Annotated in this window: 50 protein-coding genes and 1 tRNA gene (2 of these 51 cut by a window edge); 16 read left to right on the forward strand and 35 right to left on the reverse strand. The window is 69.7% G+C overall.

The genetic code is table 11. The features are described from left to right. The 4 genes from F6B42_RS00825 to dnaK all read right to left on the reverse strand — a co-directional run. A protein-coding gene (locus F6B42_RS00825; protein WP_150417701.1) for a heat shock protein transcriptional repressor HspR crosses the window boundary here: on the reverse strand, window positions 1–231 show its 5' portion. The gene continues 213 nt to the left of window position 1, outside the view; only the first 231 of its 444 coding nucleotides appear in the window; its start codon is at window positions 229–231; its stop codon lies off the left edge, out of view. A gap of 122 nt (window positions 232–353) precedes the next feature. After that, window positions 354–1,361 (reverse strand): DnaJ C-terminal domain-containing protein, encoded by a 1,008-nt coding sequence (locus F6B42_RS00830; RefSeq protein ID WP_150417702.1) that lies wholly within the window; start codon window positions 1,359–1,361, stop codon window positions 354–356. An 8-nt stretch (window positions 1,362–1,369) separates the two neighbouring features. After that, window positions 1,370–1,972, reverse strand: coding sequence for a nucleotide exchange factor GrpE (locus tag F6B42_RS00835; protein WP_150417703.1), 603 nt, complete (start codon window positions 1,970–1,972; stop codon window positions 1,370–1,372). A 2-nt stretch (window positions 1,973–1,974) separates the two neighbouring features. Beyond that, complete coding sequence (dnaK, locus tag F6B42_RS00840) at window positions 1,975–3,843, reverse strand: molecular chaperone DnaK (protein ID WP_150417704.1); 1,869 nt, start codon at window positions 3,841–3,843, stop codon at window positions 1,975–1,977. Window positions 3,844–4,202: 359 nt separating this feature from the next. Between dnaK and F6B42_RS00845 the strand changes: the two genes are divergently transcribed. Together F6B42_RS00845 and F6B42_RS00850 are read left to right on the forward strand one after the other, a co-directional pair. Then, window positions 4,203–4,925: a response regulator transcription factor gene (locus F6B42_RS00845; protein ID WP_150417705.1), complete on the forward strand. Its 723-nt coding sequence runs from the start codon at window positions 4,203–4,205 to the stop codon at window positions 4,923–4,925. A 151-nt stretch (window positions 4,926–5,076) separates the two neighbouring features. After that, entirely contained in the window at window positions 5,077–6,534 is a 1,458-nt protein-coding gene (locus tag F6B42_RS00850; RefSeq protein WP_150417706.1) for an MFS transporter, read from the forward strand. A gap of 7 nt (window positions 6,535–6,541) precedes the next feature. Here the strand turns inward: F6B42_RS00850 and F6B42_RS00855 are convergent, their stop codons facing one another. The 3 genes from F6B42_RS00855 to F6B42_RS14900 form a co-directional block, all read right to left on the reverse strand. Next, a complete protein-coding gene (locus F6B42_RS00855; protein WP_150417707.1) occupies window positions 6,542–6,997 on the reverse strand; it encodes a GNAT family N-acetyltransferase in 456 nt (151 codons plus the stop codon). Window positions 6,998–7,020: 23 nt separating this feature from the next. Continuing rightward, the gene (locus F6B42_RS00860; RefSeq protein WP_396652448.1) at window positions 7,021–8,652 is read right to left on the reverse strand and encodes a BCCT family transporter; all 1,632 of its coding nucleotides are present in this window, start codon (window positions 8,650–8,652) and stop codon (window positions 7,021–7,023) included. A gap of 115 nt (window positions 8,653–8,767) precedes the next feature. Further along, window positions 8,768–9,325 carry a MarR family winged helix-turn-helix transcriptional regulator gene (locus F6B42_RS14900; RefSeq protein ID WP_223878269.1) on the reverse strand — a complete coding sequence of 186 codons (558 nt, stop codon included), beginning with the start codon at window positions 9,323–9,325 and terminating at the stop codon, window positions 8,768–8,770. 112 nt (window positions 9,326–9,437) lie between these two features. Here F6B42_RS14900 and F6B42_RS00870 point away from each other — a divergent pair, with 112 nt between their 5' ends. After that, the gene (locus F6B42_RS00870; protein ID WP_150417709.1) at window positions 9,438–10,127 is read left to right on the forward strand and encodes a hypothetical protein; all 690 of its coding nucleotides are present in this window, start codon (window positions 9,438–9,440) and stop codon (window positions 10,125–10,127) included. 156 nt (window positions 10,128–10,283) lie between these two features. Here the strand turns inward: F6B42_RS00870 and dcd are convergent, their stop codons facing one another. Together dcd and F6B42_RS00880 are read right to left on the reverse strand one after the other, a co-directional pair. Further along, window positions 10,284–10,889 (reverse strand): dCTP deaminase, encoded by a 606-nt coding sequence (dcd, locus tag F6B42_RS00875; RefSeq protein ID WP_150417710.1) that lies wholly within the window; start codon window positions 10,887–10,889, stop codon window positions 10,284–10,286. A 4-nt stretch (window positions 10,890–10,893) separates the two neighbouring features. Further along, complete coding sequence (locus tag F6B42_RS00880; protein ID WP_150417711.1) at window positions 10,894–11,895, reverse strand: LacI family DNA-binding transcriptional regulator; 1,002 nt, start codon at window positions 11,893–11,895, stop codon at window positions 10,894–10,896. A gap of 135 nt (window positions 11,896–12,030) precedes the next feature. On the opposite strand from F6B42_RS00880, the gene F6B42_RS00885 reads away from it, so the two are divergent. From F6B42_RS00885 to F6B42_RS00915, 7 genes are all read left to right on the forward strand, one after another. Beyond that, a complete protein-coding gene (locus F6B42_RS00885) occupies window positions 12,031–13,335 on the forward strand; it encodes an ABC transporter substrate-binding protein (RefSeq protein WP_150417712.1) in 1,305 nt (434 codons plus the stop codon). 8 nt (window positions 13,336–13,343) lie between these two features. Then, window positions 13,344–14,360 carry a carbohydrate ABC transporter permease gene (locus F6B42_RS00890; protein ID WP_150417713.1) on the forward strand — a complete coding sequence of 339 codons (1,017 nt, stop codon included), beginning with the start codon at window positions 13,344–13,346 and terminating at the stop codon, window positions 14,358–14,360. Next, the gene (locus tag F6B42_RS00895; RefSeq protein ID WP_150417714.1) at window positions 14,357–15,262 is read left to right on the forward strand and encodes a carbohydrate ABC transporter permease; all 906 of its coding nucleotides are present in this window, start codon (window positions 14,357–14,359) and stop codon (window positions 15,260–15,262) included. Before F6B42_RS00890 ends, F6B42_RS00895 begins: the two co-directional genes overlap by 4 nt. A gap of 23 nt (window positions 15,263–15,285) precedes the next feature. Next, window positions 15,286–17,616, forward strand: coding sequence for a beta-xylosidase/alpha-l-arabinosidase (locus tag F6B42_RS00900; RefSeq protein ID WP_449560142.1), 2,331 nt, complete (start codon window positions 15,286–15,288; stop codon window positions 17,614–17,616). 10 nt (window positions 17,617–17,626) lie between these two features. Next, the gene (locus F6B42_RS00905) at window positions 17,627–17,884 is read left to right on the forward strand and encodes a hypothetical protein (protein ID WP_150417715.1); all 258 of its coding nucleotides are present in this window, start codon (window positions 17,627–17,629) and stop codon (window positions 17,882–17,884) included. 20 nt (window positions 17,885–17,904) lie between these two features. Further along, window positions 17,905–17,975: transfer RNA gene (locus F6B42_RS00910), tRNA-Gly, on the forward strand. A gap of 38 nt (window positions 17,976–18,013) precedes the next feature. After that, complete coding sequence (locus F6B42_RS00915; RefSeq protein WP_150417716.1) at window positions 18,014–19,090, forward strand: LacI family DNA-binding transcriptional regulator; 1,077 nt, start codon at window positions 18,014–18,016, stop codon at window positions 19,088–19,090. Window positions 19,091–19,107: 17 nt separating this feature from the next. Here F6B42_RS00915 and F6B42_RS00920 read toward each other — a convergent pair whose 3' ends face one another. Continuing rightward, window positions 19,108–20,379 carry an MFS transporter gene (locus tag F6B42_RS00920; RefSeq protein WP_191089227.1) on the reverse strand — a complete coding sequence of 424 codons (1,272 nt, stop codon included), beginning with the start codon at window positions 20,377–20,379 and terminating at the stop codon, window positions 19,108–19,110. Between the two features lie 117 nt (window positions 20,380–20,496). On the opposite strand from F6B42_RS00920, the gene F6B42_RS00925 reads away from it, so the two are divergent. Then, window positions 20,497–23,028, forward strand: a complete 2,532-nt coding sequence (locus F6B42_RS00925; protein WP_150417718.1) for a serine/threonine-protein kinase — start codon at window positions 20,497–20,499, stop codon at window positions 23,026–23,028. 67 nt (window positions 23,029–23,095) lie between these two features. Here the strand turns inward: F6B42_RS00925 and F6B42_RS00930 are convergent, their stop codons facing one another. From F6B42_RS00930 to F6B42_RS00940, 3 genes are read right to left on the reverse strand one after another with little or no spacing between them, the layout of a single operon-like run. Beyond that, window positions 23,096–23,962 (reverse strand): ATP-binding cassette domain-containing protein, encoded by an 867-nt coding sequence (locus tag F6B42_RS00930; protein ID WP_150417719.1) that lies wholly within the window; start codon window positions 23,960–23,962, stop codon window positions 23,096–23,098. Further along, window positions 23,959–25,761 (reverse strand): dipeptide/oligopeptide/nickel ABC transporter permease/ATP-binding protein, encoded by a 1,803-nt coding sequence (locus tag F6B42_RS00935; RefSeq protein ID WP_223878270.1) that lies wholly within the window; start codon window positions 25,759–25,761, stop codon window positions 23,959–23,961. The genes F6B42_RS00930 and F6B42_RS00935 overlap by 4 nt, the downstream gene beginning before the upstream one ends. Then, complete coding sequence (locus F6B42_RS00940) at window positions 25,758–26,699, reverse strand: ABC transporter permease (RefSeq protein ID WP_150417720.1); 942 nt, start codon at window positions 26,697–26,699, stop codon at window positions 25,758–25,760. The genes F6B42_RS00935 and F6B42_RS00940 overlap by 4 nt, the downstream gene beginning before the upstream one ends. A 271-nt stretch (window positions 26,700–26,970) precedes the next feature. Between F6B42_RS00940 and F6B42_RS00945 the strand changes: the two genes are divergently transcribed. Next, window positions 26,971–27,963, forward strand: coding sequence for a D-2-hydroxyacid dehydrogenase (locus tag F6B42_RS00945; protein WP_150417721.1), 993 nt, complete (start codon window positions 26,971–26,973; stop codon window positions 27,961–27,963). A gap of 78 nt (window positions 27,964–28,041) precedes the next feature. On the opposite strand, the gene F6B42_RS00950 is transcribed toward F6B42_RS00945, so the two are convergent. Continuing rightward, entirely contained in the window at window positions 28,042–29,583 is a 1,542-nt protein-coding gene (locus F6B42_RS00950; RefSeq protein ID WP_150417722.1) for an ABC transporter substrate-binding protein, read from the reverse strand. A 188-nt stretch (window positions 29,584–29,771) separates the two neighbouring features. On the opposite strand from F6B42_RS00950, the gene F6B42_RS00955 reads away from it, so the two are divergent. Continuing rightward, window positions 29,772–30,878 carry a mandelate racemase/muconate lactonizing enzyme family protein gene (locus tag F6B42_RS00955; RefSeq protein WP_150417723.1) on the forward strand — a complete coding sequence of 369 codons (1,107 nt, stop codon included), beginning with the start codon at window positions 29,772–29,774 and terminating at the stop codon, window positions 30,876–30,878. Between the two features lie 32 nt (window positions 30,879–30,910). On the opposite strand, the gene F6B42_RS00960 is transcribed toward F6B42_RS00955, so the two are convergent. The 9 genes from F6B42_RS00960 to manD all read right to left on the reverse strand — a co-directional run bounded on the left by F6B42_RS00960 (window position 30,911) and on the right by manD (window position 43,480). Then, window positions 30,911–31,861, reverse strand: coding sequence for a DUF4862 family protein (locus F6B42_RS00960; protein ID WP_150417724.1), 951 nt, complete (start codon window positions 31,859–31,861; stop codon window positions 30,911–30,913). Continuing rightward, window positions 31,858–32,694: a fumarylacetoacetate hydrolase family protein gene (locus tag F6B42_RS00965; RefSeq protein ID WP_150417725.1), complete on the reverse strand. Its 837-nt coding sequence runs from the start codon at window positions 32,692–32,694 to the stop codon at window positions 31,858–31,860. The genes F6B42_RS00960 and F6B42_RS00965 overlap by 4 nt, the downstream gene beginning before the upstream one ends. After that, entirely contained in the window at window positions 32,691–34,895 is a 2,205-nt protein-coding gene (locus F6B42_RS00970; RefSeq protein WP_150417726.1) for a malate synthase G, read from the reverse strand. Before F6B42_RS00970 ends, F6B42_RS00965 begins: the two co-directional genes overlap by 4 nt. 79 nt (window positions 34,896–34,974) lie before the next feature. Continuing rightward, window positions 34,975–36,777, reverse strand: a complete 1,803-nt coding sequence (gene uidA / locus F6B42_RS00975; RefSeq protein WP_150417727.1) for a beta-glucuronidase — start codon at window positions 36,775–36,777, stop codon at window positions 34,975–34,977. Between the two features lie 76 nt (window positions 36,778–36,853). Further along, window positions 36,854–38,530, reverse strand: coding sequence for an MFS transporter (locus tag F6B42_RS00980; RefSeq protein WP_223878271.1), 1,677 nt, complete (start codon window positions 38,528–38,530; stop codon window positions 36,854–36,856). Next, the gene (locus F6B42_RS00985; protein ID WP_150417729.1) at window positions 38,527–39,354 is read right to left on the reverse strand and encodes an SDR family oxidoreductase; all 828 of its coding nucleotides are present in this window, start codon (window positions 39,352–39,354) and stop codon (window positions 38,527–38,529) included. Before F6B42_RS00985 ends, F6B42_RS00980 begins: the two co-directional genes overlap by 4 nt. Next, window positions 39,351–40,784 carry a mannitol dehydrogenase family protein gene (locus F6B42_RS00990; RefSeq protein WP_150417730.1) on the reverse strand — a complete coding sequence of 478 codons (1,434 nt, stop codon included), beginning with the start codon at window positions 40,782–40,784 and terminating at the stop codon, window positions 39,351–39,353. The genes F6B42_RS00985 and F6B42_RS00990 overlap by 4 nt, the downstream gene beginning before the upstream one ends. Then, a complete protein-coding gene (gene uxaC, locus F6B42_RS00995; protein WP_150417731.1) occupies window positions 40,781–42,199 on the reverse strand; it encodes a glucuronate isomerase in 1,419 nt (472 codons plus the stop codon). The genes F6B42_RS00990 and uxaC overlap by 4 nt, the downstream gene beginning before the upstream one ends. Window positions 42,200–42,241: 42 nt before the next feature. Next, the gene (gene manD / locus F6B42_RS01000; RefSeq protein WP_150417732.1) at window positions 42,242–43,480 is read right to left on the reverse strand and encodes a D-mannonate dehydratase ManD; all 1,239 of its coding nucleotides are present in this window, start codon (window positions 43,478–43,480) and stop codon (window positions 42,242–42,244) included. A 243-nt stretch (window positions 43,481–43,723) separates the two neighbouring features. Here manD and F6B42_RS01005 point away from each other — a divergent pair, with 243 nt between their 5' ends. Then, window positions 43,724–44,794, forward strand: coding sequence for a LacI family DNA-binding transcriptional regulator (locus F6B42_RS01005; RefSeq protein ID WP_191089228.1), 1,071 nt, complete (start codon window positions 43,724–43,726; stop codon window positions 44,792–44,794). A gap of 27 nt (window positions 44,795–44,821) precedes the next feature. On the opposite strand, the gene F6B42_RS01010 is transcribed toward F6B42_RS01005, so the two are convergent. Further along, window positions 44,822–45,100 (reverse strand): Na+/H+ antiporter subunit E, encoded by a 279-nt coding sequence (locus F6B42_RS01010; RefSeq protein WP_191089229.1) that lies wholly within the window; start codon window positions 45,098–45,100, stop codon window positions 44,822–44,824. Between the two features lie 84 nt (window positions 45,101–45,184). On the opposite strand from F6B42_RS01010, the gene F6B42_RS01015 reads away from it, so the two are divergent. Next, window positions 45,185–46,024 carry an alpha/beta fold hydrolase gene (locus F6B42_RS01015; protein ID WP_223878272.1) on the forward strand — a complete coding sequence of 280 codons (840 nt, stop codon included), beginning with the start codon at window positions 45,185–45,187 and terminating at the stop codon, window positions 46,022–46,024. On the opposite strand, the gene F6B42_RS01020 is transcribed toward F6B42_RS01015, so the two are convergent. From F6B42_RS01020 to F6B42_RS01030, 3 genes are read right to left on the reverse strand one after another with little or no spacing between them, the layout of a single operon-like run. Then, window positions 45,993–47,072 (reverse strand): Gfo/Idh/MocA family protein, encoded by a 1,080-nt coding sequence (locus tag F6B42_RS01020; protein ID WP_223878273.1) that lies wholly within the window; start codon window positions 47,070–47,072, stop codon window positions 45,993–45,995. The two genes, F6B42_RS01015 and F6B42_RS01020, sit on opposite strands and share 32 nt — an antisense overlap. Then, window positions 47,069–47,761, reverse strand: coding sequence for a ThuA domain-containing protein (locus F6B42_RS01025; RefSeq protein ID WP_150417736.1), 693 nt, complete (start codon window positions 47,759–47,761; stop codon window positions 47,069–47,071). Before F6B42_RS01025 ends, F6B42_RS01020 begins: the two co-directional genes overlap by 4 nt. Further along, window positions 47,758–48,951, reverse strand: a complete 1,194-nt coding sequence (locus tag F6B42_RS01030) for a Gfo/Idh/MocA family protein (RefSeq protein WP_150417737.1) — start codon at window positions 48,949–48,951, stop codon at window positions 47,758–47,760. The genes F6B42_RS01025 and F6B42_RS01030 overlap by 4 nt, the downstream gene beginning before the upstream one ends. Window positions 48,952–49,027: 76 nt before the next feature. On the opposite strand from F6B42_RS01030, the gene F6B42_RS01035 reads away from it, so the two are divergent. Next, a complete protein-coding gene (locus tag F6B42_RS01035; protein ID WP_223878274.1) occupies window positions 49,028–50,026 on the forward strand; it encodes a LacI family DNA-binding transcriptional regulator in 999 nt (332 codons plus the stop codon). A 27-nt stretch (window positions 50,027–50,053) separates the two neighbouring features. On the opposite strand, the gene F6B42_RS01040 is transcribed toward F6B42_RS01035, so the two are convergent. The 8 genes from F6B42_RS01040 to F6B42_RS01075 all read right to left on the reverse strand — a co-directional run. Continuing rightward, complete coding sequence (locus F6B42_RS01040) at window positions 50,054–50,872, reverse strand: tryptophan-rich sensory protein (protein ID WP_150417738.1); 819 nt, start codon at window positions 50,870–50,872, stop codon at window positions 50,054–50,056. Between the two features lie 161 nt (window positions 50,873–51,033). Further along, complete coding sequence (locus F6B42_RS01045) at window positions 51,034–52,074, reverse strand: NAD(P)-dependent alcohol dehydrogenase (RefSeq protein WP_150417739.1); 1,041 nt, start codon at window positions 52,072–52,074, stop codon at window positions 51,034–51,036. Window positions 52,075–52,175: 101 nt separating this feature from the next. After that, window positions 52,176–52,976: an MOSC domain-containing protein gene (locus F6B42_RS01050; protein ID WP_150417740.1), complete on the reverse strand. Its 801-nt coding sequence runs from the start codon at window positions 52,974–52,976 to the stop codon at window positions 52,176–52,178. Between the two features lie 4 nt (window positions 52,977–52,980). Beyond that, a complete protein-coding gene (locus F6B42_RS01055; RefSeq protein WP_150417741.1) occupies window positions 52,981–53,784 on the reverse strand; it encodes a sulfite exporter TauE/SafE family protein in 804 nt (267 codons plus the stop codon). Further along, window positions 53,781–55,307 (reverse strand): gamma-glutamyltransferase family protein, encoded by a 1,527-nt coding sequence (locus F6B42_RS01060; protein WP_150417742.1) that lies wholly within the window; start codon window positions 55,305–55,307, stop codon window positions 53,781–53,783. Before F6B42_RS01060 ends, F6B42_RS01055 begins: the two co-directional genes overlap by 4 nt. Beyond that, a complete protein-coding gene (locus F6B42_RS01065; RefSeq protein WP_150417743.1) occupies window positions 55,307–56,161 on the reverse strand; it encodes an amino acid ABC transporter ATP-binding protein in 855 nt (284 codons plus the stop codon). Before F6B42_RS01065 ends, F6B42_RS01060 begins: the two co-directional genes overlap by 1 nt. Further along, window positions 56,158–56,943, reverse strand: coding sequence for an amino acid ABC transporter permease (locus F6B42_RS01070; protein ID WP_150417744.1), 786 nt, complete (start codon window positions 56,941–56,943; stop codon window positions 56,158–56,160). The genes F6B42_RS01065 and F6B42_RS01070 overlap by 4 nt, the downstream gene beginning before the upstream one ends. Before the next feature lie 40 nt (window positions 56,944–56,983). Next, window positions 56,984–57,671 carry the 3' portion of a transporter substrate-binding domain-containing protein gene (locus F6B42_RS01075; protein WP_150417745.1) on the reverse strand. Its footprint extends 194 nt past the window's final position, so 688 of the gene's 882 nt are visible here — the last part of the coding sequence; its start codon lies beyond the right edge, outside the window; the stop codon is at window positions 56,984–56,986.

Consider the following 57,671-nt stretch of genomic DNA (forward strand, 5'->3'; position numbering starts at 1 on the left):
GATGCGGGTGATGGCCGGCAGGCTGATGCCCTCGGCCGACATGCGGGCGACCTCGCGGAGCTGTCGGATGTGCCGCAGCGAGTACCGTCGCGATCCGCCCTGCGTCCGCCCGGGAACGACCAGGCCGAGCCGGTCGTACTGTCGCAGCGTCTGCGCATGCATGGCCGCCAGCTCTGCGGCCGCGGCGATGGCGAAGATCGGAGCGTCCTCGTCGATCTCTTCCTCAGGCATGACCGGTCACCTCCAGGTCGTGTCGCGAGCGGTGGATGCAGGAGAACTCACCGGTGCAGGACGGTTCCGCATGGATGGTCCTGCATCGGTGGGTTCTCCTGCCTTCGGGATGCCGCGGAGCGTCAGCCCCGCGCCTTGTTCATGAGGTCGGCGCGCGGGTTCTCGCGGGGCTCGAGCTCGGCGAAGCGCTCGAGCGCGGCCCGCGCGTCCTCGTCGAGATGCGCGGGCACGGCGACCTGGACCTCCGCGAGCAGGTCGCCGGTGCCCTTGGCGGTGGCGACGCCGCGCCCCTTGACGCGCAGCACGCGACCCGAGGGGGTACCGGGGGCGACACGGAGCTTGACCGGATCGCCGCCCAGGGTCGGGACCTCGATCGTCGCACCGAGCGCCGCCTCGGTGAAGGTCACCGGGACGACCACGCGCAGGTTCAGGCCGTCACGGGTGAACACCGGATGCGGCCGCACCGTCACCGACACGACGATGTCGCCGGACTCGCCGCCGTCGGGCGACGATCGCCCGCGTCCGCGGAGCCGGATCTTCTGGCCGTCGGCCACACCGGCGGGCACCTTGACCTTGAACGGCTTGCCGTCCTCGCCCTGCAGGGTGACGGTGTCGCCGCGCACGGCGGTCGCGAAATCCAGCGTGGTGCGAGCGGTGACGTCCGCCCCGCGCTGGGGCCCGCCGAAGCCCTGGAAGCCTCCGCTCGAGCGGCCGAAGCCGCCCGAGCCGAAGCGGCCGGATCGCCCGCCGCCACCCTGCTGATTGAACATCGCGAAGATGTCGTCGAAGTCCGCACCGCGCGCACCGGTGCCGCCCCGGCCCTGGTTGAACGCGCTGAAGACGTCCTCGAAGCCACCCGCGCCCTGGCCGCCCGCCGTGAACCGGGCGCTGCCCGAGCCCATCGCCCGGATCTGGTCGTACTCGGCGCGCTGCTCCGTGTCGGAGAGCACCGAGTACGCCTCGCTGATCTCCTTGAACTTCGCCTCGGCCGCCGGGTCTCCCTGCGTCGAGTCGGGGTGGTACTTCCGCGCGAGCTTGCGGTAGGCCTTCTTCAGATCCGCCTCGGAGATGTCCTTCGACACCCCGAGCACCTGGTAGAAGTCCTTATCGAACCAGTCCTGACTGGCCATGGTGTCTCCTATTCGGCCGGCACGGCGACGACGACCTTCGCGGGACGCAGTTCGATGCCGCCCAGGCGGTAGCCGACCTCGACGACCTCGAGGATCGTCGCCTCGGTGGTGCCGGGGGTCGGAGCCTGGAAGATCGCCTCGTGCTGCTGCGGGTCGAACGCATCGCCGGCGGCGCCGTACGTCTCGACGCCCAGACGCGACACCACGCCGCGGAGCTTGTCGGCGATCGCCGCGAGGGGCGAGCCCTCGACGAGGTCGCCGTGCTTCTCGGCGCGGTCGAGATCGTCGAGTACGGGCAGGAGGCCCTTGGCCACCGAGCCCTTGGCGCGCTCGATCTCGACTTCGCGCTGATCCTCGGTGCGCCGACGGTAGTTCGCGTACTCCGCCTGCACCCGCTTGAGATCGAGCAGCAGATCGTGCTCCTCGGCCGGGGCGTCGGCCACGGCCGCCTCGTCGGACTGGACCGATCCGAGGATGTCGTCGATGGTCAGCTCGTCGTCCGCGGGCGCGGTCTCCTCGTGCGCGTCGGGGTCGGACACCTGCGCGTCCGACCCCTCCTCGCCGAGGACCTCGTCGTCGCCGTGCGGCTCTTCGAAGTCCTTGTTCGCCATGGTTACTTCTTCTCGTCCTCGTCCTCGACGACCTCGGCGTCCACGACGTCCTCATCGGATGCCGCAGCGCCGGTGTCTCCGGTCGGTGCGTCGGTCGGTGCGCCCTGCGCCTGGTCGGCCTGACCCTGCGCGTAGATCGCCTCGCCGAGCTTGCCCTGCGACGCGTTCAGCTTGTCGAACGCGTTCTTCACGGCGTCGTCGTCCTCGCCCGCGAGCGCGGACTTCAGCGCGTCGACGTCGCCCTGGACCTCGGTCTTGACGTCCTCGGGCAGCTTGTCGGCGTTGTCGGCGATGAGCTTCTCGATCGAGTACGACAGGGTCTCGGCCTGGTTGCGGACCTCGGCGGCCTCACGGCGCTTCTTGTCCTCGGCCGCGTGCTCCTCGGCCTCGCGCACCATGCGCTCGATGTCGTCCTTCGGCAGCGACGAGCCGCCGGTGATCGTCATCGACTGCTCCTTGCCGGTGCCCTTGTCCTTCGCCGAGACGTGCACGATGCCGTTGGCGTCGATGTCGAAGGTGACCTCGACCTGCGGGATGCCGCGGGGCGCCGGCGCGATGCCGGTGAGCTCGAAGGTGCCGAGCGGCTTGTTGTCGCGGGTGAAGTCGCGCTCGCCCTGGAAGACCTGGATCGCGACCGACGGCTGGTTGTCGTCGGCGGTCGTGAAGGTCTCGCTGCGCTTGGTCGGGATGGCGGTGTTGCGCTCGATGAGCTTCGTCATGATGCCGCCCTTGGTCTCGATGCCGAGGCTCAGGGGGGTGACGTCGATGAGGAGGACGTCCTTGCGCTCGCCCTTGAGGACACCGGCCTGCAGGGCGGCGCCGACGGCGACGACCTCGTCCGGGTTCACCCCCTTGTTGGGCTCCTTGCCGGCTTCCTTCTTGACGAGCTCCGACACTGCGGGCATACGGGTGGAACCACCCACGAGCACGACGTGGTCGATGTCGCCGACCTTGATGCCCGCCTCGCGGATGACGTCCTCGAAGGGCTTCTTGGTGCGGTCGAGGAGATCCTTGGTCAGGTCCTCGAACTTCGCGCGCGACAGCGTCTCCGACAGCGAGACGGGGCCCGAGTCGGTGAGCGAGAGGTACGGCAGGTTGATCGATGCGGAGTTCGAGCTCGACAGCTCCTTCTTCGCCTGCTCGGCGGCCTCCTTGAGGCGCTGCAGCGCGATCTTGTCGCCCGAGACGTCGACGCCGGTCGTGTCCTTGAACTGCTTGATCAGGTACTCGACGATGCGCTGATCCCAGTCGTCGCCGCCGAGGCGGTTGTCGCCGGCGGTCGAGCGCACCTGGATGGTCGAGAAGTCGTCGTCCTTGCCCACCTCGAGCAGCGAGACGTCGAACGTTCCGCCACCGAGGTCGAAGACGAGGATGAGCTCGTCCTCCTTGCCCTTATCGAGGCCGTAGGCGAGGGCCGCGGCGGTGGGCTCGTTGATGATGCGCAGGACGTTGAGGCCGGAGATCTCACCGGCCTCCTTGGTGGCCTGACGCTCGGCGTCGTTGAAGTACGCGGGAACGGTGATGACGGCATCCGTCACGGTGTCGCCCAGGTACTGCTCGGCGTCGCGCTTGAGCTTCTGGAGGATGCGGGCCGAGATCTCCTGCGGCGTGTAGGCCTTGCCGTCGATCGCCTGGGTCTTCCAGTCGGTGCCCATGTGGCGCTTGACCGAGGTCAGCGTGCGGTCGACGTTCGTGACGGCCTGGCGCTTGGCGGTCTCGCCGACCAGCACCTCGCCGTCCTTCGTGAATGCGACGACCGAGGGGGTCGTGCGGAGCCCTTCGGCGTTGGCGATGACCTTGGGCTCGCCGCCCTCGAGGACGGCCACGACGGAGTTCGTCGTACCGAGGTCGATACCCACTGCTCGTGCCATGAGTTGTCTCCTTCTTCTGCGGTTCGGTGGTTCGGAAGTCTGCGGCGGCCCAACCTGAGCCGCGATGACTCAACGGTACTCCCGACCGCAGTGCGTGTCAAACGAAGTTGAGCCGCCTCATATCAAGTTTCCGGACGCCGCGTCGACGACAGCGCGCAGCGGGGCGTGGCGCCGCTCCGCTTGAGCGAAAGCTGAGAAAACCCGGGCTGACAACTCCGCCTACTCACAGCGGTGCGCTATATGTTGATCGCACCGATGACCGAACCCATTCACCCGAATCCGTCCGTCGCCGGTCCCACGCCCTCATCGGCGGGCCGACGCGCGGGTCGGCGTACCCCGCGCACGGCGGGAGGAGCATCATGAGTCGGTCGGTGGTCGTGATCGAGGACGACGACGACCTGCGGCGTCTTCTCACGCAGACGCTCGAGCAGGGCGGCTTCACGGTCAACGCGTACGCCGACGGCGCCGCGGGCGTCGATGCGGTGCGCCTGCTCCGCCCCGCGCTCACGACGGTCGACATCCGCCTCGGCGGGATCGACGGGTTCGAGGTGGTGCGCCGCATCCGCTCCTTCCACGACGGCTACATCCTCATGATCAGCGCGCTCGAGGACGAGACGGCCGCCGTCGAGGGATTCCGCAGCGGTGCCGACGACTACGTCCTGAAGCCCTGGCGCCCGTACGAGCTGCGCGCGCGCATCGACGCGCTCATGCGGCGACCCCGCAGCATTCGGCCGGCCTCCGGCGGCGAGAGCGCGTGGCTCGACGCCGGCGCGCTGCGTCTGCACGCGGGCTCGCGGCGCGCCGAGCTCGACGGCGCCGACCTCGATCTGACCCGGTCCGAGTTCGACGTGCTGCACGCCCTGATGCAGCGACCGGGCGATGTGCTCGAGAAGTCGTGGATCGCGCTCATGCTGCGCCGCCAGAACGGCACGCCCGGCGACCACATCAGCAGCCACGACCTCCACGCCGTCGAGGTGCACATGATGAACCTGCGCCGCAAGCTCGGCGACGACGGCCGCTCCGGCCGGTGGGTCGAGACGGTGCGCGGCGTCGGCTACCGCTTCGCCGGCCGCCCCGACTGACCGCCGCCGCACCCCCGCCGCCGCGCCGCGGCGCATGCCGGCGCCCTCCGGCTCCGGAACGTCTTGGACGGATACGCTGAGCGCGTCGCACCGATGCGGCGGCCGCCCCGGCGGCACCGACTGTTCACGGAGAGGCCCTAGCGTGCCCGGCATGTCACCCGAGACGAACCCCTCCGGCGGCGACGGCGCCTCGAGCGCCGACGCGCGCGGCGTCACTCCCCCGCCGACCGCGGCGGGGACGCAGGCCCTCGGGCGCATCGCGGACGTCCGCGACCAGAGCGGCGCCGAACGCCGCGTCCCCCGGAAGGCCGTCGTGTCGTGGGCGTTCTGGGATTGGGCGACCCAGCCGTTCAACTCCGTCCTGCTGACCTTCGTCTTCGCCTCGCTCTACCTCGTCTCGGACTGGTTCCTGCCCGCCGACGTCGCCGCCCTCGCCGACACCGATCCCGTCAAGGAACGGGCCATCGCCGACCTCGCGAGCGGCTACGGCGTCGTGTCGACGGCCGCCGGCATCCTGATCCTGCTCCTCGCGCCCGTGCTGGGTCAGACGGCCGACCGGTCAGGGCGCAAGAAGCGCTGGCTCGGGGTGTTCACGGTCATCCTCGCTCTCGCGCAGTTCGCCCTCTTCTTCGCCTACGCCGACCCCGCCTTCTTCTGGTACGGCGCGATCGTGCTCTCGCTCGGCGCCGTCGTGTCGGAGATCGCGGGCGTCAACTACAACGCGATGCTCGTCGAGGTCTCCACACCGCGCACGATCGGACGCGTGAGCGGCCTCGGCTGGGGGCTCGGCTACATCGGCGGCATCATCGCGCTCGCGATCGTCGTCGTGCTGACGTTCGCCGACTGGTTCGGCATGGACACCAGCGACGGCCTCGCCTACCGCCTGATCGCCGTCGGCTGCGGCGTCTGGACTCTCGTCTTCGCGATTCCGCTGCTGCTGAACGTCCCCGAGTCTCCGGCTCCGGTCGGGGTCGAGCGGGTCGGGTTCTTGGCCGGCTACGTGCACCTCGTGAAGGACATCGGACGCCTGTACCGCACGCAGCGCCCGACGTTCTGGTTCCTGCTCGCCAGCGCCGTCTACCGTGACGGGCTCGCCGGCGTCTTCGCCTTCGGCGGCGTGCTCGCCGCGCGCGCCTTCGGCTTCACGACGACCGAGGTCATGATCTTCGGCATCGCCGCGAACCTCGTCGCGGGGGCCTCGACGATCCTCGCCGGCCGGTTCGACGACCGGTTCGGCGCGCGCGCCGTCATCATCGCCACCCTGTCGGGACTGGTCGCCATCGCCCTGCTGCTGTTCGTGCTGCAGGATGCCGGATCCGCCGTCTTCTGGGTGGCCGGACTCATCCTGTCGGCGTGCGTCGGCCCCGCCCAGGCGGCGAGCCGGTCGCTGCTGGCCCGCGTGACGCCCGAGGGGATGCAGGGCGAGATCTTCGGCCTCTACGCCACGACCGGACGCGTCGCCAGCTTCCTCTCGCCCGCGATGTGGGCCCTGTTCATCGGCATCTTCGGCGCCATCATCTGGGGCGTGCTCGGAATCGCGGTCGTCCTCCTCGTCGGCCTGATCCTGCTGCTGTTCGTGCGCCTGCCGAAGCACCCCGGCGTGCGCTGAGCGAGCGTCAGACGGATGCCGCGGCGCGCCGCATCGGCACGTGCGGGATGTCGTCCTCCGAGAACTCCGGCCCGCTGATCTCGAACCCGAACCGGCCGTACCAGCCGGCGAGGTGCTTCTGGGCGTCGAGGTCGATCGCCGTGTCCGGCCAGCGCTCCTCCGCCCGCTCGACCGCTGCGCGCATCAGGTCGGCGGACAGGCCGCGCCCCCGCGCCTCGGCGGCCGTCGCCACGCGGCCGATGCGCGCAGCGCCCGACGCATCACGCAGCAGCCGGAGCGTCGCCAGCACGCGGCCGTCCGCCTCGATCCAGAACAGCTCGGTGTCGGGTTCGAGGTCGCGCCCGTCGAGCTCGGGATAGGCGGCGGCCTGCTCGACGACGAACACCGCCACCCGCAGCCAGAGGATCCGGTAGAGGGTGTCTGCGGAGATCTCGGACAAGCGCGAGCGGTGGAGCGACGGCATCCCCTCAGCCTAGGCGCGCGGGCTCAGCGCCTGAGCCGGCCGATCCACGGCAGGTGCAGCCCGCGCTCATTCGGCTCCTCGACCTCGAGGCCGTAATGGTCGCCGATGTTCTCGATGAACTGGGCGCGCTCGGCACGGGCGTAGGCGCGCCGCTCCCGCTGGAAGGCGAGAATCGTCGACCAGCACATCAGCAGCGCGACGATCGAGAACGGCAGGGCGATGAGGATGGCCGCCGTCTGCAAGGCGGTCAGTCCGCCCGCGAGCAGGAGCGCGCTCGCGAGGGCCGCCGTGAGGACGACGAAGAACGTCCGCACCCAGCGCGGCGGTTCGGGATTGCCGCCGGTGGCGATCATGCCCATCACGAGCGCTCCCGAGTCGGCCGAGGTGATGAAGAACACGGCGATGAGGATGATGGCGCCCACGGTCAGAACCCCGCCCGCCGGAAGACTCGCCAGGAGCTGGAAGAGCGCTCCCTGCAGATCGACGCCGCCGTCCGGCCCCTGCATGGACCCCGGCTGCTGCAGCTCCAGGAAAAGCGCCGAGCCACCCAGGACGGCGAACCAGAGGATCCCGATGAGAGTGGGCACGAGAATGACGCCGGCCACGAACTGACGGACGGTGCGTCCCTTGCTGACACGGGCGATGAAGATGCCGACGAAGGGCGCCCACGAGATCCACCAGCCCCAGTAGAACGAGGTCCAGGAGGCCTGCCACTCTTCGCCCGCGGCGCCCTGGAACGCGCTGGTGTTGAACGAGAGCCCGACGAAGTTCTGGATGTACCCGCCGATCGACTGCACCCACTCGCGCAGCAGGAATTCGGTCTGGCCGAAGAACAGGACGAACAGGAGCAGGAGGCCGGCGAGGATGAGGTTGAAATTCGACAGCCACTTCATGCCCTTGGTCACGCCCGACAGGACCGACAGCAGCACGAACACCGAGATCACCCCGATGAGGATGATCTCGGTCGCCTCGTTCAGCGCGGGCACGCCGATGAAGGCGAGCCCGGATCCCATCTGCGTGACGCCGAGCCCGAGCGAGGTCGCGACGCCGAAGAGGGTGCCGACGAGGGCGACGGCGTCGATGACGTTGCCCGCGGCGCCGCGGATGCGGTTGCCGAGCAGCGGCTCGAGCGCCCACCGGATGGAGATCGGGCGGCGGCGGCGGTGGATCGCGTAGGCAAGCGCGAGCCCGACGACGACGTAGATCGCCCACGCGTGCACGCCCCAGTGCAGATAGGTCTGGGTCAGGGCGCTCTGCGCGAGCTGCTCGGGCGTTCCCGTCACTCCCGGCCGCGGGTCGACGTAGTGGCTCAGCGGCTCGCTCACCCCGTAGAAGACGAGACCGATGCCCATACCTGCGGCGAACAGCAGCGAGAACCACGAGAGAGTCGAAAACTCCGGCTCGTCGTCGTCGCGGCCGAGCTTGATGTCACCGAAACGGCTGAAGCCGACATAGAGGGCGAACGCGACGAAGAAGGCCGCGATCAGGACGTAGTACCAGTTGAAGGAGTTGACGACCGTCGACTGCACCGTGTCGAAGAACGCCTCGGCAGGACCGGGGAAGATGATCGCGAATGCGCTGAAGCCGAGGATCAGGACGGCTGCGGGCCAGAACACCCAGGGAGCGATGGCACGGGCCTTGCCTGCGTTCGCGATGCGCTGCGCCGGGGGGAGGGTCTCTTCGGTACTCACGCACTCCAGGGTCGCAGGGTAGCCGCATACCGCCAAGTGCCCGAGCGCGCTTGCCTCGAGGCCGCGGAACAGGTAGGCGTCAGTCGCGGGGCCAGGCCTCGGCGAGTTTGTCGAGCAGGCGGGCGAGCTCGGCCCGCTCGATATCGGTGAAGCCGGTGAGGGCCGCGGCGAGGGCGGCGCGCCGCTCGCCGCGGACTCCGGAGGCGAACTTCTCCCCGGCTGCGGTGAGGGCGATGCGGGTGCGGCGCGCGTCGTCGGGGTCGGCTTCCCGCCGGGCGAGTTCGAGGTCGACGGCCTGCTGCACGAGGCGCGAGGCGCGGGGCTGATCGACCCCGATCGCCGCGCCGATCTCGCTGACGCTCAGCGGGTGGGATGCCGCGGCGAGCGCCTCGAGGAGGCGCAGCCGCGCGAGTCCGCCGCGGGGACCCGGTCCGCCGATGGCGTCGCCACCGCCGGGATGGTGGGGACGACCCGCCCCGTGGGCGTGGCCGGCGTGCGGACCGAAGCCGCCCCCGACGCGCCCGCCTCCGGACGCGGGGCCGAATGGTCCGCCGAACGGCGGGCCGGGCCGGCGCGGGCGGAGACGGGCGAGCGCGTCGGCGATCGCGTCGAGATCGGCGTCGTCTGGATGTGCCACAGATCGAGGATACATGCGACTTGACATGCATCGCGACCGCATGTCATGATGCATGCACATGCCCCGTGACATATATCCGGATCGGACCCGCCGATCCCTCGAAAGGAATCCCATGAACAACTCCGACATCACCCCCGATTCCTCGCCTGTCCGACCCGCCGACCGCGACCGCTCCCTGCGGTTCTGGCTGCGTGCGGCCGGTGCGGCGATGGCCGACGACCTGGCGCGCACCCTCGCCGACGACGGTCTCGACCGCCGCGACTGGATGGTCCTGAACGTCCTGACGGGCGAGAAGGACGCACCCGGACTGGCCGAGCGCATCCGCCGCGGCGGCAAGCGCGTCCGCGCTCTGGCCGCACGCGGCTGGGTGACCGAGGCCGACGGCGGCTGGACCGCCACCGAGCTCGGTCGCAGCGAGCGCGAGCGCATCGCCGCTCGGATCGCCGCCGTCCGCGGACGTGCCGCGGAAACGGTCGCCGCCGAGAACCTGGCCACCACGGTCGCGTCACTCGAGGCCATCGCCCGTGCCCACGGCTGGAACGAGAACACGGCACGCGAGGCCGGCCCGCGCGGACGGCACGGCTTCGGCCGCCGGTTCGGCTTCGGTCCCGGTTTCGGGCCCGGCCGCCGCTGCTCGGGCGACGAGCACGACGTGCGCCCCGACCACCAGGGTCGACCCCACCACTCCGGCGCTCACCCGCACGACCGCGGTGAGCACGGCGGACACCCGGGTCACCGCGGCGAGCGCGCGTTCGAGCGCGGCTTCACCGCCGGCTTCCGGGCCGGGCGCGACGTCGCCTGACCGCGGACAGGTCGCGAGCCGGTCGCGCAGCGCTCTGCGGGACCGGCTTTCGGCAGGGCATGTCCCAGAAGATGCTGTCTCAGCGCCCGCAGAACAGCAGAAAGTGGGACACGCCCCGCGAGAAGTGGGACACGCTCCCGCCTACCCGAACCCCGGTCAGGCGCCGCGCGAACCAGCGTCGAGGGTGCCGACGTCGGTGCGGTGGAAGTTCTGGAACGAACGGGATGCCGTCGGCCCCCGCTGCCCCTGATAGCGATTCCCGTAGGGCCCCGAACCGTAGGGGTTCTCAGCCTCGGACGACAGCCGGAAGAAGCAGAGCTGACCGATCTTCATGCCCGGCCACAGCTTGATCGGCAGCGTCGCGACGTTCGCGAGCTCGAGGGTCACGTGCCCCGAGAACCCCGGGTCGATGAAGCCGGCCGTCGAGTGGGTGATGAGACCCAGCCGACCGAGCGAGGACTTGCCCTCGAGGCGCGCGGCGACGTCGGACGGCAGCGTCACCTGCTCGAACGTCGAGCCGAGGGCGAACTCCCCGGGGTGCAGGATGAACGGCTCCGCCGGGTCGACCTCGATCAGGCGGGTGAGCTCGGGCTGGTCCTGCGCCGGATCGATGAACGGGTACTTGTGGTTGTCGAACAGCCGGAAGTACCGGTCGAGGCGCACATCGACGCTCGAGGGCTGCACCATCGCGGCATCCCACGGCTCCAGGCCGATCCGTCCTTCGTCGATTCCGGCACGGATGTCGCGATCACTCAGCAGCACGCCCTCAGCCTAGGGGCGCCGTCGTCTGCCGCGGCATCAATCGCGTCGGCAGGCGCACGTGCGTCGTGGGCGGCGTCTCGCCGCGCATGAGCGCGAGCAGCATCTGCGCCGCGGCTGCGCCGAGCCGCCCCATCGGCTGGCGCACCGTCGTCAGCGGCGTCACCAGGCGCGTCGCCTCGGGGATGTCGTCGAAGCCGATGACCGAGAGGTCGCGCGGCACACGCAGCCCGAGCTCGGCGGCCACCTGCAGGATCGCGATCGCCGAGACGTCGTTCGCCGCGAACACGGCGGTCGGCCGATGCTCGGACGACAGCATCTCGATCGCGACCTCGCGCACCGTCGCCTCGCGGTAGCGGCCGGCCCCGACGAAGGACGGGTCGAACGGGATGCCGGCATCCGCCAGCGCGCGGCGGTATCCGGCATCTCGAGCGATCGACGAGCGCAGGTCGGCGCGCCCCGAGATGTAGCCGATCCGGGTGTGTCCGAGCTCGATGAGGTAGGCCGTGGCCTCGCGGGCCCCGCCGAAGCTGTCGCTCTCGACGGTCGGCACGTCGGCCGTCGGCCCGGTGTGCGGATCGATCGCGACGAGCGGCACATCGGTCGCGGCGCTCACGACCGTGGGGGTGACCATGATGGCGCCGTCGATCAGCGTGCCGCTCAGACGCGAGAGCGAGCGGCGCTCCCAGCCGTCCTCGTCGCCGCGGGACCCGGCGTAGGCGAGCAGGTCGTAGCTGGTCTCGCGCAGCGCGTCGCCGACCCCCTTCAGGATCTCGGCGCTGAAGGGCTCGAAGTCCGCGACGAGCACACCGATCACGCCCGTCGAGCGCGCGCGCATGCTGCTCGCGATGAGGCTCGATTCGTATCCCAGCTCGGCGACCGCCGCCATCACCGCGTCGACGGTCTCGGTCGCCACCCCGTAGCGGCCGTTGACCGCCTTCGACACCGTCGAGACCGAGACGCCGGCCCGCGCGGCGACGTCGTGGATCGTCGGTCGCCGTGTCGCCATGGTCGCATGTTAGCCGCGATGGAAACCGTTTTCGAAAACGTTTGACACGCGTCGCGGCCGATTGAACACTTCTGCTGTCCGACAGCGGCTGCGCTCATCGGCAGATGTCCACTCAACGACGAGAGAAGGAATCACATGTCACGCACGATCACGGGCCGACGCAGAACCGCGGTCACCGCCGCCGTCCTGGCGGTGGGCGCCCTGGCTCTGACGTCCTGCAGTGGTGCCGGCGACGGGGGCGGCAGCGACGGCACGGTCGAGATGACCCTGTGGCAGAACTCCACGACCGGCGACGGCCAGCAGTTCTGGGAGGACGCGGTCGCCGCCTTCGAGGCCGAGAACGACAACGTCACGATCACGATGCAGTCCGTGCAGAACGAAGACCTGGACGGCAAGCTGCAGACCGCGCTGAACGCCGGCGATGCGCCCGACATCTTCCTGCAGCGCGGCGGCGGCAAGATGGCGGCGATGGTGCAGGCCGGACAGCTGATGGACCTCACGGACCTCATCGGCGACACCGCCCGCGAGGAGATCTCGGAAGGATCGTTCAAGGCCGAGACCTACGAGGACAAGGTGTGGGCGATGCCGCTGGCCGTGCTGCCCAGCGGCTTCTGGTACAGCTCCGACCTGTTCGACGAGGCGGGCGTCGCCGCCACCCCGACGACCGTCGATGAGCTCGGCGATGTGGTCGGTCAGCTGAAGGATGCCGGCATCGCCCCCGTGGCGCTCGGCGCGAAGGACGCGTGGCCCGCCGCCCACTGGTTCTACAACTTCGCTCTGCGCGAGTGCAGCGCCGCCACGATCGAGGAGACCGGCGACTCGAAGGACTTCGGCGACGCCTGCTGGCTGGCCTCGGCGGAGGACCTCGCCGACTTCGCCGCGCTGCAGCCCTTCAACGACGGGTATCTCACGACCTCGGCGCAGCAGGGCGCCGGCAGCAGCGCCGGCCTCATCGCGAACCACCAGGCCGGCATGGAGCTCATGGGCGCCTGGAACCCGGGCGTCATCGCGTCGCTCACGCCCGACGAGCAGCCGCTCCCGGATCTCGCCTGGTTCCCCTTCCCCGAGCTCTCCGGCGGCGAGGGAGAGCCCGGGTCGATGATGGGCGGCGTCGACGGCTACTCCTGCTCCGCGCAGGCGCCGAGGGAGTGCGCCGACTTCCTCAACTTCCTCGCGAGCGCCGAGCAGCAGGAGGCCTACTACCGCGCGTTCAGCGCTCCGCCGGTGAACACGGCGGCGCAGAGCGCGGTCGAGGAGGAGTACCTGCAGCAGGTGCTCGCGGCCTACAACGAGGCGCCCTTCGTGACGCAGTGGCTCGACACCGTCCTGGGCCAGAACGTCGGCAACGCCCTGAACGTCGCCGTCGTCGACCTGCTCGCCGGCAAGAGCACGCCGGAGCAGATGATCCAGTCGGTCTCCGACGCGGCGAAGAAGGGCTGATCCACGCCATGACGGTCAGCGAGACAGCCGTGGCGGAGACGGCCACCGGCACGGAGCTCGCGGTGCGGGGCGGGGGTGCGCAGACGGCGCCCCCGCCCTCGCGGCGCCGCCGCCGTGGCGACTGGTCGGAGCGGCTCGAGATCGCGGTGCTGATCGGGCCCGCGCTGATCATGTTCCTCGGATTCGTGATCTTCCCCGTCGCGATGGCGGCCTACTACGGCTTCTTCCGCTGGCAGGGCTACGGAGCTCCGAGCGAACTCGTCGGCCTGCAGAACTACGTCACGATCCTCACCGATCCGACGTTCGTCGAAGCGCTCGGGCACAACGCGGTCATCGTGGTCGCGTCGCTCGTGCTGCAGGGACCGGTCGCCGTCCTGCTCGCGCTGCTGCTGAACCGGCGCATGCGCGGCCAGTCGCTCATCCGAGTGCTCATCTTCGTGCCGTACGTGATCGCCGAGGTGGTCGTCGGCACCGGCTTCGGCCTCATGCTCCAGACGCAGGGCGCGCTCAACGGCGCGCTGGAACAGCTCGGGCTGGGCGCCCTGACGCGCGACTGGATCGCCGACCCGTCCATCGCGATCTGGACGCTCATGGGCATCCTCACGTGGAAGTACGTCGGGTTCGCCGTGATCCTCTTCCTGGCCGGGCTCCAGGGCATCCCCGAGGAGCTCTATGAGGCGGCCGCACTCGACGGTGCGGGGTACTGGCAGACGCACTGGCGCATCACGCTGCCCCTTCTCGCGCCGACGCTGCGGATCTGGGCGTTCCTGTCGATCATCGGGGCGCTGCAGCTGTTCGATCTCGTCTACATCATCTGGGGGCAGTACGTCGCCTCGACGGCCGGCACCTCGACCATGGCGACCTACATGGTCGTCAACGGCCGGAACGCCGGCAGCTACGGGTTCGGCAACGCCGTCGCCGTCGTGATCTTCGTCATCTCGCTCGTCGTCGCGATCGTCTACCAGCGCTACGTCCTGCGCCGCGACACGGCGGGGGCCATCACCGAAGGGAAGCCGCAGCGATGACCGCGCTCACCTCACCCACCACCCGCGCGATCGTCGCGCCGCCCGTCCGGGCCAGACGAGGACGTCCCGGCCGCACCCGCGAGCGCCTGCCCTGGGGGAGCCCCGTCGTCTACTTCGTCGCGCTCGTCGTCATCGCGCTGATGCTCGCGCCGGTGCTCTACATCATCATCGGCGGCTTCCGCAGCAACGCGCAGATCACCGTCGACCCCGCCGGCTGGCCCGATCCCTGGAACATCGAGAACTATCTCACCGTGCTGACCGGCCCGCAGTTCTGGCGTCAGGTGCTCAACTCCACGATCGCGGCGGTCGCGACGACGGCCGGCGCCGTGGTCCTCGGCCTCATGGCGAGCTACGTCATCGCGCGCTACCGCTTCCGCGGCCGCGGCGCCCTCTACGCGGTGTTCGCCTCCGGGCTCATGTTCCCGATCACCGTCGCGATCACGCCGCTGTACATCGTCATCCGCGACCTCGGGCTCATGAACTCGCTGGGGGGCATCATCCTGCCCCAGATCGCCTTCGCACTGCCGATGACGATCATCATCCTGGTGCCGTTCCTGCGCGCCATCCCCGACGAGATCCAGGAGGCGGCCTTCATCGACGGATGCGGCCGACTGTCGTTCTTCTGGCGGATGGTGCTGCCCCTGTCGATCCCCGGGGTCATCACGGTCGGCATCCTGGCCTTCATCGGGAGCTGGAACAGCTACCTGCTACCGCTGTTCATCCTGAACAACGAGGCGGCGTACACGCTGCCGCTGGGCGTGCAGGCCTTCTCGTCGCAGTACTCCGTCGACACGGCCAAGGTGCTCGCCTTCACCTCGCTCTCGATGCTTCCCGCCCTGGCGTTCTTCAGCCTGTTCGAGCGCCGCATCGTCGGCGGTCTCACGGGCGCCGTCAAGGGCTGACCCCACCACAGAAAGCACCGCACGTGACCCTCACCGACACCTCCGTCTCGACCGGCACCGTCTCGACACGCGTCGCCGACCTCGTCTCACGCATGACCCTCGACGAGAAGCTCGCGCAGCTCGTCGGCTTCTGGGTCGATCAGGGCGACGAGGTCGTCGCGCCGATGGCCGGCGAGATGGCGTCCTCGTCCGTATACGCCGACGCAACCGTGCACGGCCTCGGTCAGCTGACCCGGGTCTACGGCACGCGTCCCGTCGATCCGATCGAGCGCGCCGCGTGGCTGTGGAACGAGCAGCGTCGGCTCGTGCGCGAGACGCGCCTCGGCATCCCGGCGCTCGTCCACGAGGAGTGCCTGACCGGGCTCGCCGCATGGCAGGCGGCCACCTTCCCGACGCCGTTGGCGTGGGGCGCGGCGTTCGATCCCGGGCTCGTCGAGCGCATGGGCACGCTGATCGGCGAGTCGATGCGGGCGCTCGGCGTGCACCAGGGCCTCGCCCCCGTCCTCGACGTGATCCGCGATCCGCGCTGGGGGCGCGTCGACGAGTGCATCGCCGAGGACCCCTACGTCGTCGGAGTGCTCGGCACCGCGTACGTGCGCGGACTGCAGAGCACGGGCGTCCACGCGACGCTCAAGCACTTCGTCGGCTACTCCGCATCGCAGGCGGGCCGCAACCACGCGCCCGTGCACGCCGGGCCGCGCGAGATCGCCGACGTCTTCCTGCCGCCGTTCGAGATGGCCGTCCGCGACGGCGGCGCCCGGTCGGTCATGAACTCGTACGCCGAGATCGACGGGATGCCGGTGGCCGCGACGCCCGCGTACCTCACCGGCATCCTGCGCGATGAGTGGGGGTTCGACGGCACGGTCGTCTCGGACTACTTCTCGGTCGCCTTCCTCGAGACGATGCACGCGGTCGCGCGCGACCGGGGCGAGGCGGCGCAGCTCGCGCTCGAGGCGGGCATCGACGTCGAACTGCCGACCGGCGACGCGTTCGGCGCACCGCTGGCCGCGCGGGTGCGCGCCGGGCTCCTCGACGAGGAGATCGTCGACCGGGCGGTGCAGCGCGTGCTGACGCAGAAGGAGGAGCTCGGCCTTCTCGATGCGACGTTCGACGACCCGCCGTCGTCGATCGATCTCGATTCCGCCGCTCACCGCGCCGTCGCCCGGCGACTGGCCGAGGAGTCGGTGGTGCTGCTGAGCAACGACGGCGTGCTACCGCTCACGTCGCCGAGCCGGGTCGCGGTGATCGGGCCGAACGCCGACAGCGCCGAGGCGCTGCTGGGCTGCTACTCGTTCGTCAACCACGTGCTCGCGCACCACCCCGAGACGCCGATGGGGCTCGACATCCCCACGCTTGCGGCATCCCTCGTCGACGAGCTGCCGGATGCCGCGGTCACGGTCGTCCGCGGGTGCGAGGTCGAGGGCGAGGACCGGAGCGGCTTCGCGGAGGCCGAATCTGCCGCGAGGGCGGCCGACGTCGTGATCGTGGCGGTCGGCGATCGCGCCGGACTGTTCGGTCGGGGCACCGTCGGCGAGGGCAACGACGTGCTCTCGCTGGAGCTGCCCGGGGTGCAGCGCGAGCTCGTCGAGCGACTGGTCGCCACGGGGGCTCCGGTCGTGCTGGTCGTGCTGTCGGGTCGGCCGTACGCGATCGACTGGGCACTCAGCGGAGAGTCCGCCGTCGCGGCCGCCGCGCAGGCGTTCTTCCCGGGTGAGGAGGGCGGGCGTGCGATCGCAGCGGTTCTCTCCGGCACCGTGTCGCCGTCCGGGCGTCTTCCCGTCTCGCTCCCCCGGTCGGCGGGCGCGCAGCCGTTCACCTACCTGCACCCGATCCTCGGCGGCCCGAACGACATCACGAGCGCCGACAGCACCCCCGCGCTGCCGTTCGGGCACGGACTGACGTACACGTCCTTCGCGCGAGAGGGCCTGCGGGTCGCTCGCGAGGTTGCGGCCGGCGGCGCGTTCACGGCGACGGTGCGGGTGCGGAACACCGGGTGGCGCGCGGGGACCGACCTCGTCCAGCTCTACGCCCGCGACGTGCACGGCAGCGTCACGCGACCCGTCGCGCAGCTGCTGGGCTTCGTCCGCGTCGAACTCGGGGCGGGTGATGAGGCGACCGTGGACTTCGACGTGCCGACCGCGCGCCTGGCGTTCACCGGGCGGGACGGAGAGCGCATCGTGGAGCCGGGAACCGTCGAGCTGTGGGTCGGCCCGTCATGCGCGGAACGCGAGACCGAGGCCGTCGTCGAGATCGTCGGCGACCTGCACCGCGTGACGGCCGCGGACGAACGCCTCGTCCGATCGACCGTCGTGCAACGTCGGCAAGCGGATGCGGCGGCGCCGTCCGACCGATAGGTTTCGGCGCATGTACAACGACTACTCGGGACCGGCCGCCGCCTTCGGCATCGGCTTCGTCATCATCGCCGCCGTCGTCTACCTCGGCACGATCGCCCTCATCCTGTGGGTCAGCTACCTGCTGATGCGCACGGCGGTGAAGAACGGGATGCTGCTGGCCCTCCGCGAGAGCGGCCAGCAGTTCCCTCCGGGCGGATACGGCGGTCCACGCCCCGCGGCACCCCCGTATCCGCCGCAGATGCCGCCGTCTTCCGGTGGGGTAAGCTGACCGGGCGCCTTCGGGCGCACGGGGCTGTAGTTCAATGGCAGAACATCTGCTTCCCAAGCAGATAGCGCGGGTTCGATTCCCGTCAGCCCCTCGCATGTGACCTCATTCGGCAGAGGACGAAGGTGACACGTGGCCGACCTGCAACCGCCACCCGAGGACATTCCGGGGAACGAGTTCGAGGTGATCCCGCCCGCGCTGGCGGAGCGCATCGCCCGGCGCGGCGCCGGGGCCACCATCTACGACATCGCCGAGCTGGCCAACGTCAATCCGTCCACCGTCTCCCGAGCTCTCACCAAACCCGGTCGCATGAGCCAGAAGACCGAAGCCCGCGTGCGAGCGGCGGCCGAACGACTGGATTTCCGCTTCAACACGGCCGCTCGCGCCCTCCCCACCGGTCGCAGTCACATGCTGGCCGTCGTGGTGTCCGACATCACCAACCCCATGATCTTCGGCATCCTCCGCGGCGCGGAACAGGCAGCGGCGGCCGCGGGCTACGCCTTGGTCATCGCCGAATCACAGGAGTCGGGTCTCGCGGAAGCCGAGGCGATCCAGCGCCTCATACCGAGTGTGGACGGCTTCGTCCTCGCGACGACGCGGCTGTCGGATCTGCGCATCCGCGACATCGCCAGTCGACGACCGGTGGTGCTGATCAATCGAGACGTCGAGCACGTTCCCGGCATCCTCCCCGACGTACGCACGGGGGTCGATCAGTTGATGGACCATCTTCTCGGCGCCGGGCACCGCACCATCGCGTACCTCTCCGGGCCCACGTCCTCGTGGATCAGCCGTCGACGGTGGGAGCGCATCGTGGAGCGCGCGGTCGACGCCGGTGTCGCAGCCGTGGAGATCGGGCCCAATGCCCCCACCGTCGACGGAGGATCGGAGGCCGTCGACCGCGTCCGAGCCGCGAGGTCCACGGCCGTCATCGCGTTCAACGATCTCATGGCGATCGGTCTCATGCGTGCCGCCGCGGCTGCGGGCATATCCGTGCCCGGAGAGATGAGCGTCGCCGGCTTCGACGACATCTTCGGCAGCGAGTTCATCGTTCCGGCCCTCACGACCGTACGATCCGACCTCGCGCGGGCGGGGGAGCGGTCCGTCGAGCAGCTGCTCGGCGTCCTGGGCGTGGGTGAGGAATCGACACCGCTGAGCGAGCTTCTCGAGACGAGCCTCATCGTCCGCGGCTCGACCGCGCCGCTCGCGTGAGCGAGCCCGCATCCGCCTCAACGAACGCCGCGCACCATTGCCGCGATGACGCCGGATCCCCCGGCCAGAAGCACCGCCGCCGTCACGTACAGTGCGGCGAAGTTCCCGGACGGCGGCCCGCCGGGCAGCGACAGCAGCAGCGGACCCACGAGAGGCGCCAGCACGCTCGGCACCCTTTGCGAGAACATCATGATCGCCATGTAGCGCCCCGCCTGGGTATCTCGGTCGGGAAGCACATCCAGTCCGATCGCTGCACCGACCGACGTGAGTGTGGCGACGCCCAGCGACATGAGGAAGCTGCCGGCCAGAAGCACGGGGAGGCTCCACGCGGTCGCAGCGATCGCGCACCCGGTGGCGGCGACCGCCCCGCCGACGATCACGAAGGGACGACGCCGACCCGTTCGGTCCGACAGCCACCCGGCACCGAGTGAGCCGCAACCGAGACTGACGATGCTGAGCATCGACGTGACGGCCAGGATCCCGGCGACGTCGGGGATCTCCAGACCCAACCGCTGAGCGTAGAAGAACGTCGAATAACTCGTCGTGAGCGTCAGCCCGCTGAACACGATGAACCTTCCCGCCCACAGCCATGCGAAATCCGGCGCCTGGCGCGGACGGAAGCCGTAGCTGCGCACCACCCCCAGCACGGACAATCGCGTCGGCGGACGAGCCCGCCCGCTCGAGGGCTCGCTCACGAGGATCGCGAAGGTCAGCAGGCTCACGGCACCCACGGCGGCCGGAAGGGCGAAGAGGAGTGTCGTGTCGTGCGCGACCGATCCGACGAGCAGGATGCCGAACACGGGCGCGAGCTGCATCGTCAGACTCGTCAGGCCGCTCACTCTTCCCCGCTGACTCGAGGGGAGCCGGTCGGCTTGGAGATTCCGCACGGACGATGCCGCGGTTGCGAACCCGAGGGAGCACACCACCCATCCCGCGCAGAGCGTCAGGACGTCCTCCGCCAGCACGAGCACGGGAACCCCGGAAAGACCGAGCGCGACTCCGACGACGGTAAACGGTCGCCTCTTCCCCCACCTCGTGCGGGTTCGGTCGCTCAGCAATCCGCCGATCGGACTGGTGACGAGCGCAGTCGCCGCGCTGACAGCGATGACCACGCCGAGCAGCTCTGGGCGCCCGGGTGCCAGCTGGTCGATGCGCAACGCCAGCGAGAACGCCATGGGCACCAGGGTGGCGACGGCACCGCCGAAGGTGCCGAGGACGATGAGGAGGATGGTCCGGGCGTCGACGGGCCGACCGGGTGCGGGTTCGTCGCCCGATGACCCGTGTTCCATCTGCCCCACGCTAGGCTGGGCCTCGATACGTGTCAACCGGTTGCCACTCTGAGACAGGAAGTCATTGTGATCTCGATCGTCGCCTCGGGTCATCCGACTCTCATCGATTCTCCGCCCGTGTCCTGGGCCCTCGGAAGACTCCGATCGGCCGCAGCCGAGTCGCCTGGTCACGAAACGGGCGGGTCGATCCACCTGATCCTCGGGTCATCCGATGCCACGGCGGCGTCACCCCCACCCGATCGCGACGACCCGCGTCTCGAGTCCTACGCGCTGCGTACCGACGACATCGGCTCCGACCCACGCATCCGGATAACAGCCGGAGGCGACCGCGGCTTCGTCTACGCCATCACGGAAATCGCCGAGCGCTTGCGAGCATCCGGACCGGACGCGTTGCGCGGATGGGGCGAACAGGAGTCTCCGGCCGCCTCCCTCCGCGGCATCCAACGCAATTTCTCGAGCGTCCACGAGGACTCGCCCTGGTTCCACGACCGCGACTTCTGGGGCGCCTACCTCGATCACCTCGCCACTCAGCGATTCAACCGCTTCCAGCTCGCGCTCGGCATGCAGTACAACTACGGAACCGGCTGGGAGAGCCGCACCGTGTCGGACAACTACCTGGTCTTCGCCTACCCATTCCTCGTGAGCGCGCCCGGGTACGACGTCTCAGCCGACGGCGTCGCGGCGGAGGAACGAGATCGGAACCTCGCGTCCCTGAGATTCATCGCATCCGAGACGCGTCGCAGAGGAATGAGCTTCCAACTCGGGCTGTGGAATCACGCCTACACGTTCGGTGCCGACTCACCGGAGTGGTACCCGATCCGCGGACTGGACGCCGACAGTCACGCGGCCTACTGCGCGGCGGCCCTTGCCGAACTGTTGCGATCCGTGCCGGAGATCGACGGTCTGACTCTGCGCGTGCATCACGAGGGCGGCATCCCCGAGCGCGGCCGCGAGGCGTTCTGGGGCGGACTCTTCGAAGCGGCCTCCCGGGTGGGACGCCCGCTGGAGATCGACATGCACGCGAAGGGAGTCGATCCCGCTCTGATCAGGGCGGCGATGCGGCCGAATCTCCGTCCTGTCATCTCCGCGAAGTATCTGGCCGAGCACATGGGCCTTCCGTACCACCAGACCTCGATCCGCACTCGGGAGCAGTCGCCCGTGCGGTTCGCCGGGCAGGACGCCTCGGTCACGGGCGTCACCGACGGCCCTCGGCGCTTCACCCGCTACGGGTTCGCCGACTACCTCTCAGAAGACCGCGTGACCGACGTCGCCTTCCGCATGTGGCCGGGTACGCAGAAGCTCCTCCTCTGGGGAGACCCCGCGTTCGCAGCCGGCTACGCCCGATCTGCCACCATCGGCGGCGCGCAAGGGCTCGAGTACTGCGAGCCGCTCACGTTCAAGGGCCGGCGGGGCAGCGGCCGCCCCGGACGTCGGGATCCGTACGAGGATCGGACGCTTCGGCTCGGCCTCGCCGATTGGACCAAGTACCGCTACACCTACGTGCTGTGGGGACGGCTCCTCTACAACCCCGATACCGACCCCGAGGTCTGGCAGCGCGTGCTCCGCGCCGATCACGGCGAGGCCGCAGCGGACGTCGAGGCTGCGCTGGCAGCATTGAGCCGGGTGCTGCCGCTGGTCGCGCACGTGCACGGTGTCAGCGCAGCGAACAACTTCTACTCACCCGAGCTGTATGTCGATCTCCCGATATCGGACGCGATCCCATGCCGCCATTACGCGTGGGACACCGGGACGCCGCGAACATGGGAGGGGGTGAGCACCTTCGATCCCACCCTCTTCTCCAGCGTCGGCGAGTTCGTGGACGATGCACTCCACGGAACCCCGACCGCCCGATACACGCCGCTCGAGGTCGCGCGATGGTTGGAAGAGCTGTCCCGACGCGGCCGGCACCACCTTCGCGAAGCCGAGCGATCCGCCGACCCGGAGAGTCCGCAGACCCGGCGGACGATCATCGACCTGGAGATCCTCGCCGACCTCGGAGAGTTCTTCGCGGGAAAGTTCCGCGCTGCGGTCGAGTACGCCGTGTACCGCCGGTCCGGTGACGGCCGCGCCCTGGCCGCCTGCGTCTCCACCCTGGCAACCGCGCACTCCGCGTACGCGCGGGTCGCCGCGACCGCCGAGGGCGTGTACCGCTCGGATCTCGCCTTCGGAGTCGGCCGGTCGGACCGCGGCGCGTGGTCCGACCGACTCGACGCGATGCGGGCCGACCTCGCCGCGCTCCGCGACGAACTGGCGCGGGCTGACGAGCCTCCCGGCGCGACCGCCCGACCCGCCTTCGTCGGACGGAGTGACCGCTGGATCGCGGCTGCCCATCTGGACGCACCCGAGACGTTCGTTCGTGGCGCCGGGATGCCTGTCACCCTCCGCACTGACGAGGAGTTCACCCGCGTGGTTCTGCATTTCCGTCACCTCGATCAGTCAGAGTCCTGGCGGAAAGCGATGATGGCGCGGAGCCCCGAGGGCTGGGTCGCGGAGATCCCAGGGGAGTACACGATGTCGTCCTCGAGTCTCACCTTCTTCGCTGAGGTCTCCCGCGAAGGGTCGGATCCGGTGTTCGTCCCCGCGCTGGACGCGGCGCTCGCGAATCAGCCGTACCTCGTGAGATCCAGCGATCCATCACGCCGTCAGTGACCATCGTGGAGAATCGGCCTCGGCCCCGCACGAGCGTCGTCATCGTGCAGGGCCTTCCGCGGTGCTCCTAGAGGGAGATCGTGGCCGAGCTCCTGGTGTCGAGCAGCCCGGCTTCTTGCAGGCGGCGGCGAGCCGCGCGGCGCTCGCGTTGCAGCGTCGGGTCCGCCACCGGAGACGCGAAGAGCAGTCGCCGGGTGTAGGGGTGCTCCGGCCGCGAGGTCACCGCGTCCGCGAGGCCTTCCTCGACGATATCGCCCTTGTAGATCACCGCCACTCGATCGCTGACGTGGCGCACGACGGCGAGGTCGTGCGAGATGAAGAGCAGCGCGACGCCGGTATTGCGTTGGATATCCTGCAGCAGTTCGAGCACGATCGCCTGCGTCGACAGGTCCAGAGCCGATACGGCTTCATCGCACACGATCAGTTCCGGCTCCGGTGCCAGCGCACGCGCGATCGCGACTCGCTGGCGCTGACCGCCGCTGAACTCGCGCGGCAGCCGGTCCGCGGCATCCTTCGGCAGGCCGACGCGGTCGAGGAGACCGACCACCTTCGCTCGGGCATCCCGCGGCGTTGCGCCCTGGACGATCAGGGGTTCGCTCAGGATGTCACCGACGGTGAGCGCCGGATTCAGCGAGGAGTACGGATCCTGGAAGATGACCTGGATCTGGCGGGCGAGTTCCCGGCGGCGCTTCGGCGTCGCGTGGGTGATGTCCTCGTCGCGGAACCGGATGCTGCCCCCCGATGCCTTCACCAGGCCCAGGACGGCGCGTCCGATCGTCGTCTTCCCGGATCCGGATTCACCGACCAGCCCGAGCACCTCCCCAGCGTCGATCCGGAGATTCACGCCGTGCAGGACTTCGGTCGGTTTCGCGCGGAACCCACGCCCGGGAAACGATACTTTCAGTCCATCGACGGTCAGGAGTCCGTGGTTCATGCGCGCGTTCCGCTCGTCGTCGGCGTGAGGTCCTCAACATCGATCTCGACGAAGTCGTCATCGAGGATCGAGTCCAAGAGCTTGCGGGTGTAGGGATGTTCGGGATCACGGAAGACCGTGAACACGTCGCCCGACTCGACGATCTCGCCCTGACGCATCACCACGATCCGATCGCACATGTCGGCGACGACTCCGAAGTTGTGGGTGACGAGCAGAATCGCCATGCCCATCTCCGCTTGGAGGTCCCGGAGGAGATCGAGGATCTCGGCCTGGATGGTGACGTCGAGCGCCGTGGTGGGCTCGTCCGCGATGAGCACCTTGGGCTTTCCTGCGACCGCCGCCGCGATCAGCACGCGCTGCGCCATTCCGCCGGAGATCTGATGGGGATAGGACGCGAAGGTCGCGCGGGGGTCCGCAATGCCGACGCGCGCGAGAAGCTGCAGAGCATAGGCCCGGGCTTCGCGTTTGCTCCGGGACGTGGTCGCGCGAATACCTTCCACCAGCTGCGAGCCGATGGTGAACGTCGAATCCAAGCTCGACATGGGCTCCTGAGGCACATAGGCGATCGTTCCGCCGCGCAGCGAGCGCAGATCCTTCTCGCTGAGATCGAGGATCTCGCGGCCCTCGAGAAGGATCGACCCTGCTGTGATCCGTGCGGCCGGCGGGAGCAGGCCGAGGGCTGCGAAGGCCGTCTGCGTCTTGCCCGAGCCCGACTCGCCGACCAGGCCGAGGGTCTCGCCTACGCGCAGCTCGAGCGAGACCCCCTTCAGAATCTCTCGCATCTCGCCATCGGGTTTCGGGTACCCGAGTCGGAGGTCACGAATGGCGAGGACGACGTCCGACTGCCCCGCGGCGATGTTGGCGGGATCGCCGGTCGCGGCGCGGCGCTGTCTCGTCGCCTTCGTCCCCAGCTTGGCGGCCTGGGGCCGTTCTCCTTCGAGAGCGTCGCGGAGGGAATTGCCCAAGAGCACCAGGCTCGCGCTCATCAACCCCCACAGCGCCGCCGGCCAGATGAACTGCAGCGGATGAACGTAGAGGTTCTGGAACCCCGACGAGAGCATCGCCCCGAAACTGGGCTCCTCGGCTGACCCGAGGCCCAGGAAGGCGAGGCCCGACTGCACACCGATCGAGGTGCCGATCAGGAAGGCGGTCGCGATGATCACCGGTCCTCGCACGACGGGCATGACGTGTCGCAGGAGAATCCGGATCGTGCTCACCCCGGAGACGCGGGCCGCATCGACGAAGAGCTCCCCCTTCACACCGACGGTCACATTCCGGACGATGCGGTAGATGCCCGGGGAGAGGAGGATTCCGAAGATCAGCATCGTCGCGCGGAAGTCGCCTCCCGTCAGGGGCATGAGCGCGATGAGGATCAGCAAGCCGGGGAACGCCATGATCAAGCTGAAGAGCCATTCAATGCCGGCCCGCAGCCGCGTGCCGAAGTACCCGCCGATGAGCCCTGCGGTCATGCCGATCACGATCGCCACTCCTGCGCCGATCAGGCCGGAAATCGCGGCGGTGTTGATCGAGTAGATCAGCCGCGCGAAGATATCGCGACCGCTCTGATCGCCGCCGAGCAGGTATCCCTCCGTGCCCACCGGGGCGTTGACCGCGCTCAACGACGAGTCGTTGGGGCCGTGCTGGGTGATCAGCGGCGCCAGGACGCCCGCGGCGAACGCCAGCACCAGGAACCCACCCGTCAGCACTGCCTGCGAATCGCGGAGCAGGCGGCGCCAGGGACCGCGTCGCGGGCTCTTCGACGTGGATTCGGCTTCGATGAGGATGGTGTCGGTACTCAATGGACTCTCGCCTTCGGGTTGAGCCAGCCATTGACCAGATCGGTCACGAGGTTGACGAATACGACCAGGGAGACACCGAAGACGATGATCCCCAGGATGACGGGAAGGTCGCCCTGCAGCGAGGAGTTGAACGCGAAGGACCCGAAGCCCGGCAGCGCGAAGACGTTCTCGATGATGATCGCGCCGCCGAACATCCCGATCACCTCGAGCGACAGGACGACGAGGGCCGGCGAGGCCGCGTTCCTCAAGGCATGCTTGTAGACGATGACGCGGGTGGGGATGCCGCGCGACCGCAGGACGCGTACGTAATCCTTCTGCAGCTCGCCGATCATCGTGCCGCGGACCTGCGCGGACATGTTGGCCACGCCGTTGATGACCAGCACGATCACCGGGATCGTGATCGCCGCCGCCCATGCCGACGGACTCTCCGAGAAAGGCGTGAAGCCCGTCGCCGGGAACCAGCGGAGGTTGATGGCGAAGACGACGACGAGCGCGATCGCGATGAGCAGGTTCGGCAGCAGGTGACCGATGAGCGAGACGCCCTGCGCCGCGCGATCGACGGCACCCGCGCGCGACGCCGCCAGCACACCGAGGATGACGCTGAGGATCGTGCTGATCGCCAGAGCCACCAGCACGATCGAGAACGTCACTCCGAGACGTTGGATCACGGCGGGTGCCACCGGCTCGCTCGTGAAGTAGGAGATTCCGAAGTCGCCGCGGAACACCCCGAAGATCCAGTCGGCGTACTGAAGGATGAGCGGCCGGTTCAGCCCCAGCTCGGTCTTCTTCGCCTCGATCGCCTCCGGCGAGGCCGCTGCCCCGAGCAGGTTCGCCGCGATCCCGTCGAACGAGAAGCTCAGCAGCCAGTAGGTGATGAACGTCACGAGGATGGCGAGAACGACGCCGCTCGCGATGCGCCGGAGCGAATAGCCGATCACGACCGCTCCCCCGCCCGCACGGCCACGTCGTGGGGCCAGCGCGATCCCGGGTGCCCGGAGCGATGCCCAGGTCGGATCCGCCGAGCGGGACAGTTCAGCATGGAGCGACTCCTTCGTCATCGGGTCGGTGCCAGCGTCTGCCACCGCACACCTAGTGAACCACGCGCCCGATCTAGTTGCAACCGGTTGCCAAACAGAGGGACCGACTCCATACTCGTGTCGTGGGGAGAACTGACCATCGTGGTCCCCGGCCCCGCAGAGAGGCCAGCCGATGGCAGACAGAGACATCCGGAGCGTGCTCATCACGCTTCCCTTCCCCGCTGATGAGCTCGCTCAACTCGAGGCGGCCTTCGCCCCAGCCGACGTGATCGTGACGCGGCCGAACGATGCTGCGGCGATCGAACGGGCGCTCCAGCACGTGGACGTGGCTGTTCACGTCTGGGAGCTGGATGACAGATTCCTCAGAGCGCCTCTCCTGCGATGGGTCCACTGCGACCGCGCAGGGCTGGCCCGTTCGGCGCGACCCGAGGTGTTCGAGAAGGGGCTGATCGTCACGGGGTCGGCCGGGCGCTCGGCGCCGGCTCTGGCGCAGCATGCCTTCTTCTTCGCCCTGGGTCTGGCATTCGACGCACGGGCGCTGGCGGAGAAGCAGTCCCGCCACGAATGGGGCGGCATTCCGGGCTACCACGACCGGCTCGCCCTTCACGGTCAGACGCTCGGAGTGGTGGGGCTCGGCAGCACGGGGCGGGAGATCGCACGGCTCGCTCGAGCATTCGGCATGCGCACCATCGGCTACACCCGCAGTGCGAACGTGCCGGAGGGCCTGGTGGACCAGCTGCTCGTGGCGCAATCGGGGGACGACATCATGGATCTCATCCCACGATCCGACGTCATCATGATCGCCGCGCCCCTCACCGACGAGACGTTTCACCTCTTCGATGCGCACCGGATCGGCGCGATGAAGCCGTCGGCCACCCTCATCAACGTCGCCCGCGGCCAGATCGTCGATCACGACGCGCTCTTTCGTGCACTCACGACGCATCAGATCGCGGGTGCCGGGCTGGATGTCACCCATCCCGAACCGCTGCCGCCGGAGTCTCCCCTCTGGGACCTTCCGAACGTCATCATCACGCCCCACGTGTCTCCGAAGCTCGCCGACCGGACGCAGCGCTCCGTGGACATCATCGTGGAGAATGTCCGCCGCTATCGAGCCGGCCGACCGATGCTGAATCAGCTGCGTCCGGAGGATCGGTTCTCGCGCTGAGTTCGCACACCTCGACGACAGACGCGCGGCCCGCTTCGTGAGAAGCGGGCCGCGCGTCTGTCAGCACGTCTGCGGCGGTCAGCCCGCGACGCCGTAGAGTCGCACGGTCGAGAAGGGAGTGGTCCCGTCGCCGAGCCGCTCGATGCCGTCCTTGATGCCGAGGGTGGTTCCCAGGTAGAACAGCGGAGCGAAGAGGGCGTTCTCGGTCACCCAGCGGTTGATGTCCTGGTAGATCACAGCTCGCTTGTCGTCGTCCAGCTCGCTGTTGGCGGCGGCGATCAGCTCGTCGAGCTCGGGATCGTTCCACGTGAACGGGTTCTGCGCGGCGCTCTGCAGCTGACGAACCGTCTCGCGCTCCGGCGGCACGGCAGCCGACGTCGCGAAGAACGCCGGATACTGCCCCGTCGCTACGGCGGCGTTCGCGCTCCCGGCCGGCACCGCATCCCAGACGACGGTGATCCCGACATCGGCCAGCGCCTGACTGATGGTGGGCTCGAAGTTCAACGACACCGGCGAACTCGGCATCGTCAGTGTGAAGCCGTCCGCATAGCCCGCCTCGTCGAGAAGCTCCCGCGCCTTGTCGACGTCGTAGTCGTAGTAGCCCTCGAGCTCTTCGAGGTACGCGCTCCCCTTGGCATTGAAGAGCTGATCGGTCGCCTGCCCGGCCCCGAACAGCAGCTGCTCGACCATCTGCTCGCGAGGCAGGGCGTAGTTGATCGCCTGACGCACGCGAACATCGGCGAGAGCCGGCTCCTTGACGCCGCCGCGATCGGCGAGGTTGATGAAGGCTCCGGAGATCGCGGGCACGAACTGCGTGTAGATCCCGTTGCCCTCGACACTGCTCACCTGATTGGCCGGGACGCTGGCGACGTCGACCTGTCCGGACCGCAGCGCGTTCACCTGAGCCGTCTGATCCTGCAGCACCTTCACCGTGAACGTCTGGAACGGATACTGGTCGACGTTCCAGTAGTCCGCACGCCGCTCGAGAACGTAGCTCGAGCCGTTGACGCTCCGCTCGGTGTTCAGCGTGTACGGGCCCGAGCCGATGGGATTCGTCGTAGTGCGCTCGTCGTCGACGGTTGCGGGATGGGCGATCGCGCCCCCGTCCTGCGTCATGTTGAAGAGGAACGCGGGGTCGTGGGTGGAGAAGGTCAGCACCACGGTCTGCGCGTCGGGAGCCTCGACGGCGGTGACGTACTGCATCTTCTCCTGCTGCTGACCCGTGCGCTCCTTGTTGCGGTCGAGGGTCGCCTTCACTGCCCCGGCATCCACGGGGTCGCCGTTGCTGAAGGTCATGTCCTCGCGGATCGTGAAGGTGAGGGTCAGACCGTCCTCGCTCCATTCCCACGCGGATGCCGCGTTCGGCTGGATGACGCCCTCGTTGTCGCGGTAGAGGAGGGTGTCGTAGATCGACGACCAGACGAAGGCCTGCTGCCCCGCATCGAGATCGACGGGGTCCAGGGAACGCGGTGGGCTCTGCACCGCAAGACTGAGCGTGGCCGTGCTGTCGGCCCCGTCGCCGGACTGCGTGGTCGGCTCCGCGCCGGCGGCGCATCCCGCGAGCCCGATCGCGACCGTGACCGCTGCGGCGGCCGCGATGGCCCTGCGCGTACGTTTCATGAATGGCGTGTGCACAACCGAACTCCTTCGTTGGTGGCTCCGGCGCCGGGTGCCGGATGACTGGTGCACGATCACCATACGCGTGTGGCAACCGATTGACTAGACATCCGCGACGGAAATGACAACCGGTTGCCGATTCGTTACCCTGCTCATCAGAACCAGGCCGCTAAGCGACTCGAGGAGAACCGGTGAAGATCACGCACGTGGAGACGTACTCGCGCGGGCCACTACTGTCCGTGGTGCGAGTGCGCACCGACGACGGTCATGAAGGATGGGGACAGACCGCACCGTACTACGCCGACATCTCCACGGCCATGCTCCATTCGTACGTCGCGCCGTACTTCATCGGCTCGGATCCCTGGGACTGGGAAGCCCTCGTGGATCGGTTCACTCTCAAGGTCCACAAGGTCTACGGCTCGATCCTCTGGCGCGCACTGTGCGGGATCGACTCGGCGATATACGACCTCCTCGCGAAGTCCGTGAATCGACCCGTCTATCAGCTCCTCGGCGGTGCGGTGCGCACGAGGATACCGGTGTACGGCTCGTCGATGAGCCGGAAGACGACGCCGGAGGCCGAGGCGGATCGCATGCTCGCGTTGCGCGAGTCGCACGGATTCCGCGCCTTCAAGCTGCGCATCGGTACGGTCATGGGCAGGGACGCCGATGTCTGGCAAGGGCGCACCTCATCGATGATCACCACCGTCCGGGACGCCCTCGGTCCTGACGTCGTGATCCACGCCGATGCGAACGGCGGCTATTCGGCGCCCGAGGCCATCCGCGTCGGGCGCCTGCTCGAGGACAACGGGTACGGACATTTCGAGGAGCCGTGCGCGTACACCGACCTCGAGTCGACGGCGCACGTTGCATCCGTCCTGGACATCCCGGTCGCCGCCGGCGAGCAGGAGACATCGCTGCCGCAATTCCACCGGATGACCCAGACCCGGACCGTCGACATCATCCAGCCCGATATCGGATACGTGGGTGGCCTCGCCCGCGCCCGTAAGGTGTTGCAGATGGCGGAGGCTGCGGGCATCGCAGCCGCCCCGCACAGCGCGAACCCCTCGCTGATCCAGGTGTTCAACCTGCACCTCGCCGCATCCCAGCCGGCCGCCACCGGCCACCAGGAGTGGGGAATCGAAGCGTTCCCGTACTTCCAGGGGATCTATTCCCCGATGCCCGAGGTCATCGATGGTCATGTCGAGTTGGGCACCGCACCCGGTTGGGGCGTGGAGATCCTCCCGGAATTCCTGGAGGCAGCCGATCACGCGGTCACCGACACGGCTTCGACTCGCTGAGCGGCGCTCGCCGCCGACGGCGGCGAGCGCCCTCAACTACTGTGATCGGGACCCGCGCCTCGCATGCACCGATCGACCACCGCCAGGAGCCGCAAGGTCTCCTCGAGGCGGTCGATCCCCCTCCGCTCGGGGTGCGCTGTCGTCTTGACGCCGACGTACGCGAGGTCACGGGGCAGCCGCCGGACGGCGCTCGCCACCCGCGCCGTGGTGAGCAGCGACGTCGGCTCGTCGACATCGAGGGGCAGATGAACATCGCGCCACGGACCGCCGTAGGCGCTTTCCACGGCCGCCGCGCCCGAGAAGAAATACGCGCCCAGCAGCCCGGCGTCGAGGGCAAGATCGAGATGGTGCTCAGCTCCCTCGGGGGCCGCGGCCTCGATGGCGGACCGGCCCCAGTTCAGCGCGATCCTGAGCTCCGACCCGAACCGCGCGGACACCGCGGCCATCGCATCCATCTCCTCCGCCAACGACAGGTAGCCCTTCTGCACCTCGCCGGAGGATCGGAATGCGTCGCAGTGCTCCACGATGAGACGGCTTCCGCCCCAATCCCACGACACGATCTCCTCCAGGGACCGCTCGAGGTCGCCGGTCGTGGACCGCGCACGTCCACGGTTCGGTGCGGAATGGAGTTCGACCGCCAGCACAGGTCTTTCGAGCTCCCGGATGTGCTGCCGCATCGCGGCGACGTCCGCGACCGCGGCTCGGCGGCCGGCGTCGTCGGCGGAGGCGAGCCCGTACGCGGGATAGCGGTGTCCCGCGCCGAGCGTGCGTCGGATCGCGGTGACCACCACCGACCAGTCGGGATCGAGAAGGGCGGCGAGCCGTCCGCTTCCCTCGGGGTGCAGGCCGTTCGTGTACGACAGCTCGAGTCCGTCGACGAGGGGATCGGCGCGCAGCGCTTCGTACCACCGGGCCTCCGCCCGGTGGTCGTCGGCCAGCTCACGCGCCGCGGCGGCGTACGCGGAGACGATGCGTTCGGTCATCGTGCCGAACCACCCGGGTCTTCGGTCGAAGCTCGCCGCAGATGACGGCCGGCCCCGACGGGCTCCGTGCGCGCGAGCGCGACGACGTCGTTCTCCAGCACGCCCAGGGCTGCCATCGATATGCGGACGACGTTGCCTGCGCGCAGAGCTGCCCGCCCCGCCGGGCTGCCCGTCAGGATCAGATCTCCCGGCTCGAGCGTGAAGACGGCCGACGCCATCTCGATGATCTCGGCGATGCCCAACCTCATCGTCCGCACGCTTTCATTCGTCACCTCCACCCCGTCGACGCTCATCACGATGTTCTGGTCGGCGGGGTCGAGATCGGTCTCGATCCACGGGCCGACGGGGCAGAAGGTGTCGTACCCCTTGGCTCGCGTCCACTGCCCGTCGGCGGACATCAGATCACGGGCGGAGACGTCGTTGGCCAGCACGTATCCGAAGACATGCGAGAGCGCACGGGATGCCGCGACATTCCGCGCTCGACGGCCGATGACCACTCCCAGTTCGGGCTCCGGTTCGATGAGGTCGCTCTCCTCCGGGAGCTCGATCGACGCGCCACTGCCCACCACCGCCGACGGCGGCTTGAGGAACAGCACAGGACCGAGGTCCGGGCTCCAGCCCATCTCGCCGACGTGCGAGCGGTAGTTGCGTCCGACGCAGACGATCTTGGACGGCATCACCGGAGCGATCAGGCGCACGTCCGCTCGCGGTATGGCCGTCCCCGCCGTCGTCACCGTACCCGTTGTCGGGTCCCCGGCGAGCGGAGTGACGGCATCCGCGTCCAGAATGCCCCACGAGCTCCCCTCGCCGTACTCGAAGCGCACGAACCTCATCGGCTCCCGCCGATGCGCACATCCGCCCGGCGTTCCTCCGACTTCTTCGCGCGTCGCATCTCGTGCAGAAGCGGTTCGGTGTAGCCGTTCGGCTGCCGGGCGCCCTCGAAGATCAGCCGCCGCGCCGCGCTCAGGGCGAGCCCGCCCCCCGCGCCGCCGCTGAGCGGGGTGTAGAGCGGGTCGGCCGCGTTCTGCTCGTCGACGACGAGGGACAGTCGGCGAAGGCTGTCATCGACGTCGGCCTCGCTGATGACGCCGTGAAGCAGCCAGTTCGCCAGAAGCTGGCTCGAGATGCGCAGCGTGGCACGGTCCTCCATCAGCGCGACGCCGTGGATGTCCGGGACCTTCGAGCATCCGATGCCCTGATCCACCCACCGGACGACATACCCGAGAATCGACTGGACACTGTTGTCGAGTTCGCGCCGGACCGTGTCGCGGTCGAGGTCGCCCGCTGCGAGCGGGGGCGTCAGCAGATCCTGCTGCTTCGGGGCCGGCCGGTCCGCGAGCGCGTCCGCCACCTCCACTCCGTCGACGTCGTGGTAGTGCAGGGCGTGCAGTGTCGCGGCCGTCGGGGACGGCACCCAGGCGGTCGTCGCGCCGGCGCGCAGCTGCGCGCCCTTCTGCTCCAGCATGTCTCGCATGAGATCCGGCATCGCCCACATGCCCTTGCCGATCTGGCCTCGGCCGCGGAGCCCCGCTCCGGTGCCGACGGCGACGTTCGACTCCTCGTAAGCGCGAAGCCAGACCGCGTCGCGCATGCGTCCCTTGGCAATCATCACGCCGGCGTGCATCGAGGTGTGGATCTCATCGCCGGTGCGATCGAGGAAACCCGTGTTGATGAAGGCGACGCGGTCGTCCACGGCGTGGATGCATGCCGCGAGATTGACCGAAGTGCGACGCTCCTCATCCATGATCCCGATCTTGATCGTGGCGTGCGGGAGCCCGAACAGCGCCTCGACGCGGGCGAACAGCTCGCCGGCGAAAGCGACCTCAGCGGGTCCGTGCATCTTCGGCTTCACGATATACACGGAGCCCTCTCGGGAGTTCCGTCCCGCAACCGGGCCGCGGAGATCGGCGAGAGACCCGAGAACCGTCACGACCGCATCGAGGATCCCTTCCGGCACCGGGGAGCCGTCCGCGCAGCGAACGGCGTCGGTCGTCATCAGGTGCCCGACATTGCGCACCCACAGCAGGGCACGGCCGGGAAGGGCGATGGCGCGCCCGTCCGCGGCTGTGTACGTCCGGTCGTCCGCAAGGACGCGGCGGAAGGTCCGCCCGCCCTTCTCGACGTCGGCGCTGAGCGTTCCTCTCATCAATCCCAGCCAGTTGCGATAGCCGAGGACTTTGTCATCGACATCCACCGCGGCCACGGAATCCTCCAGGTCCATGATCGTCGTCACGGCCGACTCGAGGACGATGTCGGCGACACCCGCCCGGTCCGACGCTCCGATCGGGCTCTCGCGGTCGACGATGATATCGAGGTGCAGACCGTGGTGCTCGAGGAGGACGGACTTCGGCTCCCGGGGGTCCCCGGTGTACCCGGCGAACAGTTCCGGCTCGGCCAGCAGGCGTTCCCGACCGCTGCAGTCGGCGCGCAGAGCACCGTCCACGACGCGATACGCATCGACGTCTGCGTGAGACCCCGACTCGAGGGGCGCGACGTCGTCCAGAAGACGACGCCCGAAGGCGACGACGGCGGCACCCCGTTCAGGGTTGTACGTCTTCCCGCGGGCCAGGGCCCCGTGCTCAGAGATGGCGTCCGTGCCGTACAGCGCGTCGTACAGAGAGCCCCACCGCGCGTTCGCGGCGTTCACCGCGAACCGCGCGTTCAACAGCGGAACGACGAGCTGGGGGCCGGCGACGCGGGCGACCTCCGCGTCGACGTCCTGCGTCCGCACCCGCACCGTGGCGGGCTGCGGGAGGACGTACCCGATCGCCTCGAGGTGCCGGCGATAGTCGGCGGCATCCACTCGCCCTGGATTGCGCCGATGATAATCGTCGATCTGCGTCTGGAGCCGGTCGCGCTCGGCGAGCAGCTCGGCGTTGATCGGCGTCAGGTCGCGCAGGATGTCCGCGAGCCCGGCCCAGAAGGTCCCGGCATCGATTCCCGTCCCGTCCAGCGCCTCGTTCTCGATGAAGTCGACGAGAGGCGTGCCGACGTCGAGGCCGGCACGCTCCGTCCGTGATCGCGTGGTTATCATGATGCTCCCGTCGTGCGCCCCGGGGCGCCAGGTGTGAGGTGGACGATGTCGTCCTCGATGTCGTGAGGTGACCGGCCGGTCAGACCCCGTCGGACGTGGGCTTCCGGCCGCTCAGCCCGCTCCAACGAGCGCGGAGGGTGTGCGCTGCAGCTTTGGGCTGACGGTCGCGGGTGAAGATGCCCTTCTTGTTCCCGCCCACGCGATGCAGCCCCGCACCGGTCCGGAAGTCCGCGAAGTTCCAGACGTGTTCGCCGACGAACTCGGGGTAGTCGTCGAAGACCCGGTGATGCATGTCCAGGTACGCCTGCTGATATTCCTCGGACCAGGGCGCCGCATCGACGGCGTGCAGCCCGGCAAGGGTGTCCGCGCCGTACTCCATCATGAAGACCGGCCGCTGGAAACGCTCGATCCACGCTTCGATGTCCGCCCGCAGCTTCTGCTCCGCCGAGACCAGGTCCGCGAGGTCGATGTACCAGCCGAAGTATCGGTTGATGCCCACGACGTCGAAGAGGTCGGCGATCTGATCGTTCTGCGCGTTCGCCATCAGCCACGCGGTGTAGGTCAATGGGCGCGTCGGATCCAACTCTCGGGCCAGATCGGTCAGGGGCGCGAAGTACTCCCGCGCCCCGTCCTCCTGCCCCGCCGGTTCGTTGGCGATGCACCACATCACGACCGACGGGTGATTCTTGTCTCGGGCGATGAGCTCCCGAAGGTGCTGCGCATGAGTCGCCTGGGTCTTCTCCCCGAGCGTCTCCGGCGAGAACGTGGGCGGCGGGTTGCGCTGGGTCATCCCCCCGGCGACGCCGAGGTTGAAGCCCACCGCCGAGGTCTCGTCGATCACGATGATCCCGTGCCGGTCGGCGTAGTCGAGCACCTCCTCCGCGTACGGGTAGTGCGAGGTTCGGAAGGAGTTGGCGCCGATCCAGTCCAGCAGCTGGAAGTCGTGGACGAGGTAGGCGTCGTCGTGCCCCTTCCCGCGCACCGCGGTGTCCTCGTGCTTGCCGAAGCCCGTGAAGTAGAACGGTTCGCCGTTCAGCAGGAACTGTGTTCCGCGCACCTCGACCGTTCGGATGCCCACGTTCACCGTGTAGACGTCGGCCACCTCACCGCCGGCAGGATCGAGAACCGTGATCTCGAGGACATAGAGGTACGCCGCCCCGGCGCGCCACAGGTTGGCGTCCGGTACCCGGAGTCGGGCCGTCGTTCCCGACCCCTCCGCAACGACAGCGTCATCCTCGTCCCGCAGCACCAGGCGGATGTCCGCGGACCCCGTGGTCTCGAGGGCGACGTCGACCACGCCGGCGGTGTTCTCGATCGACGTCACCACGGTCACGTCCGCCACCCGCAGGTCGGGGACGTGCAGCAGCGATACCGACCGGGCGAGTCCGGCGTAGTTGAAGAAGTCGTGGTGGTACTGCTGCTTGCGGCGCCCGTCGGGGAGGTCGAAGATGTGCCCGGGCGGCACGGTGTGCTCGGTCAGCTCGTTGTTCACGCCGACGGTGAGTCGGAAACGCGCCCCGGGCTCGACCAGGTCGGTGACATCGAACTCGAAGGGCGTGTATCCGCCGATGTGCTCGCCGACGAAGGTGTCGTTCACGTAGACGCGACCCTCGTGCGTCGCCGCGTCGAACCGCAGGACGATTCGGCCGTCGACCCATGGCCGCGGCACATCGACGAAGCGCTGGTACCAGACCCACCCGACGTGATTGCGGATCGCCGGATCGACGAACTGATCGTTGTAGCTGGCAGGGACAGCGACGTCCAGCGAGCCGCGCAACGCACGCTCCCACGGGGTGGTGTCGTCAGCGTGATCCAGCGCGAAGCGCCAGATCCCGTCCAGATTGGCGATCTCGCGCGTGGCGCCGGCCTGCGGTTTCAGCATGTTACGTCTCCTGGTTCTCGTCGAGGTCGGCAGCCGATCAGTCCGGTGCCGGCCTCCGTGTCATCAAAGCATTCGGTCATGGTTTTGGCAACCGGTTTCCATCACGGACGTCGCGCGGCCCGTCTCCGGAGCCGGTATCCGGCTGCGCGAGCTCAGCCGGCGATGTCGAGTCGACGACTCCCCCGGCCAGACCGATGGCCGCCTCGCGCTCGGCGTCTGCGATCCGTTCGCCTCGCGTCTTCGTGCTGAGCGCGACCGGCGGCAGGCATGCGATGCATACGACGGCCAGCGCCGCGAGGCCCGCGCAGACGAGGTAGGCGTCTCCGACGCCGCGCGCATACGACTGCGCCACGACAGCCTGCACGGCAGCCGGCAGCGCGGCGCCGTCACCCCCGGACGTCGGGTCTGCTCCATCGAGGCTCACCCCTGCCTCACGGGCCACAACCGGAGCGAGAGCCGAGACACGCCACGCGACCATGGCGCCGAGCGCGGCCACCCCGACGGTCCCGCCGAGGGTTCGGAAGAACGTGATGCTCGCGGTGGCCACGCCCAGCTGTCCAGGGTGAACGCTGTTCTCGGCCACGAGGATGAGGTTCTGCATCACGCTCCCGATGCCGATCCCGACGAGCACGAGATACCCCCACAGCAGGGGAACAGGGGTCGCGATCGTGATGGTGCCCAGCAGAGCCAGGCCGAGGGCCTGGCATGACGCGCCGACGACCATCCACCGCTTCCAGTGACCGAACCGGCTCACGAGCGCACCGACGACCGTCGACGCCACGGTGACCGCGATGAGCTGCGGCATCGTGATGAGGCTCGAATCGGTCGCGCTGGCGTCGCGGGCCACCTGCAGGTACTGGCTCATGAATATCGCGACGCCGTACGTCGCCACACCGACGGCGACGCTCGCGCACACGGCCAGGACGAAGGCGCGGTTGCGGAACAGACTCAGCGGGATGATGGGCTCGCGGGCACGCGACTCGACCCAAGCGGCCGATGCGAGGGTGACGATCGTGCCGGCGAGCAGGACCGCACTGGTGATCGACAGCCAGGGGAAGTGGACGCCGCCGAACGAGACCCAGATGAGCAGCCCGGATATCCCCAGAGTGATGAGTGCGGCACCGAGGTAGTCGACGGACCGATGCCGGGTGCCGCGCGTCGCGGGGAGGGTGAGCGCGACGACAACCAGCGAGCCGAGAGCGATGACACCGGACCCGACGAAGTTCCATCGCCACCCGAAGAGATCCGTCACGAGCCCGCCGACGAGCGGACCGGCGATGGTGCCGGCGGCAGTGACCGCGCCGAGAAGACCCATGTACTTGCCGCGCTCGCGGGGACTGATGATGTCAGCCAGAACGATCTGGATCAGCGACAGAAGCCCGCCCGCCCCGATGCCCTGAACTGCCCGGCCGGCGATCAGGGTCAGCGCCTCGGGGGCGGCCGCCGCCGTGACCGAGCCGGCGATGAAGAAGATCAGCGCCGCGAGGACGAGCGCTCGGCGACTGAGCAGGTCTCCGAGCTTGCCCCAGATCGGAGTGCTCACGGTGATCGCCAGCAGCGTGGCGGTGACGATCCACGTGAAAGCCGTCTGCGACCCGTTCAGGTCCTGCACGACGCGCGGCAGCGAGGTCGACACGATGGAGGTCGCGAGCATAGCGACGAGGAGACCGCTGAGGAGGCCGAAGAGTGTTCGTCCGATCGGGGGGCGTGCTCCGGCGATGGCGGGCGATGGACTGTCGACGGGCACGGTCACCCTCGGTCCGCCGGCGCGCGACCGATGATGTCCCGCAGCAGCAGGTCCACACGGGCCTGAGCCCTCTCGGCAACATCGCCCCCGGGCGCGACGTGCACGCGACCCGCCGCAACGGCTTCCAGCGCGGCGTCGGCCACCTGGCGCGGGGAGAGGATGTCGGGCCGAAGGGAGCGCATGTCGACGGGGGGTCCCGATGGCGCGGAGATCGCTCCGAGGGTGGCCGAGTTCGCTCCCAGCGGCGTGTCGACGAGCCCCGGACACAGGACGGTCGCCCCCAGCGCCCCGGAGATCGCTCTCAGTTCGATGTCGAGCGTCTCGGTGAGCCCGACGACGGCGTGCATGGTGGTCGTGTACGGGGACCGGCCGGCCAGTGGTGCCAGTCCGGCGGACGACGCGGTGTTGAGCACGTGGCCGGACCCCTGTGCCACGAGGTGCGGAACGAACGAGCGGATGCCGTGGATCACGCCCATGACCTTGACCCGGATCATGCGATCCCACGTCGCCGGCTCTTGTTCCCATGCGGGCATCGCCGGAGAGACGAGTCCCGCGTTGTTGCACACGAGATCCACTCGACCGAACGCCTCCATGGTCGACGAGGCGAGGGCGTCGACGTCGGCAGCCTCGGACACATCGGCGCGCACGCCGATCGCCCTCCCCGGGGCGCCGCGTCCGTTCAGGTGCTCGAGAGCTGCGGGGAGGGCATCGTGACGGATGTCGGAGACGACGACGCTGCCGCCGCGGTCGACGACCGCCTCTGCCAGACCGAGACCGATGCCGCTGGCTCCGCCCGTGATGACCGCGACGGTCTCCGATGTGATGTTCACGATGTCCTCCTCGGGCCGTTCTCGGCAGGCGGGTTCTGGGCGGCATCCCGTACGCGGGAGACGAATGAGGGATCGGCGCCGAGGCGAGGGTCCACGACGGCGACCAGAGCGGCGCAGCCGTCGTCATGGGACCGGGCAGCCGCCACGTCGTCCCCGCGGGCATCGGTCATCGAATGCCCCGCGAGGACCCGGCGCACCCACGCGGCGAAGACGTCCGCGCACGCGGCAGCCGTCCGGCCCGCCCGCAGCTCGGCGAGCGCGACGGGCGCGATCCGCACCCGGAGCTTCGTCACGCTCTCCGCCTCGATCTGTGCGAGATCGTGCGCTATGCGGCTGTTGCCGAAGCGCTGCAGGAGCGCCGAGCGGTAGCGGGGGAGATCGAGATGACTCGGAAGGTGCGCGCACGCTTCGTCCCAGAACCGCTCCACGGCGCCGGCGCACCCGGGGTCGGCGATCGCATCCGCGACCGTGCCATGACCGCGGAGCTGACCGGCGTGCGCGAGAAGCGTGTGCGCTCCGTTGAGCAGCCAGAGCTTGCGGCTCTCGAACGGCGCGATGTCGTCCGTGAAGACCGCGCCCGCTCGTTCCCATGCGGGCCGCCCTGCCGGGAAATCTCCGCAGAGCGTCCAGCTCGAATACGGCTCCGTGATGACCGGCGCAGCGTCGTGCCACCCGGTCCGGGCCGCGACGGCCCGCACGTCGTCGGCGGTCGTCCGCGGCGTGATCCGGTCCACCGAGGTCGACACGAACGACACGAAGGTCTCGATCCAATCCGCGAGATGCGTGTCCCACGCTCTCGCGAAGGCGAGGGTTCCGGTCCGTACGTATTCGCCGTTGCCGGGGATGTTGTCGCAGGGGACCACGGCGATCGCGCCGCTTCCCACTCGTCGTCGGGCGGCGAGCCCACGGACGAGTCGCGCGAGCGGGCTCACGGGGACCTGTCCGCCGTTCGCGGATCGCAGAGCGAGGATGTCCGCCGCGACGATCTCGTCGCCGGGATCCGGGGATCCATCGGGGAGCAGGCGATATCCCGACTCGGTGACGGTCAGCGTGACGACCGCCGTGCTCTCGGCGGCGATGCGTTCGTCCCAGAGGTCGACGCGGTCTCCGGAAATGACCTCGCTGATGCTCGTCACGACGGTCGAGCGATCACCGTCGGGCCCCCGCTCGACGAGGGTGAACAGTCCGTCCTGAGGGCTGAGCAGGTCGGCCACCGCCGCTGTGCGACCGGTGAAGGCGGCGATGCCCCACTCGTTCGCATCGTCGACCTCAGCGGTGTACCACGCTTGATGAGCCCGCGCGAACGCTCCCAAACCGAGGTGCACGATGCGGACGGGCGCCCGGTCGGCGGCGGCTCCCCGGTCGACCGCGTAGGCGGTTCGGTCGAGCCGGGTTGCTTCGGCGACGTCGGCCGGTGCGGTGCCACTCACAGCTTGAAGGCCCGTCGCGGGATCGCGTCGACGAGATCGAGCGCGATGCGCTCCGCCTGCCGGATACTGAGGCGACCCTCGCGCACGTACCGGGCGAGGAAGCCCGCGTCGGAGCGGCGCGCCGCGTCGTGTCGGGCGGGGATCGACAGGAACGCTCGCGTGTCGTCGATGAATCCCGACCCGTTGTAGAAGCCGGCTGTCTCCGTCGTGGCCGAACGGAACCGCTGGATCGCATCGGGCGCGTCCAGGAACCACCACGGGGCGCCGATGAAGACGCTCGGATAGAAGCCGGCGAGCGGGGCGATCTCACGGCTGTACACCGTCTCGTCCACGGTGAACAGGATGAGGTGGAAATCCGCCGCCGTCCCGAAGCGCTGCAGCAGCGGACGCAGGGCTCGGGTGTACTCGGTCGCCACGGGGATGTCGTGGCCCGTGTCGGGGCCGTACGCCGCGAACGTCTCGGTGGAGTGGTTCCGGAGCACGCCGGGGTGCACCGTCATCACGAGACCGTCCCGCACGCTCATCTCCGCGGACATGAGCAGCATGTGTCCGGCGAACACTTCCGCCTCGTCCTCGGAGAGGCGGCCGGACACGGCGCGACGGTACAGACGAGCTGCCTCATCGTGCTCGAGCTCGACGGTGAACGGCTGTCGCACCCCATGGTCGGCGGAGACGGCGCCGTGCGCGATGAAGTACTCGCGTCGCGCTCGGAGTCCGTCCAGGTAGGCGTCGTAGTCGGCCACGGGGGAACCCGACCAAGCCGCCAGCGCCTCCGTACGCGACACGAACGACGGCGCCTGCGGATCGAGATAGGCATCCGGACGGAAAGTCGGGAGCACGCGGCCGCGAAGTGTCGCATCGGCAGCGAGCTCCCGGTGCGCGGACAGATCGTCGAGCGGGTCATCGGTGGTCGCGAGGACATCTATCGCGAAGCGCTCGAACAGCGCACGGGGACGGTACTCCGCGAGGCGGAGCTGTCCGGAGATGGCGTCGAAGTGAGCATCGGCTCGATCCGCCGAGGGCTCCTCGCGCAGTCCGAAGAGCTCCACGAACTCGTCGCGGAGCCAGTAGCCCGAAGCAGTGCCGGCGAACAGCTCCCACCGGGAGGCGAACGCTCGCCACACCTCCCGGGGATCGTACGGGCCTCCCCCCGCTCCGAGGTCCGCGAGATCCACTCCCGCCGAACGGAGGATGCGCGTCACATAGTGGTCGTGGACGATGAACAGTTCGGCGGGGTCGGCGAAAGGCCGATCCTCGCGGAGCAGGTCCGGTGAAACGTGGCCGTGCGGCGAGATGATGGGAGCATCGGCGACGGAGTCGTACAGATCGCGCGCGATGGCGCGGGTCGCGTCATCGGCGGGAAGCAGTCGGTCCGGATGCAGAACCGTCGTCGCTACCGGTGAGGAGGGTGTCATCGTCGTCCTTCTCGAGGCGAGGCTGTGAGGGGGCCCGGTTCGTCACCAATCGTGGACGGTGCCGTCCAACAGGCGGTTGTACGGGAGGTAGGCCTGCTCGTACGGGTACCTGCCCGCCTCGTCCACGTCGAGCTCCACTCCCAGGCCCGGCTTGTCGCCGGGATGCAGATAGCCATCGGTCCATGTGAACGACTGTTGGAAGACCTCGTCCGTTCTCCGTCCGTGCCTCATGTACTCCTGGATGCCGAAGTTGTGGATCGACAGCCCCAGGTGCATCGCGGCGGCCATGCCGACCGGCGAGATGTCGGTCGGGCCGTGCATTCCGGACTTGATCTGGTACATCGCCGCGTAGTCGAGCGTCTTCTTCAGCGGCGAGATGCCTCCCATGTGGGTGACGGCTCCGCGAACGTAGTCGATCAGCTGGTCGCGGATGATGTCCTTGAAATCCCACACCGTGTTGAAGATCTCGCCGATCGCGAGCGGAGTCGTGGTGTGCTGACGCACCAGACGCAGCGCTTCCTGATTCTCGGCGGGCGTGCAGTCTTCGAGCCAGAACAGATCGTACGGTTCGAGATCCTTGCCCAGCCGCGCAGCCTGGATGGGCGTCATCCGATGATGACCGTCGTGCAGCAGCGGGATGTCGGGGCCGAATTCGCTGCGGACGGCCTCGAACACAGCGGGCAGGTGGTTCAGATAGGCGCGGGTATCCCAGTCCTCCTCCACCGGCTTCGCCCCGCGGCGTGCCGGCTCATGGTCGTAGCGGACGGTCGCATCGCCCACGTCGGCCCCCTGCGCCGCGATGCCGTAGATCGCCTTCAGCGTCGGCACCCCTGTCTGGACCCGAATCGCCTTGTATCCCTGCTCCTGATGGGCGCGGATGGAGTCGAAAAGCTCCGGAAGCTCTTTGCCGGACGCGTGGCCGTAGGCCATCAGCCCGTTCCGCGACGCGCCGCCGAGGAGCTGGTACACGGGCATGCCCGCGATCTTGCCCTTGATATCCCACAGTGCCATGTCGACGGCGGCGATCGCGGCCATCGTGACGGGCCCGCGCCGCCAGTAGGCGCCCCGGTAGAGGAATTGCCAGGTGTCCTCGATGCGCGATTCGTCCGCCCCGATCAGGAGCGGGACGACGTGCTCCCTGAGATAAGCGACGACAGCGAGTTCGCGTCCGTTGAGCGTTGCGTCGCCGAGACCCGTCACTCCGTCGGCCGTCGTGATCTTGAGGGTGACGAAATTGCGATCCGGGCTGGTGACGACGACGTCGGCGCGGTCGATGGTCATTGAACTCTCCTTGGCCTGTGTGCGAACCGCTCATGCGTCGCTGCATCTTCCAGCGGCCCTTTCGGCCCCCGGCCGGTCGGCGTCCGAGCCGGTCATTGCGTTCAGTCAAACACAGCGTCGTTCGGATGGCAAGCGGTTGCCATCAAAGCCGGTTCCATGCCGTTTCTGCGCGGCGGGATAGGCTGGCGACCGAATGCCGGAATCCGCAGCTCGTACGCCGACGTCGAGGAGAAGGGATGGGAAGTGACCGAAGAGAACGATCTCGATGACGTCGCGGCGCGCTCTGCCGACGTCCCCCGCGAGATACGGGAACGGGTCGCGCGACGCGGAGCGGCAACGATCTACGACGTCGCCGCTCTCGCCGGAGTCAACCCCTCAACGGTGTCCCGCGCGCTGACGAAGCCGGGCCGGATCGGACGCAGTACCGAATCCCGCATCCACGCCGCAGCCCGCCAACTCGACTTCCACGTCAACCCGATGGCTCGGGCGCTGCCCACCGGGCGTAGCCATACCATCGGGGTGATCGTTGCGGATATCACCAACCCGGTGATCTTCGGCATCGTCCGCGGCGCCGAACAGGCGGCAGCGCTGGCCGGTTACACGTTGATCATCGCCGAGTCCCAGGAATCCGAGACCGCCGAGCTCGAGACGATCCGGCGCCTCCTCGCGAGTGTCGACGGTCTTGTGCTCGCGACGACCCGACTGTCGGACGACGCCATCTCGGAGATCGCGGAGCGCCGTGCCGTCGTCGTGCTGAACCGCGCAGTGGCGGGTGTCGCAAGTGTCCTTCCCGACGTGCGGAAGGGAGTCGCCGAGCTGATGGAACATGTCATGCATCTCGGTCACACCTCCGTCGCCTACCTCGGCGGGCCCACCGCCTCCTGGATCAGCCAGCGACGCTGGGCGGAGATCGCCGAGCACGCCGCGCGTTCCGGTATCGACGTGGTGAACATCGGGCCGAACAGCCCGACGATCGCGGGCGGAGACGCCGCGTGGGAGCGAGCCCGCGTGCACATGCCCACGGTCGTCGTCGCATTCAACGACCTGCTGGCGATCGGATTGATGCAGGCGGCCGCGCGCTCCGGCACGGACATCCCCGGCAGCGTGGCGGTCGCGGGTTTCGACGATATATTCGGCAGCGATCTGATCGTTCCGGCACTCACGACGGTGCGGTCCGAGCTGCCCACCGCGGGAGAGCGGGCCGTCCGCCACCTCCTCGCCGGGCTCGGCGTCGAGGGAGCGAGGAGCGAGGTCGATCGACTCTTCGACACGTCTCTGATCATTCGCCAGTCCACCGGTCCGCGCGCGGGGTGACGGAGGCCGGGACGACCCGCCGGAAGGTCAGCGGGGCGACTCGATGCGCGCGATGCGGTGCTCGAGTGCGGCGAGCGAGCTCGCGACATCCAGATCCGGGCTGATCACGTGCACGTGGACCGAACGACCGTCGATCTGCGCCGTGAGGCTCCCCGGCATGAGGTTCGCGACGAGCGCGAGCGCCGCGCGCCCCGTCGGCGACGTCAGCCCGGTGTCGTAGACGACCCACTTCGGCGCGACATCGGGACGCGGCAGCCAGACCGCGCGACGGGCGACGTCCACGCCTCCGACGAGCGTGCGCTGCACGCTATCCAGATCGCGAAGCCGGAATCATCCGCTGGTGTCGTGCGGCACGGCACGGTATGGCGCCGGTGACCCTAGGATCCGAGGGTGACGAGGATCCCGCTCGATGACTCCCCGGTCGTCGTGCTGCTGCACGGGTGGCCGGGTCTGCCGTCCGACTACGACGCGGTCGTCGACCAGCTCGGCGGCATCCGGGTCATCCGGCCCGATCTCGCCGGTTTCGGGACCGCGCACCGCGACCTCGCGTCGGATGCCGAGGCGACCGCCGAGGCGCACGCCGCGCGCATCCTCGCCGAGCTCGATCGCCAGGGCATCCGCGGGAACGCGATCATCGTGGGCTACGACATCGGCAGCCGGATCGCGCAGGCCGCCCTCCGCGCCGAACCGACGCGGTTCGCCGGCGCGGTCCTGACACCGGCCTATCCCGGGATCGGCGACCGCGCGGCATCCCCCGCCCTCGCCTCGATCTTCTGGTACCAGCACTTCCATCGCGAGCCGGTCGCCGCCGCGCTCATCGACGACGACGAGGATGCCGTTCGCACCTACCTCGGCTACATCTTCACGAGCTGGCGCGGCGACGACGCCCCGACGGAGCCGCCGCACCTCGACGAGATCGTCGCCGCCTACGCCCGCCCGGGCGCGTTCGCCGCGAGCCTGCGGTGGTACCGGGCGAACCGCGGCTACGCGGCCGACGCCGAGCCGATCGCCACGCCGACCGCGATGCTGTGGCCGGGCGGCGATCCGCTCTTCCCGGTCGACTGGTCCGACAACCTCTCGCAGCATTTCGCCGACGTCCGGCACGAGATCGTCGAGGGCTGCGGGCACGTCGTCCCCGTCGAGCGGCCCGATGCCGTGGTCGCGGCGATCCGCGGGCACCTCGGGAACGCCACCGGGGTCAGCGCGCCGTCCAGACCTCCGCGGGCGTGAGCGGGACGAGCGTCGGGCGCTCCGCCGTCGTCGTCAGCGTCTCGCGCCGGCCCGACGCCGCCGAGGCGGAGAGCGCGCTCATGATCTCGAGCACGTGGAGTCCGATGGCGCCGCTCGCGCGGGCCGCTCCCGAGGCGAAGTCGATCAGGCCGATCCCGCGCCCCGCGTCGACGTAGCCCGCGCCGGGCTCGACCGGCTGCCATCCCCCACCGCGCGCGTGCAGTCTGACCTCTCCGTCGAAACGGTTGGGGTCGGGGACCACGAGCGACCCGTCGACCCCGTGGACCTCGATCGGTGCCGCCGTCGACCGGACGCCGTCGAAGCTCATCGTCACCGTCGACAGCGCTCCCGACGTGTGATGCAGGATGCCGGTGAGGTGCGTGTCGACCTCGACGCCGATCCGTTCACCCACCCGCGGCCCCGAGGCGATGACGCGTTCGTCGCGCGAGCGCGTCGCGGCGCCCGACACCGCGTCGACGGGGCCGAGCAGCTGAACGAGGGAGGTCACGTAGTACGGCCCCATGTCGAGCATCGGTCCGCCGCCCCGGCGGTAGTAGAAGTCCGGATGCGGGTGCCACGCCTCGTGGCCGGCCGACACCCACATCGCCGACGCCGACACCGGCTGCCCGATGCGGCCGTCGTCGATCACGGCCCGCGCCGTCTGCACGCCGGTGCCGAGCACCGTGTCGGGTGCGCTGCCGACCCGGACCCCGGCGGCGGTCGCGGCATCGATCACCCGGGTCGCGTCCTCGAAGGTGGCCGCGAGCGGCTTCTCGCCGAAGACGTCCTTGCCGTGCGCGATCGCCGCGAGCGCGACCTCGGCGTGCGCCGCCGGGATCGTCAGGTTCAGCACCATCCGGATCTCGGGATCCGCCAGCAGCTCGGCATTCGTCAGCGCACGGCACCCCGGGATGCTCGCCGCGACGGATTCGGCCCGCGACGCATCCAGATCGGCCACGGCCGCGATGCTTACGTCCGACACGCGGCGGAGCGTCTCGAGGTACTGGCCGGAGATGACGCCGAGTCCGATGATCCCGAGGGTCGTCACCGCGCCGCCCACAGCATCCCCCGCTCGACGATCGTGCGGACGTTCGCATCCTGCAGCACCTCGGGGCTGTGGCCCGGTGTGGCGACGAACACCCGCCCGCGGCCCCAGTCGCGCGTCCAGACCGCCGGCGAGACGATGGGCCGATGCCACGGGTGGTACGGCTGCACGGGATGCGTGGTCGTCGCGAGGACGTCGATGAGCGAGTCGTGCAGGACCCAGTACTGCTCGGTGTGCAGCGCGAAGTCGTCGATGCCGGCGGTGATCTCGTGCGTGCGTCCGAGCCCGGTGATCTCGACGGTGTAGTCGAGGTAGTTGTCGCTCTGATCGCCGCGGACCTCGTCGGGGTGCTTCGAGGGGTGCGTCGCGAACTGGCCGCCGACCAGCTGCAGGTAGTCCGAGCTCGCGCGGAACGAGTCGGCGATGCCGCCGTGCCAGCCGGCCAGCCCGGCGCCCGCCGCGACGGCGTCGCGAAGACCCCGGATCGCCTCGGGCGATGCCGTGGACATGGTCACGGACTGGACGATCAGGTCGACCCGGGCCATCCGCTCGGCGTCGGCGTACACCTGCGGATCGTCCTCGACGGCGACCTCGAACCCGCTGCCGCGGAGGAAGGGGAGGAAGAGCTCGGTGGCCTCGACCGGATGGTGGCCGTCCCATCCCCCTCGGACGACGAGTGCGGTGCGGGTCATGCGTGGTTCCCTTCGACGGAGGTCAGGATGCTGTCGTGCGCGGCGCTCTGCTCGACCGCCGCGAGGACGCGCTGCACCTGCATCGCCTCGGCGAAGCCCGGCGACGCAGCCGTCCCTCCGGTCACGGCGCGCACGAAGTCGACGGCCTGGTGCGTGAACAGGTGCTCGTAGCCCAGGCCGTGACCGGCCGGCCACCAGGCGCCGGCGTAGGGATGCTGCGCCTCGGTCACCTGCACCCGGCGGAAGCCCTGAGCACTGTCGGGTGCCGCGTCGTAGACCTCGAGCTCGTTCATGCGCTCGAAGTCGAATGCGATCGAGCCGCGGTCACCGTTGATCTCGATGCGGTTGGCGTTCCGCCGCCCCGTCGCCATGCGCGTCGCCTCGAACACCCCGAGCGCGCCGCCGCCGAAGCGCGCCGTGAAGGCCGCAGCGTCGTCCACCGTGACGGGCAGCCGGTCGGACGCGTCGTCACCCGCACCGCCGAGCCCCTCGACCGCCGAGCGACGCGGCCGCGTCGGCACGAACGTCCGCAGCTGCGCCGACACGGCGGCGATGCGCCGCCCGACCAGCCACTGAGCCGTGTCGATGCTGTGCGCTCCGATGTCGCCGAGCGCGCCGGATCCGGCCCGCTCGCGGTCGAGCCGCCACGTGTGGGGGGAGTCGGCATCCGCCAGCCAGTCCTGCAGGTACTGGGCGCGGACGTGTCGGATCTCGCCGATCCGGCCCTCGGCGACGAGCTGACGCGCGAGAGCCAGCGCGGGGGTTCGGCGGTAGCTGAATCCGCACATCGCGACGGCGCCCGATCGCTCGGATGCCGCGGCCGCCGCATCCGTCATCTGCTGCGCCTCGGCGACCGAGTTCGCGAGCGGCTTCTCGCAGAGCACGTGCTTCCCGGCCTCGAGCGCAGCCAGCGCGATCTCGGCGTGCGTATCGCCCGGCGTGCAGATGTCGACGACGTCGATGTCGTCGCGGTCGACGGCCGTGCGCCAGTCGGTCGAGTGCTCCGGCCACCCCAGGCGCGCGGCGGCGGGCGCCGTCGCGGGGGCATCCCGACCGACGAGCAGAACGGGCTCGGGAGTCCGCGCGAGATCGAAGAACCGCGGCGCCGTCAGCCAGGCCTGGGTGTGCATGCGCCCCATGAACCCGGTCCCGATCATCGCGATGCGCAGCGGCGCCGTGCTCGTCGTCATCCTCGACCTCGCCTTCCGGCATCGACGATGCCACCGCGGCTCCCGCCGGTCGAGGTTCTTGCGCAAAACTGGAGGGGTGAGCTCACGTGTCACCCTCGCGGACATCGCGGCCGACGCCGGCGTGAGCGTCGCGACGGCCTCGAGGGCCCTTTCGGGCCGCGGAGACCTCAGCCCCGCGACGCGTCGGCGCGTGCTGGCGGCCGCGCAGTCGCGGGGCTACACCCGCGACCCGGCCGCAGGCGGCAGACCGCCCGGCTCGTCACGACTCGTCGACCTCGTGCTGGGCTCGTTCCACAACGCGTACGCCGACGAGGTCACGGCGGGTGCGCGCAGCGCCGCCGCCGCCGCCGGCTACGACCTCGTCCTGACCGAGGAGCGCGACATCCCCGACGACGATTGGCCGATGCGCATCCGCCGCCGAGGATCCGCGGGGGTCGTGCTCGGGCTCATCTCGCCGACGTCGTCGCAGCTGACCGCCCTGGCGGATGCCGGCATCCCCGTCGTCCTCATGGATCCGCAGGCCGAGACGACGCACGGCCTGACCACCGTCCGCACGACGGACCACGCCGGCGGCGTCGCCGCCGCCGAGCACCTCGTCCGCCGCGGTGCGACCCGGTTCGCCGTCGTCGTGGGCTCGCCGCCGTTCCGTTACGGTCGGGCCCGGAGCTCCGGCTTCCGGGCGGCGCTGCGGGAGTCGGCTCCGGCCGCCGAGGTCGCGCAGCTGGACGCGCAGTGGAACGGCGCGTCGTCGCGCGCGGCAGCGCTCGGGCTCCTGTGGGCCCTGAGGCCGGGCGACCGGCTGGGCGTCTTCGCCTGCACGGATGAGATGGCGGCCGGGATCTATGCCGCTGCGGCGGAGACCGGCCGGCGGATCCCCGACGATGTGCTGATCGTCGGTTTCGACGACCTCCGGGCGGCGCAGTGGCTGACGCCGGCCCTGACGACGATCCGCCAGCCGATCAAGGAGATGGCCGGCGCGGCCGTGGCGGCGTTGACCGCGGCCGCGGCCGGCGCGCCGTTGCACCCCCGACCCATCGTGCTCCCGACGCGGCTGATCGAGCGGGCGTCGACCTAGCCGTCGCGCGGACCGCAGGGCCAGCCGTCAGCCCCGGCCGCTCCCGCGAGCGAGGCGCCCGACCCGCACGACGGCCGGCGGGGCCAGCACCACGATGGCGACGATGATCGCGGTCACCCCGATCGGCGCGCTCTGCGGCTCTCCCGTGAAGCGCTCGACGGCCAGCCACGACAGGCCCCAGGCGAGCGCGAGCGCCGGCGCGATGCGCCAGCCGCTGCGCCAGGCGATGCCGAGCCCGATGAGCGCGACGACGACCAGGACGCCGATGCCGATGGCATCCGCTGCGCCCTCCCACTCCGCGGGCACGATCGTCGTCAGCCAGGCGGCGGTGTTCGCGACCGTGGCGAGCGTGACCCAGCCGAGGTGGAGGCCGGTGACCCCGTCGACGAGCACCGCGTCGACGACGCCGTCGCGGGAGTCCCGGGTGCGGACGGCCACGCGGAACGTGTATCCCAGAGCCGCGAGCAGCAGAACGATGACCACGACGGTGAGAACGAGCGTGCCGAAGCGCGCCGCGACGAGCCACAGCCCGTTGAGCACCATGGTCAGCGCGATGAGCCACCCCAGCGCGCGCTGGCGCGCGTTCGCCCGCTGCCGCGGGAGCGCCTGCCAGACGGAGTAGAGGATGAGGCCGATGTAGATCACCGACCAGATCGAGAAGGCCGGGCCGGCCGGCGCGAGGTAGGAGCCGTCGGTGTCGAGCGCGCCGCCCTGCTGGTCCTGCACGGCGGTGTTGCCGAAGGCTCCCGCACCGATGACGGCCGCGACGAGCATGAACGACACCGCGGAGAGGACGACGATCTGACGCGCGAGGTCCGAGCCCCGCGCTTTCCCTGTTGCGTTCATGCTAGAAAGCTAGAAAATCTAGGGAAACTTCGCCACGGGTTGACAAGCACTCAAGACCTCGATGCAAGGGATCGGATGCGGCGCGCCGGCCCCCTCCCGCCCCGGGCGGCGTGTCTCCGGCGATCCCTTGCATCGCGGTGCACCGCCCCGACCCCGCCGGCTCAGAGCGTCGCGATGTCGATCACGAATCGGTAGCGGACGTCGGAGGCGAGCACCCGCTCGTAGGCGTCGTTGATGCCGTCGGCGGCGATGAGCTCGGTCTCGGGTGCGATCCCGTGCTCGGCGCAGAAGTCGAGCATCTCCTGGGTCTCGGCGATCGACCCGATGTTCGAGCCGGCGAACGAGCGACGGTTGGCGAAGAGGCTGAACACGCGCAGCGGAAGCGGCTCGGGCGGAGCGCCGACGTTGACCATCGTGCCGTCGAGGCGCAGCATCCGCAGATACGAGTCGAGCTTCAGCGGTGCGCTCACGGTGTTGACGATGAGGTCGAAGGTGTTCGCGAGCTCGTCGAATGTCGCCGCGTCGCTCGTGGCGTAATAGTGGGAGGCGCCGAATCGCCGGCCGTCCTCCTGCTTCGACAGGCTCTGCGAGAGCACCGTCACCTCGGCGCCCATGGCGGCGGCGATCTTGACGGCGAGGTGGCCGAGGCCGCCCATGCCGACGACCGCGACCTTCGTGCCGGGACCGGCGTTCCAGTGCGCGAGCGGGGAGTAGGTCGTGATGCCGGCGCACAGGAGCGGCGCGACCGCCTCGTAGGGGATGCTCTCGGGCAGGCGCAGCACGAAGTCCTGGTCGACGACGACGTGCGTCGAGTAGCCGCCCTGCGTGATCGTGCCGTCCCGGTCGACCGAGCCGTAGGTCTGGGTGTTGCCCTTCAGGCAGTAGTTCTCCATGCCGGCACGGCAGTTCTCGCACTCGCGGCACGAGTTGACCATGCAGCCGACGCCGACGCGGTCGCCGACCGCGAACCGCGAGACCTCGGAGCCGATCTCGACGACCTCGCCGGCGATCTCGTGCCCGACGACCTGCGGATAGGTGACGGGACCCCAGTCGCCGCGGACGAGGTGGATGTCGGAGTGGCAGATGCCGGCGTACCGGATCGCGATCAGCACATCGTTCGGACCGGTCTCCCGTCGCTCGATCGTGATGGGGACGAGCGGTTCGGTCGCGGACGGCGCAGCGTAGGCGGAAACGGTGGGCATGGATTCTCCTGCGTGGATCGGTGAGAGATGAGACCTCTGCCCAACGTACGTGCAGATCGCGTGCCGAGGGAGGCTCTGAGGGGGAACCCCTCGGTCCGGTGTCAGCCCCGCTCGAATTCGACCCGGTCGCCGACGCGGACGATCCCGCCGCCGGCGGACGGCAGCAGCAGGATGCCGAGGATCGGCTCGTCCTGTCCGAACCCGGCCGTGAGGACGCGCAGCAGCCGGGCGTCCCGCTCGCCGCTGTCGGGGTTGGCGGCGATCGCGGCGCAGCGCCCGATGGGGCGCTGGATCTCGAAGGCGACGTCGCCGATGCGCAGGCGGCCCGACCAGTCGAGCTCGGCCCAGGCGTCGACGCCCGAGATCACGATGTTCGAGCGGAAGCGGCGGCTGTCGACGGGCGCCGGGACCGCGGCATCCACGGCAGCGACCGATGCCTCGCCGTGGAGCGAGACGTAGCCGCGAGCGCGGTCCTGGAAGCGCGACGTCTCGCCGTCTCCGATGAGCCGCAGCGGGAGCACGCCCGGGCGGTCGAGTCGCCGGGCATCAGGGGTCGACGCGACGTAGGCCGTCACCGCGTCCTCGAGCTCGCGGCGCCCCGCGTCGTCGAGGCCGGCCTCGGCGATCAGCCCCGCGTCGGTGCGCAGGCTCAGCCGCTGCGCCCGCGGGTCGAAAGCGAGCCGCACGCGCGCGAGCGCGGGGAAGTCCATCAGCGCGAGACCACGGCTCTTCGGCCAGGAGTCGAGGCCGCCGTCGTCCTCCGGCGCGACGGCGTCGGCGAAGCGGAAGGCGAGGACGCGGTCGCCGGCGATCCGGCCGTCGTCCTGCACGACGAGCTCGTCGTGCTGCTCCGGGGTGAAGCCCTTGACGGGGTAGCGGTAGAGCGCGGAGACGACGGGCACGCGTCTACTCTGCACCACGGCGGGCGCGCCGCCCGCGCACCGCTCGCACCGCCAGCTGCACCGCGATCGCGACGAGGAAGCCGGCGAAGAGGATGTTGGCGACCCGGGGATCGAGGGCGGCGGCGAGGAGCACCCCGAGCGGCGCCGTCGCGCACGCCGCGAGCCCGACGCTCAGCCCCGCCGCCAGATCGACGTTGCGGCGGCGGATGTTGCCGATCGTGCCGGAGAGGCTCGTCGGGATCATCATCAGCAACGACGTGCCCTTCGCGACGAGGTCGCTGGCACCGAAGACGAGGATCATGGCGGGCACCACGATGATTCCCCCGCCCACCCCGATCAGCCCCGACGCGGTGCCCGTGATCAGCCCGGTGAGCACGAGGGCGGCGCCCGACCACCCCGTGATCTCGATGTCGGCCCCCCGCGCGGGGATCACGACGAACAGGCTCACCACGACGACGAGCAGGAAGCCGACGAAGATCCAGCGCAGCACACTCTCGCGCAGTCGGTGCAGCAGCCGCACGCCGATCTGCGCCCCGACGACGGCGCCGGCAGCCAGGAGCCCCGCCGCGAGGTAGTCGACGTGGCCGGCGAGCGCGTACGACACCGCGCCCACCGCGGCGATCGGGATGATCGCCGCGGACGACGTGCCGGACGCGAGGCGTTGCGAGAAGGCCGCGACCGCGACCAGCAGCGGCACCACGATCGTGCCGCCGCCGACCCCGAACAGCCCCGACAGCACCCCGGCGACGAGCCCGATCCCGATGAAGCCGGCGATGCGGACGACGACACGGCGACGAGATGCGCTCATGAGACGGATGCCGCGCCGTCGCTGCGCGGGTCGGCCGCGGCGTCGAAGCCGGTCGCCGTGCGCCGCACGACGTTCGCGTGGCCGAGCATCTCGGTCAGGGGCGGCACCGTCACGATGGGGTGGCCGGCGTCGTGGAGACGTTGGACGACGGCATCCTCGACGTCCGCCTCCGCGTAGACCGCGTCGGAGCGGTCACCGGGAGCGTACGGTCCGAGCGTCCATCGCGGGGCTGAGACGGTCTCGGATGCCGTCGCGCCGCGCGCGAGGTGCAGGAGCAGATGGGCGTGGATCTGCGCCTGGGCTTTGCCGCCCATCGTCGCCTGGACGAACCTCACGCCGCCGCCCGGATCGGTGACCAGGACCGGCATCAGCGTGTGCGCGGGACGGGCGCGCGGCGCGAGGACGCCCGGCGCGTGCTCGTCGTCGAGCACGAAGGAGTACCCCCGGTTGTGGAAGAGCACGCCCGTCTCGGCATCGTGTACGCCGGAGCCGAACAGGTGGAACTGGCTCTGCACGAGCGAGACGGCCCAGCCCTCGGCATCGGCGGCGGCCACGCCGATGGTGTCGCCGCGCGCGAGGCGGGGGTCGGGCACGAGCTCGGGCTCGGCAAGATCGACAGCGTCCTCGATCAGCGCCCGCACGTCGACGCGCGTGCGTCGCGGGTCGCCGAGGCGGGTGTCGCGCAGCAGATTGCCCTCGGCGAAGAGCCGCGCGATCCGCAGCGGGTCCGGGGCCGAATCGGACTCCACCGCGAGCGCCGTGCGCAGGAGCGCGAAGCCCTGCGTGTTGGGCCCGAGGGTGTGCACGCGCATTCCGCGCCAGTCGCGCGCGAGAGGGGCGGCCGAGTCGACGGCGAACTCCGCGAAGTCGGCCGCCATCACCTCCGACCCGCGCGCGGCGAGCGCGGTGACGAGGCGCTCGGCGAGAGCGCCGGCGTAGAACGATCCGTACCCGCTCCGCGCGAGCTCGTCGAGCGTGTCGGCGAGTCGAGGCTGGCGCAGCAGGTCGCCGCGGCGCAGCGGCCCGTCCTCGCGGCCGCCGAACGTCGTGCGGAAGCTCGGATCGGTCAGGGTGGCCCATTCGCCCGCGAGGCACAGGGCGAGGGATGCGGAGACGGCGACGCCGTCGCGGGCGGCGGTGACGGCATCCCTCAGATGGTCCCGCCGCGAGAGTCGGGCGCCGAGGTGCGCGAGGGCCTCCCACCCGCGCACGGCGCCGGGCACCGTGACCGCGGCCGCGCCGCGCCGCGGGATCGCCTCGCCGTGCTCGGCGAGCGCGCGGTCCCGCGAGGCGGCGGCCGGAGCCCAACCCGTCGCGTTGACGGCGTGCATCTCGCCGTCCGGCGAGTGGACGAGTGCGACGAGATCGCCGCCGACACCCGTGTTGTGCGGGTAGACGACCGCGAGGACGGCGGCGGCCGCAAGGGCCGCGTCGATCGCGTTCCCGCCCGCATCCAGAGCGGCTCGTCCCGCCGCCGTGGCCCGGTGGTGCGGCGTCGCGATCGCGCCCGAGGTCGCGCCCATCAACGCACCTGCGCCAGGAACGAGGCAGTGCGCGGATGCTGCGGCCGCGCGAACAGCTCGGCTGGAGCCGCCTGCTCGATGATGCGCCCCTGGTCCATCACGACGATGCGGTCGGCGACGTCGCGCGCGAACCCCATCTCGTGCGTGACGACGATCATGGTCATGTCCTCGCGGGCGAGGTCCTTCATGACCGCGAGCACCTCCCCCACCATCTCCGGGTCGAGAGCGCTCGTCGGCTCGTCGAACAGCATCAGTTGGGGACGCATCGCGAGGGCACGCGCGATCGCGACGCGCTGCTGCTGACCGCCCGACAGGTTCCGAGGGTGCGCGTTCGCCTTCGCGGCCAGACCCACGCGGTCGAGCAGCGCCGCCGCGCGCGCTTTCGCCTCGCGGGCGTTCTGGCCCACGATCCGCACCGGTGTGTGCCAGACGTTCTCGAGCGCGGTCATGTGCGGGAAGAGGTTGAAATGCTGGAACACGAAACCGATCCCGCGGCGCTGAGCCGCGAGCGCCGAGGCCGACAGCTCGATGCGTCCGCGACCGCCGTCCCGGTAGCCGATGCGCGTGCCCGCGACGTGGATCTCACCGTCGTCGTGCGGCTCGAGGTGGTTGATCGTGCGGAGAAGGGTCGTCTTGCCGGCGCCCGACGGGCCGATGAGGACGACGACCTCGCCTCGCGTCACCTCGAACGAGCAGCCGTCGAGGATGACCTGATCGCCGATCACCCGGCGCACGCCGTCGACGCGCACGAGTGTTTCGACGCCGCTGTTCGAGTCACCGCCGGGCGAGGCGCTGCCGGGCGAGGCGCTGCCGGGCGAGGCACTCCCGGGCGAGGACGCCGTGAAGCGGTTCATGCGAGTCTCCTGTCTCGGAACGGCACCGACGTCAGCCGCGCCCAGGTGCGCGCGACCAATCCCGTCGGTACCGGGATGCCCACGCGGCGGTTGAGAGCGCGCTCGATCGCGGATTGGATGAAGGTCCACACGGTCGTGAGGATCAGGTAGTAGATCGCCACGACGATGAAGATCTCGAACGTCTTGAAGGTCACCGAGCTGATCGACTGAGCGACGAGGAACATCTCGCTGACCCCGATGATGCTGAGGATCGACGTCGTCTTCATGAGGCTGTTGAACTCGTTGCCGAACGGCGGCACGATCGTTCGGAGCGCCTGCGGGAGGATGATCCACCGCATCGCCTGGGCGGGTGTCATGCTCAGTGCTGCAGCGGCCTCGGCCTGGCCGCGATCGATCGCCTCGAGGCCCGAGCGGATGATCTCGGAGATGTACGCGCTCTCGTGGATGGTGAGACCCACGACCGCTGCCACGACAGCGCCGCGCACCAGCACGCCGAAGACCATCTGATCCTCGAACCGGAACAGGCCCGCCGCCGCGAAGCCGAGGTAGATCACCACGAGCTGCACGAGCACCGGCGTGCCCCGGATGACCCAGATGTAGATGCCCGCCAGCATCCGGAGCACCGTCCACCGCGACCGGCCGGCGATCGCGACGAGGAGCCCGAGGAGGGTCGCGAGGAGCATCGCGATGATCGAGATGACGATCGTGAGCGCGAAGCCGGCGAGGAAGGGTGCCGACGGTGTGACGAGGCTCTGCCAGAAGAACTGCCAGTCGAACTTCACGGATGGCCTTTCTGCGGATCGGATTCGGACATCGGCGGCGTCAGCCGAAGAAGGAGATGGCCTCGAGGCCGCGCTCGGCGAGGATGTCGTCGTACGTGCCGTCGGCGACCATGGCGTCGAAGGCCTCGGCGACGGCATCGTGCAGTTCGGTGTTGTCCTTGCGCACGGCCGCGCCGACCTCGAACGTCTCGAACGGCTCGCCCGCGACCTCGATGGCGCCCTGCGACTCCGAGGCGATGTAGTAGAGATCGGCGCTCGAGCCCGCCATGACGTCGAGTTGGTCGTTGAGGAGCATCTGCCGTCCGGTGGCCGCGCTGTCGACCTCGGTCAGGACGAGGGGCGACGCGCCGTCGCACTCGGCGGCGAAGTCCTTCATCGCGACGGCGGCCGAGCCGCCGGTCGTCACACCGACCCGCCTGCCGCAGAGGTCGTCGCCGAATCCCGAGACGGCGTCGTCGTCGTCGCTTCGGACGATGAGCGCCGATCCGGACTTCAGATAGGGCACGAAGTCGACGACTGCCGAGCGCTCGTCGGTGATGAACAGCGACCCCATCACGAGGTCGCACTGCCGCGCGTCGAGGGAGGGCACGAGCGAGGGGAAGGCCGTGGACACGGCCCGGTACTCGAGCCCGAGGCGAGCGGCGACGTCGCGCGCCATGTCGATCTCGATCCCCTGCGGCTCCTGGGACTCGTCGAAGTAGAACAGCGGCACGGCGCCGAGGCCCAGC

Origin of the sequence: Microbacterium radiodurans, assembly GCF_008710705.1 — a bacterium.
Taxonomy (GTDB): domain Bacteria; phylum Actinomycetota; class Actinomycetes; order Actinomycetales; family Microbacteriaceae; genus Microbacterium; species Microbacterium radiodurans.

Bases quoted from the DNA above. Each gene is read 5' to 3' on its own strand.
- F6B42_RS00830 (WP_150417702.1), bottom strand. From the start codon at position 1,361: ATGGCCAGTCAGGACTGGTTCGATAAGGACTTCTACCAGGTGCTCGGG.
- F6B42_RS00835 (WP_150417703.1), bottom strand. From the start codon at position 1,972: ATGGCGAACAAGGACTTCGAAGAGCCGCACGGCGACGACGAGGTCCTC.
- dnaK (WP_150417704.1), bottom strand. From the start codon at position 3,843: ATGGCACGAGCAGTGGGTATCGACCTCGGTACGACGAACTCCGTCGTG.
- F6B42_RS00845 (WP_150417705.1), top strand. From the start codon at position 4,203: ATGAGTCGGTCGGTGGTCGTGATCGAGGACGACGACGACCTGCGGCGT.
- F6B42_RS00850 (WP_150417706.1), top strand. From the start codon at position 5,077: ATGTCACCCGAGACGAACCCCTCCGGCGGCGACGGCGCCTCGAGCGCC.
- F6B42_RS00855 (WP_150417707.1), bottom strand. From the start codon at position 6,997: ATGCCGTCGCTCCACCGCTCGCGCTTGTCCGAGATCTCCGCAGACACC.
- F6B42_RS00870 (WP_150417709.1), top strand. From the start codon at position 9,438: ATGAACAACTCCGACATCACCCCCGATTCCTCGCCTGTCCGACCCGCC.
- F6B42_RS00880 (WP_150417711.1), bottom strand. From the start codon at position 11,895: ATGGCGACACGGCGACCGACGATCCACGACGTCGCCGCGCGGGCCGGC.
- F6B42_RS00885 (WP_150417712.1), top strand. From the start codon at position 12,031: ATGTCACGCACGATCACGGGCCGACGCAGAACCGCGGTCACCGCCGCC.
- F6B42_RS00890 (WP_150417713.1), top strand. From the start codon at position 13,344: ATGACGGTCAGCGAGACAGCCGTGGCGGAGACGGCCACCGGCACGGAG.
- F6B42_RS00895 (WP_150417714.1), top strand. From the start codon at position 14,357: ATGACCGCGCTCACCTCACCCACCACCCGCGCGATCGTCGCGCCGCCC.
- F6B42_RS00905 (WP_150417715.1), top strand. From the start codon at position 17,627: ATGTACAACGACTACTCGGGACCGGCCGCCGCCTTCGGCATCGGCTTC.
- F6B42_RS00920 (WP_191089227.1), bottom strand. From the start codon at position 20,379: ATGGAACACGGGTCATCGGGCGACGAACCCGCACCCGGTCGGCCCGTC.
- F6B42_RS00930 (WP_150417719.1), bottom strand. From the start codon at position 23,962: ATGAACCACGGACTCCTGACCGTCGATGGACTGAAAGTATCGTTTCCC.
- F6B42_RS00945 (WP_150417721.1), top strand. From the start codon at position 26,971: ATGGCAGACAGAGACATCCGGAGCGTGCTCATCACGCTTCCCTTCCCC.
- F6B42_RS00950 (WP_150417722.1), bottom strand. From the start codon at position 29,583: ATGAAACGTACGCGCAGGGCCATCGCGGCCGCCGCAGCGGTCACGGTC.
- F6B42_RS00960 (WP_150417724.1), bottom strand. From the start codon at position 31,861: ATGACCGAACGCATCGTCTCCGCGTACGCCGCCGCGGCGCGTGAGCTG.
- F6B42_RS00965 (WP_150417725.1), bottom strand. From the start codon at position 32,694: ATGAGGTTCGTGCGCTTCGAGTACGGCGAGGGGAGCTCGTGGGGCATT.
- F6B42_RS00970 (WP_150417726.1), bottom strand. From the start codon at position 34,895: ATGATAACCACGCGATCACGGACGGAGCGTGCCGGCCTCGACGTCGGC.
- uidA (WP_150417727.1), bottom strand. From the start codon at position 36,777: ATGCTGAAACCGCAGGCCGGCGCCACGCGCGAGATCGCCAATCTGGAC.
- uxaC (WP_150417731.1), bottom strand. From the start codon at position 42,199: ATGACACCCTCCTCACCGGTAGCGACGACGGTTCTGCATCCGGACCGA.
- manD (WP_150417732.1), bottom strand. From the start codon at position 43,480: ATGACCATCGACCGCGCCGACGTCGTCGTCACCAGCCCGGATCGCAAT.
- F6B42_RS01025 (WP_150417736.1), bottom strand. From the start codon at position 47,761: ATGACCCGCACCGCACTCGTCGTCCGAGGGGGATGGGACGGCCACCAT.
- F6B42_RS01030 (WP_150417737.1), bottom strand. From the start codon at position 48,951: ATGACGACGAGCACGGCGCCGCTGCGCATCGCGATGATCGGGACCGGG.
- F6B42_RS01040 (WP_150417738.1), bottom strand. From the start codon at position 50,872: ATGAACGCAACAGGGAAAGCGCGGGGCTCGGACCTCGCGCGTCAGATC.
- F6B42_RS01045 (WP_150417739.1), bottom strand. From the start codon at position 52,074: ATGCCCACCGTTTCCGCCTACGCTGCGCCGTCCGCGACCGAACCGCTC.
- F6B42_RS01055 (WP_150417741.1), bottom strand. From the start codon at position 53,784: ATGAGCGCATCTCGTCGCCGTGTCGTCGTCCGCATCGCCGGCTTCATC.
- F6B42_RS01060 (WP_150417742.1), bottom strand. From the start codon at position 55,307: ATGGGCGCGACCTCGGGCGCGATCGCGACGCCGCACCACCGGGCCACG.
- F6B42_RS01065 (WP_150417743.1), bottom strand. From the start codon at position 56,161: ATGAACCGCTTCACGGCGTCCTCGCCCGGGAGTGCCTCGCCCGGCAGC.